Source organism: Paraburkholderia sp. EG286B, from assembly GCF_040965655.1.
Lineage (GTDB): Bacteria > Pseudomonadota > Gammaproteobacteria > Burkholderiales > Burkholderiaceae > Paraburkholderia.
The window spans coordinates 1-57,671 of record NZ_JBFRCF010000024.1 but is presented as its reverse complement, the minus strand read 5'-3'; the positions used below and the strand labels follow the sequence as shown (position 1 = coordinate 57,671).

Here is a 57,671-nt window from a genome sequence, read left to right as displayed (position 1 = left end):
GCGTGCGGAATGACTACCGCGCTCAGCGACATTGACTTCCGATGGCTTGATGTCGGGGAGAGACGAAAACGCGATGAAAACGGCGAGTACCGCGAGAATGGCCGCGAGCGTGAGATACGGACCGTGCAATCTGGCGGCAAATGCGTTGAGCAGAGCGTCGGCATGTGCTGCTGTCGGCGCCGCTTTGACCCGGCTGACGAATTCGCCCACGCCCCCCATGACCAATGCGCCGAATACGTAGGGCGCAAGGATACCGGCGGTCTTGTTGCAGATTCCCATCGTAGCCACACGCCGCGCCGCGCTGTCGATCGGTCCCAGAATGCTGACGTACGGGTTGTAGGCGGTCTGCATCAGGGACAGCCCCGTTCCGATCACCAAAAGGCTTGCAAGTACGCCGGGGTAGCTGTGCGCACCAACGAACCAGCTGAAGGACAGCGCACCGATCGACATGACGCCCAGGCCCGCCGCCATCCCTCTTTTCATCCCGATCCGCTTCAGCGCAGCGGCATACGGCAATGCGAACACGAAATATGGGACATAGAAGACGACGGTAATCAGGAGCGCCTGAACATCATCCAGTCTGAAGGCCAATTTGACGAAGACGGTCAAAGGCCCGTTTAGCCAACTGAAGGCTCCGGTCACGAAGTACAGCATGCCGATGGTCAGCATGGGCCGGAGATATGTTCTATCGGGCGGCTGGACGATTGGGTGAGCGGTCAACATGGTTCCTGTCTCCTTCAATAAGTTTTTGGCTTCGTCATTGCGATGGGAACGTTCCCATTTTGCGGAAAAAATATATCGATGGCCTCGCGGCTCAGCGCCTCTCCCCTGATGCCGCGGAGTCGCGCATCGATTTGCGACGCAGATCGGCAATCGATCCGCGTTCAGTTAAGGTGCATGGCAGATAAATCCGCGTACCGTGGGCTGCTTCGACATCGCGTTTAAGAAGTTGTGCGACGGCCTCGGCGCCGATCTGACGAGCGGGTTTTTCTATTGTTGTGAGTCCTGGCCACGCGAATGCGCCCGCTTGAATGCCGTCGAAGCCAAGAATCGACACATCTTGTGGACAATGCAATCCCGCCTCCCGAACGGCGCCCATCGCCCCGAGCGCCATGAGGTCGTTCGCGGCGAACACACATAGATGTCGACCCTCATGCCGCTCCAGCAGACGTCGCATAGCGAGTGCGCCGCCTTCCGTCGTGTAGTCGGCATCTTCCACGGGCAGCGTGACAGGATCGATGTCATGCTTGATGCAGTGTTCGTGTACCGCGCGTAAGAACCTCGCACGAGCAAGGCGCGTGCGCTGTCCGACGATGAGGGCGGGCCGAAGATGGCCTTTGGAGCGCAGATAATTCATGCCGAGACCCACGCCTTGTGCAATGTCCGAGCCGACCGAAGCACTGTCGGGAAACCGCTCAGCACTCGATCCAATCATGATGCAAGGCAATCCAAAACGCTCGAAATCGCCGAGTTCGTCTGCGACTGGATTGATGATCGCGCCATCGACACGCGCCTGCATCATGGTGCTCAAATGCATCTTTTCTTTTTCCGCGCTCCAGTTGGACGAAAAAATCAGGATGGAAACACCTGCATCCGCAGCCCGGTCCTGCGCACCCCGCGCAACCTCGCCCCAAAATGGATTCGCGATGTCCGGCAAGACGAGGCCCAGCATGCCGCTGCGGCCCGACCGCATGCTGACCGCCAGTTCATTGCGCGTGTAGCCCAGCGCTTTCGCAGCCAGCAGCACCTGCTCTCTCGCCGAATCGGAAATGTTGGGCGCGTCCGACAGCACCCGAGCCGCCGTACTTTTGGAGACCCCTGCACGCTTCGCTACGTCGATGACGGTCGGCCTGCGTCCGTTGAGGGACTCCATGGCTGGTCTCCTGTTCGCTTATCAGCTGATTTGGGAACGATACCACAGATACTTCGATGATCAACATGCAGTAGGGAAAACGTGAGTCGATCTGTTGATCTCGCGCGCCGCGATGCTCGATGCAGTGGAAAATCACTGCATCGGGGTGGCACCATCATCGACGCGAGCACCGCAAGCCGAGGCAATCCATCGGAAGGCGGGCTCGACCGCCGTTGAGCGTGCAGGCAGCTTCGATTTCATGAGCCACAGAGGCGGCATTGCGATCCGTGGCACCTGTGGCAGCCGGCACACGCGCTGTTGCGCCAGCGCTTCGCTCGCGAACAGCTGCGAGACCATGGCAATGCCGGCCTCCCGTTCCGCAGCCGCCACGAGCAGATGCGGATCGGCACTCGTCATTACGCGCCGGGTTTGCAATCCGCTGCGCCGCAGTTCGGGCAACCACGGTGCCCATTCCTGTGACTGTTCGTGCACGAGCAGCGGTGCACGCGCCAGCACCTCGGGAAACGGCGCGTGATACAGCCGGCGCGCAGTCGCGGGTCCGCAGATTGCCACTTTTTCTTGTTCCATCAGCCGCAGGCATTCGACATCCGGCGACTTGATCGGCTTGGCCGATACCACGAGATCGATGTCGACCCGGTCGATCTCGGTTACTTCCATATCGGTCACCAGCCAGATCTCGACGTTCGGCATCGCGGCCGTCAGTTCGCCCATGCGCGGAATCAGCCAGCCCGAGGCAAATTCCGGCGGGCAATAGAGCAGCACCGAATCGGGATTGCCATACGGCTCGATCCGCTCGCGGCCGTCGCTCAGCAGCGCGAGCGCGTCGGCCACTGTCTGCGCAAACAGCTTGCCGGCCGCGGTCAACACGACGCCCCGGCCCACACGCAAGAAGAGAGATTGCCCAGTCCATTCCTCGAGTTGAAGGATCTGATGGCTAATCGCCGACTGGGTCAGCGACAGCTCCTGAGCCGCACGTGTGAACGAGCCCAGTCGGGCCGCCGAATCGAAGGCCAGCAATGCCTGGAGAGGTGGGAGTCTGCGCATCGAGGTATGAACGAAATCGATAGTTCCAGAAAAATCCTTCGCTTTTATATCAATTGTGTCCGGCGAATCATAGCGCTTATGGCATTCGGCCTGAATGAGACGACAAGTCGTATGAATCGATTTACTGGCACCTTACATACCGAGATCATGACCTCTGCCTTCCAAAAAGACCCATTCACCACTGAATCCGCGCAAGCAGGCAAGAGTTCGCCGCAGCAGCAAGACCCCGCTTCGCCGACCTACGCCGGACCGCTGTCATTCTTGCGGCGCCCCTATAGCCGTGATCTCACTGGCGTCGACGTTGCCATTTCCGGTGTACCGCTCGACCTTGCAACGACCTACCGTTCCGGCGCGCGCCTCGGCCCCGCCGCCGTGCGTGCGGCCTCGGTCCAACTGGCCGAGTTGGGCATTTATCCGTGGGGGCTTGCGCCGCTCGACGCACTGAACGTGATCGACTACGGCGATTGCTGGTTCGATGCGCATCGGCCGTGGACGATCCGCGAAGCCATTGCGGCTCACGCCCGCACTATCCTCGCCTCAGGGGCCAGGATGCTGACGCTGGGCGGCGACCACTACATCACATACCCCCTGCTGATCGCGCATGTCGAACGTTTCGGCCGCCCCCTAGGGCTGATTCATTTCGACGCGCATTGCGACACATGGCCCGATGACGACGCGAATTCCCTCAATCACGGCACGATGTTCTACAAGGCGATCCGCGAAGGCCTGATCGATCCTGCGCGGTCGGTTCAGGTCGGCATCCGGACCTGGAACAGCGACTTCATGGGTGTGCGCGTACTCGATGCCCCCTGGGTGCATCGTCACGGCACGGCAGCTGTGGTCGACCAGATCTTCGAGGTGGTAGGCGATGCCCCCGCGTATCTGACCTTCGATATCGACTGTCTCGATCCTGCCTTCGCCCCGGGCACCGGCACGCCGGTCGCGGGCGGACTCTCTTCGGCGCAGGCACTGGAGATCGTGCGCGAGCTGGACGGGATCCACCTTGTCGGCGCCGACGTCGTGGAAGTGGCGCCGTCCTACGATCAGAGCGATATCACCGCGCTCGCGGCGGCGCATCTCGCGGCCGACATTCTGTTCCTTATGCGCAAGCAACGCCGCCCCTGAGCGCGCCAACTCACTATAACGACCATAGACCCTATCGGAGACATCATGCCAGCACCGCATTTACGAATAGCGCTCGCCTTGCTCACCTGCTGTGCATTCGCGACGACAGCGCTTGCAGACGAGAACACACTCAACGTCTACAACTGGGACGATTTTATCGCTAAGGATACCGTACCAAACTTCGAGAAGGAGACCGGCATCCACGTCCGCTACGACGTGTTCGATAGCGACGATACGTTGCAGGCGAAGCTGCTTACCGGTTCGTCTGGCTACGACATCGTCGTGCCTTCGTCGAGCTACCTCGGCGCGCAAGCGGCCGCGGGGATCTACTTGAAACTGGACAAGTCCAGGCTTCCGAACCTTGCCAATCTGGATCCACAATTGCTGAAACTGACCGACGCGGCGGACCCGGGGCATCAATACGGCGTGCCCTGGGCATGGGGCACGACCGGTCTCGCGTACAACGTCAGCCAGGCTCGCAAGGCACTCGGGCCCTCGGTGGCGCTCGACAACTGGGACATACTGTTCAAGCCGGAATACCTGAGCAAGTTGAAGAGCTGCGGCGTCTCGCTGCTCGACTCGCCGACCGACATGTTTTCCATCGCCCTGCACCATCTCGGCAAGGATCCGAACAGTCACAATCCGGCTGACTATCAGGCCGCCTATGAATTGCTGAAAAGCATTCGCCCCTATGTGACGCAATTCGCCCTCTATTCATGGATCAACGACCTCGCCGGCGGAGACATCTGCTTCGGGGTGAGTTGGTCGGGCGACGTCAAAATGGCTGCAAGCCGCGTGCGCGAGGCACACAAAGACATCCAGCTGGCGTACTTCATACCGAAGAGCGGTGCGCCTGTCTCGTTCCAGATGATGGCGATTCCGAAGGACGCGCCTCATCCGGAGGCCGCGCTCAAGTGGATCAACTACATCGAGCGGCCTGAAGTTCACGCAGCGATTACCAACACGATTTACTACCCGAACGCCGACAGCGCCGCTTCGAAGTTCGTCAAAACTGAATTGCTCGACGACCCGATGGTTTATCCGAAGCCAGAGGTCCTTGCAACGCTGTTCATGCAACAACCGCTGCCCGCTGCAATCAAGCGTCTGGAAACGCGTCTTTGGTCGCAGTTGAAGGACGGCCGCTAAGGTCGCGTCTGTCACGCGGCAGCAGCACGCCGCCATAACAGCGCATCAGCCCCCGACGACGCCATCGCGAACTGACTAATGGCTTGCCGCATCGCCGGCAAGCCTTAGCGAGCGGCTGCGCCACTCCCCCCCCGACGCCAACCGATTTGGGTCCGGATAGGGACTCGCTTTGCCCTTTCAAAGGCCACACAGTAAGGAGACTTTCCATGCGATGGCAACTGATCTGCTTGATCGTGAGCGGCACTGTCCCGTGTCTCGCGATAGCCGATCCGATCTCCGCGCGGATCGAAGGACTGCAGCAAGAACTCAAGGCGCTGCAGGCCGAAGTGGAGTCGCTCAAGGCCGAACTCGCCGCGAAGCCGCCCGCTGTCAACACGCCACATGTCGTCGATGCGTCGAAGCCCGGCTACGGAAACGCGCCTGCAAGGCTGACCAACGATGACCTCGCCGACATGAAGCAGCAGCTCGCGAGCCAGCAGTTGAAAGTCGACTCGCTCTCCGATGCCGCCACCTCGGGACCGCTCGCCGGACTCTCGGTGACCGGATATATCGATCCCGCGTACGTCTATAACCGGGCCGCCAGGACCTCGTCGTTCCTCTTCGCGAATCACGAGTCATCCTATACGTACTTCAACAGTACGATCGGCGACGTCTACCTCAACATCAAGAAGACGTTCGGTGTCGGCCCCATGGCGCCATCGGCCGAATTTTCGCTGATGCCCAATCGGGGCAATGGCATTTCGTTGCTGGCAAACGAGCATGGCAACATTGGCAACAACATTCTCAACACGGCATTCGTCACCGTGCCGTTGTCGGGCACGACGACCTTCCTTGCCGGACTGATGAGCGCGTTCGGCGGATATGAATATCAGCTGTCCACGCAAACGCTGACTCTGACCCATAACCTGCTCTACGACTTTTCGGACCCGGCTGCCTACGTCGGCGTCGGCCTCAATTACACGCCCGAAGCCAGCAACTGGTCCTGGAAGTTCATGCTCGGCAATGAACAGGCTCGGACCTACGGCGCCGTCACGCAAACAGGACAGAATGCGCTTGGCGACCCCGTCACGACCAGCAACCGCGTGCCGAGCTTCGCCGCGCGAGCGGACTATACGTGGTCCACGGCGCTCGACACCGGTGGCTCGTTCACCATCGGCCGGCAGACGTTGCCGAGCGCCCACGATCCGGTGACAGGCCGCACGGTTTTTGGAGCGGGCGGCCAGGCATCGAGTTCGGGCGGATACTTCGTATTTGGCGAGCTCGACGCCACTTACACACTTGCCGATGCGCAGTTCAATGCCGAGGCCGACTATGGCAAGCAGCAACGCGCCGCGTTCAATGGCGGCAATGCACAGTGGTATGGCGTGTCATTGCTGGCACACCGCAAGTTCTCGATGCCGGTCGTTGGCCGCATGGGCGCCACCGCGCGCTACGACTTCCTCGTCAATAGCCAGAACGGTGGTGGGGGTGGGGGCATATTCCTGAACGGCAACGGCATGGACCCCTACAACGGCTTTGGCATCGGCGCTGACTGCCTGGCAAACTCGAAGGCAAACGGCGGTCTCGGATTCGAATGCAAGGGGGCGGTTCGTCAGGACGTTGCGCTGAATCTGCTTTTCTATCCGACGCAGCAGATTACGGTGAAGGTCGAGTATCGGCACGATTGGGCAAACAACCAGGTCTTCCTCCGCAATGACGGATCGTACGCCAAGGCGAATGACTTGTTCGCCATGCAGTTCATTTACGCCTTCTGAGCGGCATCGAAGCGAGCGCCGGCGTGCGGCGCCCCACCCGCTCACGCACCGACTCGCTCGAGATACATACCGACGAGTTCGAGGAGCCGCTCCCTGGTGAAGCTCAGGTCATGGCCGCCGTGGACGACCTTGACCGGCAAACGCGAGAGACGCTGCATGGTCTTCACGTAATCCGGCACCGACGAGTGATGAAGGTCGTCGATCAACGGACCATCATAGATTGCATCCCCCGAAAATAGCGTTTGTGTACGCGCTTCCCAAAGGCCGATACTGCCCGGTGAATGTCCCGGCAGATGCAACACCTCGAAATGCCTGTCGCCCGTATCGATGATGTCGCCGTCGATGAGCTCGCGTGTCACATTAGCTGGCTTGATGTGCCAGCTCGCGAGTTCATATCCCGCGTGCGGCAACGCATCCACCACGGAGCCCTCGTATGGGAAATCGGCAAATGCACTCTTGAAGTACTCGGGATTGAAGCGGTCGTCCGCGAGCGTATATGACCACTGCGGATTACGCAGCCCCGGCGCCTCGAGCCGATGGACCATGCATTCGTCAAACTCGTGAAGATTGCCCACGTGATCGAGATGCGCGTGCGTCGCGATCGCTGCCGTGCGTTTGCCAAACAGGTGCTTACCGGCCTCCTTGAGGCTCGAAAAACCCATCCCAGAGTCGATAATCAGATCGCGATTTCGGCCACGCACGTACCAGATGTTGCACCGGAACAAGGGAATCACATGTGGCTCCCAGAACAGATAGACGTCGTCGTCGAATTGCTTGCACTCGAACCATTTGGCGGCGATCTTTAGCATCACGGTATGGTGAAATTAATCTGGATTGCAGAATTGTCGCACGAGGCAACGAGTGACACAATATGGATTCGACCATGGTTTTACTGGATGAATAAGGAATACGTATCGTATTTAAACTGACCGATCTCTTGCGCTTACCGCGACAGATGCAGATTAGGCATTCAGCGGCGCGCCGCGCGCCGCACCAGTAGCCCTACTTAAAAAGCTGGACCGAGAGCAATGCGGCATCGCAGTTCAGCAGGTTGACCCGTTTCTGGCGCACCTTCAGCATGCCGTCGCGCAGCGATTGATGAATGCGGGCTCTGCTGTCGCCGGGATCCTGTCCCCGATCATCTTTGGCGTGCTGGTGGACACGACCGGCAGCTGGACTCTGCCGTTCGCGGGTTCCATCGTCATGCTGCTCGTTGGTATCGTCGCTGCCCTGCGCATGCGCCCGGACGTGACACTGGCAACCGGCTCGGCCACGACGCAGGGGCCACTCCCTGCGTCGTCTGGCCATTGAGCCGGCCTTCGCACCATCGCCGCGAAAGTGCGCGTCGCTCCCGGTGATTAACGTTGATCTGAAGTCGGTGCCGGCGCAGGCAAAATAACCGGCTCGCGAGCCGCCTGCGCGGCGGGGCGTCAGAACATCTGCCGGATACCGGCCATCACACCAAGCTGCGACAGGCCCGCCCCCGGCGACGCGCCCGCGCCGCCCTGGCTTATCGTGTAAGCCGCATGGGCGCTGTTGGCGAGGTAGCCGCCCTGCAAATAGACCGCCGAGCGCTTCGAAAGCAGGTAGGTGCTGCGCAGCGTGACGAGCGTGCCGCGCGCGTTCTGGTCGCTGTCGATCATGCGATAGACCCCGCCGTCGATCAGCCACGCCGGCGTCGCGTACCACGATGCCGTCATGTAGTAGAGGTTCGATTGCACGTTAGGCACCGTGGCGGCTGCGGTGTCGACACGACGCCCCAGCCAGCCGCCGCCCACCTTCACCGGCCCGAGCTGGGCATAGCCGTTCAGCTGGATGCGCGAATCGGTATCGCCCGAGTTCGTGAGCGGTATTGGCGTCACGCCGTCGAAGAAGTTCGCCGCTGCGCCGGGGCCGCCGCGCTGCTGGTCGTACGCGGCGGCGACGCCGAAGCCCGCGGGCGCGTCGTAGCGCAGCATCGCCGACCACTGACGGCATGCCCGCGAGTCGCCCGGTATCTGCCCTGCACAGGTGCCCTGTCCGGGCGAGTTGCCGGTGCCGGCGGCGTCGCGGCCGAACGACCACGTCGCCCCCGCCGTTACGCCGTGCCATTTGCCCTTCCAGGCGACGGTGTTGTCGCTGCGAGCGTTGGGCACGTAGTTGTCGAATGTCCCGCTGCCGCCGTAGATGTCCGGCCCGAGCAGATCCGAATCCTGCAGCGCCCAGAACGTCATCGTGTACTGACGCCCGAAGCTCAGCACGCCGAATGGCCCTTCGAGGCCGACCCACGCCTGGCGCCCGAAGAGACGCCCGCCCTGCCCGCTGTCGCCGCCGCGCACGTTGAAGCCGCTTTCGAGCACGAATACCGTGGACAGGCCGCCGCCAAGCGGCTCGGTGCCGCGCAGGCCCCAGCGCGACGGCATCTCGCCCGTGATGCCGGGCATGCGCACGAGGCTGTCGCCCGCGCGATTTGCATGCGTCACATATTCGATGCCGGTATCGAGGATACCGTAGAGCGTCACACTGCCCTGGGCATGGGCCGCACTGCTCGCGGCCATGCCGAATGACGCCGCGCAGGTCGCGGCGATGATCTTTTTCATTGAACGATCTCCAGTCGTATCGACGTCGCTCGTGCGTTCGTCGTTTTATTTGTGTTACTTCCTGCGGCGCGTGCGCCGCGTTCAATCCCCGCTCAGCAGCAATTCGTCTTGCGGCGCCGGGGAAGGCTGCGTGCGCCAGCGTCCGAGTGCCGTCATCGCGATGCCCGCAACGACCGCAGGCACGCCGACGATCACGAAGACCAAAGGCAACGTCAGTCCCATCGAGAGCATCGCGCCGCCCGCGACCGAGCCGACCACCGATCCAAGCCGGCCAATACCGTTGGCCCAGCTCACGCCGGTAGCGCGGCAATCGGTCGGATAGAACGCCGCGGAAAACGCATTGGCGCCGACCTGCGAGCCCGATACGCAAAAACCGGCGAGGAAGACCGCAATCGCCGCGAGCCAGGGCGTCGACGTGAGCGAGCCGATGGCGGCCGTGAACACGCCGGCCGCCGCGTAGCTCGCACCGAGCACATAGCAGGGGTTGAGACGGTCCATGAGCCAGCCGAGCACGATCGCACCGAGCGTGCCGCCGACCTGGAACATCGCCGTGACGAGCGCCGCTGTGCGCAGCGAGGCGCCGGTCGTGCGCAGCAGCGTTGGCAGCCAGCTCGACAGCAGGTAGATCACGAGCAGGCTCATGAAGAAGGCCAGCCACATGAGCAGCGTGCCGCGCAGCAGTTCGGGACGGAACAGGTGACCCACGGGCGAACCGCCCGCTTTCGCGCCGGACGTCGTGAACGTCGCGCCTGCGAGGTCGGCATGGGGGGTGATGCGCGCGAGCGTGCGTTCGATGCGCTCGCGATGCTCGCCGCGGCTTGCGAGATAGCGCACCGATTCCGGCAGGCGCCACGCGAGGATCGGCACGAGTGCGATCGGCACAATGCCGCCCACGAAGAGCACCGAGCGCCAGCCGTAATGCTCGATGAGCGCCGCGGCTGCGAATCCGCCGAGCGCGGAGCCGATCGTAAACCCGCAGAACATCGTCGTGACGAGAAACGAGCGGCGCGCCGACGGACAGAATTCCGACGTAAGCGTGATCGCGTTCGGCATGGCGCCGCCAAGGCCCAGACCGGTCAGAAAGCGCAGCGCGATCAGCACGCCGATCGACGGCGCGAACGCCGAAACCAGACTCGCCAATCCGAATGCGCCCACGCAAACGAGCAATAACCGCTTGCGCCCCAGCCTGTCGCCAAACGGGCCGAACACGAGCGCACCGACCATCAGCCCCGCCAGACCCGCACCGAACAACGGCGCGAGCTGCGCGGGCTGCAGTTGCCACTGCAAATGCAGCACGGGTGCGATGAAGCCGATCGCGGCGGTATCGAAGCCGTCAATGGCAACGATCAGGAAGCATAGCGTGACGATCAGCGTCTGAAACCGCGAGACGCGATGCCGATCGATGAAGGCCGTCACGTCGACGGTGCTTGAGATTGCCATGGTTGTCTCCTCAGGTTGCGGTTGCGCGTCATGCGTACCGCTTCGGGCACTACGTTGCGAGCTGGCTGGGGTGGTACGTCGAGGCCTGGCGCCGCCTGTCGGCGCGCATGCCCATCCCGCGCGGTGCGCGCCGGATGCGCGCCGCGTCGGGGTCGTTCGGGAATTGGGGGCCTTGCCAGGCTGTGCGCGACGCGCAGCGCTGAAGGGTCTTGGGACGCGCGCCGGTTTATCGCGCTGGGCGGCGTGCGGCGTGGCGTACGTGCGCAGCAACGTGCCGACGGTCAGGACGACGCTTCGGGGACTGCGCGAGTCTGGCGGGACGGCCGGCGTGCGGTGCGTCCGCAAGCGCCAGTTGCCGCGTGCGCAGCGTTGTTGCTGACATCGTTGTCTCCTGTCTTTTTGAGCCTTTGGCGTGGCGCCCTGGCTCTATGGGTCGATGTGACGGAGCCCATTAAACGCCATGGAGGTATGTCAAGTAAAATGACAAATTCATATCTTCCATATGTTTTTTCGTATAGCTGAATCGGGAAGACGTTTCGCGGATGCATCGCCCGCTGGCGTGGCCTTCCTGCCTTATGGTCGAGTCGAATATTAATTTGCACTACGACATATATCTTTGATCTGCGATTACCCATCACTAGACAGGACGGTACGCCGGCAAACCTGCCAGCGAACAATGCGTCCTCGATGCGACGGTGGATTCCCTCGCCGTGGCATACTCACCACGAGCGGCAACGGCAGTATGCTCGGCATAGCGATCACATGCGCATCACGACGCACCGCGATCCCTGCTGCGTTACATCCTGGAGGCGTACATAACGATGCCCCGACACAACCCGGCACTGCATCGCAGCCAGAAAGCCCCCATGACCAGGGCGAACCGGCGCTTCCTGATCGTCGGCGTAATCATTCTGTTGGCTGCGTTTGGCTGGGTGGTGGGGATCATGGTCGCACCCGCGTTCCAGCGCACCATCGTCATGACCAGCGGCGCGGACAACGGCATCTATCGCGGCTTTGCGGATCGCTATGCGCCCATCCTGAAGCGTGCGGGCATCAAGCTCGATATCCGCAGTTCTTCCGGCGCGGTGGAAAATTATGAGCGGTTGAGAGACCCGAACAGTGCCTACGAAGTCGGTTTCATCCAGTCGGGGACCACCAGCCCGAAGGAGACCGACGGTCTGCAGACAATCGCTGCCGTGTCGTACGAACCGATCTGGGTGTTCTATCGCGGCGACACGACGGTCGACCGGCTGTCGCAACTCCGCGGCAAGAAGATTTCGACGGGCGTGCCCGGCAGCGGCCTGCTCAACGTCGCACAGGTATTGCTCAGCTACAGCGGCATCACGAGCCAGAACTCCACCCTGCTGCAAATGGATGCACCGGCAGCTTACCAGGGGCTCGAAAGCGGCCGGATCGACGCGGCTTTCTTCATCGGCAGGCCCGACGCCGAAATGCAGAAGACCCTGCTGAACAGCGACCTCAAACTGATGAGTTTCGCGCAGGCAGACGCACTGGTTCAGAAGTTCCCGTCGCTTTCAAAGATCGTCTTGCCGCGCGCGTCGACGAGTGTCGCCGATGACCTGCCGCGCGCCGACGTCACGCTGCTCGCGGCAACGGCGCTGCTGGTCTCGAAAGACACGCTGCATCCGGCGCTCGTCTATCTGCTGCTCGACGCGGCTCACACCGTTCACGGCGGCGAAGATTACTTCACACCGCTCGGCACGTTCCCAAACCTGAAGACCGAAGAATTCCCGATCTCCGACGAAAGCGTCCGCTACTTCAAATCCGGCCAGCCATTCCTGTATCGCTATCTGCCGTTCTGGCTCGCGAGCGTGATCGAACGACGGCTGTTGATCCTCGTGCCGTTCGCGGCGCTCCTGATCGGCTTGCTTCAGGCGTTGCCGCGCCTGCTCGAGGCGCGGATGAAAAAACGGCTCGTGGTCTGGTACCGCGAAATCAAGGCACTTGAAGACGAAGTGTGGAGCAGCAGTGAGCCGACCCGCTCGCAGATTGCGCAATGGAGCGAAGAAATCGAGAACATCGACGCGAACGCGAGCCGGATCCGCATTCCGTACCGCTATTTCCAGGATGTCTACGCGCTCAAGCAGGCGATCGGTGTCGTGCGGGACCGGATAGCCCACGTTGCGCAGCGAACCCAGGAATAGCGGCGCGGCAGCGTCGGCTTCGCAGCCGACACCCCACTATCGCGCGGCCGCAGCAGACGAATAGATCGCCGGCGCGGCGGGACCCTCGACCTTGAGCATGCCCAACGCACCTTTATTGAAGGTGCGGAAGATCGAATGGTCGACGAGTAGAAACGTGCCGGGCACTTCCGTGCGAAACTGGACGACCTTCGCACCGCCAGCCGGAATCAGCGTGGTCTGCACGCTTTCTTCATAGTGTTTATCCGAGCCGTCCCAAACCCGATCGAAAATCTCGCCGATTACGTGGAAACTCGACACCAGATTCGGACCGCCATTACCCACGAACAGCCGGACCGTTTCTCCCACTTTCGCTTTTAAGGCGTTATCGCCAGTGAGTGCGCCTTCCCTTCCGTTGAACAATACGTAAGTCGGCTGTTCGTCGACCGCCTTCTCCATATCGAAGGTCTGCATGCCTTGATCGTGATATTTGCCATTCGTGTAGAAGTCACCCTGCATCACGTAGTATTCGCGGTCGACTTTCGGCAAGCCTTCGGGTGGATCGACCTGAATCAAGCCATACATGCCATTGGCGATGTGCATGCCGACCGGGGCCGCCGCGCAGTGATAAACAAAAAGACCCGCATTGAGCGCCTTGAACGTGAACGTGGCATCGTGGCCCGGCGACGCCAGTGTCACTGCGGCGCCCCCTCCCGGCCCGGTCACCGCGTGCAGGTCGATGTTGTGCGGCATGTGCGAATCCGACGGGTTCTTCAAGCGGAGTTGCACCGTGTCGCCCTGACGCACGCGGATGAAGCTGCCCGGTACTGTGCCGCCAAAGGTCCAGAAGTCATAGCTGACGCCGTCTGCGATCTCCCGCTTCACTTCCTTGACTTCGAGATCGACGATGACCAGCGCGGGATAGTTTCGCTCGATCGGCGGCGGCACGTTCGGCGGACTGGTCAGCACAGCGTGAATCGGCTGCCCTTGTGGCGGCCCAAAATCACCGGGCGTGGCGCCGGGCTGGACGGTCGCGGACAGCCCCGCGACCGGATAAGCAAGACTCGCCAGCAGGCCGAGACCGGCAAGTGCAGTACATAACCTTCCTGTCATGATTATTCTCCTTACAGGTTCCCGCCGCCCGGCTCCCGAGGTCATACGCAACGCGCCGGGCGGATAAAACTTGATATTCCACAATTAAAAAACATCGCCTCCCATTCCAGCTTCCCCTCTCTCTTTTGCGATGCATCAGTTAAAAAATTATTCTGCGCGTCTCATTGACACACTCATAAATTCGAGATAAATTACTTGAAACAAAAACGCGTTCTGCACGTCCACATATAACGACCATAAACGTGAAACAGGCTAACGCTTAAATCGAGCAAACCCCTTAACTTGAATTAATTATTCAATCTCTCTTATCGACACAATGTCGCATGCGATTCAAACAATCGTATTACGCACAACTTAGTGTCGTCAAAATTCGGAGTTAATGCTCAAGGATCAGCATGCAGCGAGGAAAGAGCCACTCCGCGCACTCGGGGAATGTGCGCAGAGCGTCGTCCGGCCGATACCTCGATCCGGACGCAAGAATGGATTCGCTTCGTGATGCGCGGCAGGTGGTCGCCGCGACCGCCTCAATCCACGCCGTCTTCGGCGATGCGGATGATGCGCGTGAAGTCGCAGAGCGTCACGCGCTGATTGCTCGTGACGATCCAGCCGGACTTTTCCCAGCGCGTCAGAATGCGGCTCACCGTGTATAGCGTTGTCCCCGACATTTCGGCGACGTGTTTGCGGGTCAACGGGAAATCGATCTCCGTGCCCTGCCCCGTGTTCTCGCCCGCCTTCTCGGCAAGCCGCAGCAAGGCATGTGCAATACGGCGTTCGACACTTTGGGTGGCGATCTCGCGAAAGCGCTCCTGCACTTCCTGCAAGCGCCTGCCAAGAATGCCGACCAGGTTGACTGCGATGCGCGGGTAACGCGTCATCAGTTCGAACATGTCGGCCTCGCTCCAGCTCAGGGCCACCGACTGGGTGAGCGTGACCGCTTCCGCCGGATAGCGGCGGTCGGTGAACAGCGCGACGGTGCCGAACATTTCACCTGGTGCGACGAAACGGATCACCACTTGCTCGCCGTCGCTTCCCGACTGGGAGATGCGAACGCCTCCTTCGATCAACGCGTAGGCCCTTCCCGCCCCATCGCCCTGATAGAAGATGCGGGCCTCCGTACGCAACTCGTGCGTGCGCGCGCAGATCAGCGTATCCGCCAATGCGACGGGCGAGAGCCCTTGAAAAAGCTCCATGGATGCGAGCACGTCAGATCTGACCAGCGATTGAGCATTCATTTCGTTTCGTCACCAAAAGCGCGCCGCCCCGTATTCAGCGTCTTTTATCGACACCCCTTGGCCAGGTAGGGCTTTGTGCAAGCGCAAACGTAGTTCTCCTGTGGGCAGCTTAGCCTAGCGACAGGCTACCGAAGCCGGCAAACCCGTGACTAATTGGCACAGCCCTTGAACATGACCCGAATCTGATTTTTAAACCGCTCATGCCGACGAGCGGTGATCGCCGGCATTTTTCCCCATGCATTACACCTCCGGATAAAAGGAGAGAGGATATGCAGTCAACAAGTCGTCTATGGAAATGGCTCGGGCTGGTGTGCCTGTTGTCATTCGCCGCTCTACTCTACCTGGGACGCGAGATCTATCTCGCGGCGCCCCCTATTCCCGCCGCGGTCGTCACCGAAAACGGCGCCACGGTATTTACCGGCGACCAGATCAAACGCGGTCAGCAGGTCTGGCTGTCGGCCGGCGGCCAGCAGCTGGGTACGGTCTGGGGCCACGGCAGCTACGTCGCCCCCGACTGGTCGGCCGACTGGCTGCACCGCGAAGCGCTGCAACTGCGCGACATTTGGGCGCAGCGGGACTTCGGCAAGGCCTGCAAGGATCTTCCCGTCGAACAGCAAGGCGCGCTCGACGCGCGCCTGAAGCGCGAGATGCGCGCCAACCGCTACGATCCGCAAACCGACCGCGTCACGGTAACGGCGCAGCGCGCCCAGGCGATGCGCGAGGTGGCGACGCACTATGAGGCGCTCTTCGGCGCCGACCCGGCGCTCAACACGCTGCGCGACCAATACGCCATGACGGCGGGGAGCGTTCCTGGCGCGGATGACCGCACGGCGCTGGCTGCGTTCTTCTTCTGGTCGGCATGGTCGGCTACCACGGACCGCCCCGGTCAGACCGGCATCACCTACACGAACAACTGGCCGCACGAGCCGCTCGTCGACAACGCGCCGACTGTCGCCAACGGCATGTGGTCGATTGCCAGCGTGATCCTGCTGCTCGGCGGCATTGCCGCGATGCTCTGGTATCACACCGCGCACAGCGACGAAGACGAATCGGTGGCAGCGCCTGCCGCCGATCCGCTCTTCAACGTCAAGCCCACGCCGTCGATGCGCGCGACCAGGAAGTACTTCTACGTGGTGATCGGCCTGCTGCTGGCCCAGGTGGTCATGGGCTCCCTGACCGCGCACTACGCGGTCGAAGGACACAGCTTCTTTGGCATTCCGATCGCCGAAGTGTTGCCGTGGGTGGTGAGCCGCACGATCCACACCCAGTTCGGTGTCCTGTGGATTGCCACGGCCTGGCTCGCGACCGGCCTCTATATCTCGCCGCTGCTTTCGGGCCAGGAGCCGCCGCTGCAGAAGCTCGGTGTCGACGTGCTGTTCTGGGCGCTGCTCTTCATCGTCGTGGGATCGACCGTGACGGGCTGGCTGGGCTCGCTCAAGCACCTCGGCACCGGCTTCAGCTTCTGGATCGGCAACCAGGGCCTGGCGTACACCAGCATGGGCCGCGTCTGGCAGATCCTGCTTTTCGTCGGCTTGATGATCTGGCTGTTCCTGATGGGGCGCGCCCTGATGCCGGCGTTGAAGAATCGCAAGACCGAAGGCCGCGGGCTGATCGGCATGGTGTTCCTCTCGGCGACCTGCATTGGGCTCTTCTACGCGTCGTCGCTCGCGTGGGGTCAGCACACCCATTACTCGATGATCGAATACTGGAGATGGTGGCTCGTGCACCTGTGGGTCGAAGGCTTCTTCGAAGTGTTCGCCACCGCCGTGATCGCACTGATCTTCTCGCGCCTCGGCCTGATCCGCATGTCGACGGCCAATCGCGCCATCGTGTTCGAAACGATCGTGTTCATGTTCGGCGGGATTCTCGGCACGCTGCATCACCTGTACTTCACGGGGGCGTCCACGGCCGTCATCGCGGTCGGCGCCGTGTTCTCCGCGTTCGAAGTCGTGCCGCTCGCACTGATCGGGCTCGAAGGCTGGCAAACGTATCGCAGGACGCAGGCCGCACCGTGGGTGCAGACCTATAAGTGGGCCATCCTCTGTTTCGTCGCCGTGGGCGTGTGGAATACCGTCGGCGCGGGCCTGCTGGGCTTTTCGATCAACCCGCCCATCTCGCTCTACTACGTGCAAGGCCTGAACATGACGCCGGCACACGGTCACGCAGCGCTGTTCGGCGTGTACGGCATGCTCGGGATCGGGCTGATGCTGTTCTGTCTGCGCGGCATGTCGTCGCGCGAGGCCTGGGACGACTCGCTGCTCAAGATGGCGTTCTGGATGCTCAACATCGGCCTCTTCATGATGGTGTTCATCTCGATCCTGCCTTCCGGCATCTACCAGGCATGGGCCAGCGTGAGCAAGGGACTCTGGTATGCGCGCTCGCCGGAAGTCATTCATTCGTCGCTGATGCAAACGCTGGTGTGGCTGCGCGTGCCCGGTGACGTGGTGTTCGCGGCAGGCGTGCTGTACCTCTGCTGGTTCGCCGCGCGGCTGCTGTTCCGCCGCCCCGAAACGGCTGTCCCCGTCGAAGCCAAGGCGACACACAAGGCGGCTCAACGCGTTTGAACGCCGCACTGACAAGCCGGCCACGATCGGTGGCCGGCTACCTTCAGGACATGCTTTTCACACTTCCACTATTTTCACCAGGAGCCTGATATGGCCGATATTCTCGACAGCCGTACCTATGTATTCGACGCGCGCGGCATTGCCAAACGATTCCGTCATGCAGCGATTTTCGGTGCGCTGGAAGCGCTCGACGACGGCGAGACGATGCGCTTCGTGAACGACCACGATCCCATTCCCCTCTTGCAGCAAATCGCCCAGTACTATCCGCGTCCGGTTCGTATCGAATACGTGGCGCGCCAGCCGGAGCAGGTCGTGATCGACTTCGTGCTCGCAAGCCCTGATTCGAACACCGCTGGCACTCAGGAGCGGGCTGCGGGCGGCTGCGGCAGCTCCGGCGGCACCTGCGGGTGCAGCGGCGGCTAACGCGCGCCTCGCACTGGCTCCCTCCTCAAACGGCATCCCTCCCTCCTGCAAGGCCGGCACGCGCAAGCCGCATTCGCGCGCTGTGCCGGCCTCTCTCCCTCGATCGTCGCCAATCGCCATCGACGCGTGCGTGTAATCGCCGCGTCGTGTCCCGCGTGACGCCGCCAAAGCGTCGCCTCCGCAGCACGAATCCCGCGAAATTAGCACGGATCAAGTCCCGCCAAATGCGTCGTCGAGTGTCGTTGACACGCACTACATGTAGTCAATAAGATCGCCTCGCCAACAATATCTAGTATTCAAAGGAGGGTTCACCGTGCCCCTTGCGCTTCCCGCCTCGATTGCCGGCCACGCCCCCGCGCTGCCAGGCGCGCCGGGCAAGACCCAGCAGGACAAGCCGTTGATCGAAGTCCGCTCTTCGATCGACGAGTATCTCGAGCAACAGGACTGGCGGGTCAACGCCAACGCCAATCAGGGTTATTCGCTCGGCGGCCTGATCCTGAACGTCTCGGGCAAGGTCATTGCCAACTACTGGCTCAGTCATGTGTACCCGGCGGCGGTTGGCCAGGCCCACCGCAATGCGGATCTGCATATTCACGACCTGGACATGCTCTCGGGATATTGCGCAGGCTGGTCGCTGCGCACGCTCCTCAACGAAGGCCTGAACGGTGTACCGGGAAAAGTCGAAGCCTCGCCGCCGAAACACATGTCGAGCGCCATTGGCCAGATCGTCAATTTTCTCGGCACGCTGCAAAACGAATGGGCGGGCGCGCAGGCGTTCAGTTCGTTCGACACGTACATGGCCCCCTTCGTGCGTCACGACGATCTGTCTTACGCGGAGGTTCGCCAATACATTCAGGAATTGATCTACAACCTCAATGTGCCTTCGCGCTGGGGTACGCAAACGCCCTTCACGAATCTCACATTCGACTGGGTTTGCCCTGAAGATCTACGCGAGCAGGTGCCGCTGATCGGCGGGCGAGAAATGTCCTTCACCTACGGCGATCTGCAGGCCGAGATGGACATGATCAATCAGGCGTATATCGAAGTCATGATGGCCGGCGACGCGAAAGGCCGCGCCTTCACGTTTCCGATTCCAACCTACAACATCACGCCCGATTTCGACTGGCACAGCCCGAATGCCGACCGCCTGTTCGAAATGACCGCCCGCTACGGACTGCCCCATTTCCAGAATTTCATCAATTCTGAACTCAAGCCGAACATGATCCGCTCGATGTGCTGCCGGCTGCAGCTGGATCTGCGCGAGCTGCTCAAACGCGGCAACGGCTTGTTCGGTTCCGCCGAACAGACCGGGTCCCTTGGCGTCGTCACCATCAACTGCGCGCGTCTGGGCCACCTCCATGCCGGCGACGAAGCCGGGCTGCTCCGGCGCCTCGACGAATTGCTCGAGCTCGGCAAGACGAGTCTCGAGATCAAGCGCGAAGTCATCCAGCACCACATGGACAACGGGCTGTTCCCGTACACGCGGCGTTACCTCGGCACGCTGCGCAACCACTTCTCCACGCTGGGCGTGAACGGCATCAACGAAATGATCCGCAATTTCACGTCCGACGAACACGATATCTCCAGCGAATGGGGACATGCCATGGCGATCCGCGTGCTCGATCATGTGCGCGCGCGCATGCTCGAGTATCAGGAGGAAACCGGCCACATGTACAACCTCGAAGCCACGCCGGCCGAAGGAACGACCTACCGCTTCGCCAAGGAAGATCGCAAACGCTTTCCGGGCATCTTGCAGGCCGGCACGCCGGATATGCCCTACTACACGAATTCGTCGCAGTTGCCCGTTGGCTTCACCGACGATCCGTTCGAAGCGCTGGAGCGCCAGGACGATCTACAGCGCAAATACACAGGCGGTACGGTATTGCACCTGTATATGACCGAGCCGCTTTCCTCGGCCAACGCGTGCCGGACACTGGTGCAACGCGCGCTGAACCGATTCTCGCTGCCCTATATCACCGTCACGCCCACCTTCTCGATTTGCCCGAAGCACGGCTACCTGGGCGGCAGCCACAGGTTTTGCCCACGTTGCGACGAAGAAATCCTTCAACGCAAGCTTTCTCAACTCGAACCCGCTGAGGTCTGAACCATGAGCACCGTACTCTCTCAATCCGCGAAGGCTAACCACGCTGGCGTCACGCTCTCCGACGAAGAGCGCCAGCCCTGCGAGATCTGGACCCGCGTCATGGGTTATCACCGGCCGGTCTCTTCGTTCAACACCGGCAAGAAGGGCGAATTCCACGAGCGCAAATATTTCAGCGAACGCGAGGCACGGCTTGCCCATTGAGATGAAATCGCGCGGGCCGGACTTCGGCCCGCAAGCACCCCGCTCGCTGCGCGTGGGCGGGGTGGTCCCTTTCACCGCAACCGATTATCCAGGCCAGATTGCGGCGGTCGTATTCGTGCAGGGATGCCCATGGCGCTGCGCGTATTGCCATAATCCGCATTTGCAGCCGCGCACCCGCAATGGTGCGCTCGAGTGGCAAGCCGTACTGAACCTGTTGACGCGCCGCGTGGGCTTGCTCGACGCCGTGGTCTTTAGCGGCGGCGAGCCGACAGGCGATCCGGCGCTCGGGCAGGCCATTCGCGATGTGAGAACGCTAGGTTTCAAGGTTGGCCTGCATACTGCCGGTACGCATCCGCGACGTCTCAAGGAAGTCTTGCCGCTGTTAGATTGGGTTGGACTGGACGTCAAGGCGGCGTTTGGCGACTATGGGAGCGTCACTTACGTGCCCTCAAGTGGAAAGCATGCGCTGGCCAGTCTTGAGGCCGTGCTGGCCAGTGGCGTGCAATACGAATGCCGAACCACGTTACATCCCGAGCTACTGCCAGAAAGCAAAATCCTGAGCCTTGCGCAAACACTTTCGGCCATGAACGTAACGAACTACGCGCTGCAGGTCTTTCGCACTCAAGGTTGTGACGACGACGGTTTGAACGCCGCATCGATGGCGGGCTATCCGGATCAGGAACTTGTCGGCAGGATAGCCGCACTGTTTCCCGCCTTCACGCTGCGCCGCGGATAAAGCGAATATGCAGACGGCCTCACCGTATCTTGGCGTGGAGCGCGCCGAGCGCCACTATGGAATCAAGCACGCGACTGATGACCTGCTCGGCTTCCTCGCGATCGAAGTCTTCATGGAAGCGCTTTTTCACACCACAGTCGGCCAGCTGAACGTGCTGATCGGGAGCGATGCCGTGTCGCTCCAGACACTTTTGCGCGCACGCCAGAGGACAGCCATCGATCACGACGATGGGCCGTCCCGATCCGGCAATCTTCAGCAGCGCAGGAACGTCGCCGCCCACGCCCGCGATGCAGGACATTTCCGCTGCGCCACGGCGATCGAGCTGCAGGGCGACATGATTGGCCATCTGCGCCGCGCTTGAACAGCCCGAGCAGGAGTACACGAGCGGCAACGCTTTTCTGTCAACAGTCATCGAAGACCTCGTTCGATACGGGTTCACATCCACGGACCTTTCATTTCGCGGACGCGTCGAAGCCAGCGTTCCGGTGCGAAGCGGCCGAGCGAAAAGTACGTCGCCAGATCCGTCGCATCCAGCGCGTTCTTCACCAGCAGGCCCAATTCGGTATCGCCCTCCATCGTCAGGCGGCGGCTGAAGAACAGCGTATCGGGATCTTCCTTGCGTTGCGCGAGCAGCATGAAATCGTGCGTGCTCGCACTGATCGTCAATGCGACTTCGCTCTGAGACCGCACGGCGGAGAAACGGCCCCCACGGCAAACGAAATCGAAAGCGATGCCGGCGTCTCTTGCCTCGATGCGCAGCGCGCGGCCGTCGAGCCGATCCAGCGTGTCGGCGGGCAGGTGCCGCGCCAGCACCGCATTGAGCGCGCCCGCGAACAACACGGAGCCGGGATAGGCCGGCAGCAGGGAAAGCGCCTTCTTCAATACCGAGGGCAGTTGATAGGTAGCGGAACTCATTGCGTATTTCTTTTAAGAGCGGAGAACGAATTCAAACGGCTGTCCGTTCCAGCCCAGGCAGGCCGTACCAGTAGCCGTCACAGGGCTGTCCGGCCATCAGGGGGAGCATGTTGGCAAGCGCGTCGCCTTTGTCCAGGCGGCCGTCTATCACGTCACGAAAGAAACCCGCGATTTCCACCGTGTGTTGCGACTGGGGGCTCAAACGCAATACGTCGACGTGCAGCGCACGTAACGCCTCCACTTCCTGAATCAGGTTGTACACGAGCGCCGATTGCGTCGAAATGCCATTCAGCACCAGGAACGGCTTGCCTTCCTGGGTTTCCATCATCAGGCCATCCGGATGATCCATGCAGACATACTGGCAATTGTCTTTAGGGAAGTTGCGATGCCGAGCCGAAAAGCATCGCGCTGAAAACGCAAGCGGCATGCGGCCATACGCAAACACCTCCGTTTGCATCGAGGGCGGCCGTTCCGCCTGCATCCGCGCGAGGCCGTCCTTCGCCATTTCCAGCGGCATCACCCAGCGCCGCGCCCCCAGTCCGGCCAGCAGGTCTCGAGTTGGCGGGTTGTACACGTTCAGCCAGGGCCCCGCGACGAACGGCGTATTTTCGATGCAATGCACCGCGCCCATGTCGTTAGCCTCGACGCTGTAGCGGCCATTGTGGGCAATTTCCCGCAGCGTCGTCATGTCTTTGCCCGACTCGAGAAGAATCTGCGTAGAGAGCACGACCTCCTTGCCGGCGTCGGCTAGCATGTCGGCAATATCGAGCCAGTCGTTGAATCGAAGTTCATGGCGCCGCGAGCAGATCACTTCGCCCAGGTACACCACGTCGACCGGCGCGTCCGTGACGGATTCATAGAATTGCATCATCGCTGTGCGCGACCAGTAATACTGGACCGGCCCCAAGGCAATCTTCACAGTGCCTACCCCCGAATGCTGAAAGAATGCGTCATTTCCGTCACTTCCACGGGCGGTGATATGCGCCCAGCGTGTGCTGCTGCCCCTCGGCGACCTTGTTGAGTTCCGCCATCCACGTGGGCTTCACGCTATATCGAGGTCCATTGACGAGGCACTGGTCGATGGCGTCGCGCCATACGCGGGTGACCTGTGCAACATAGGCGGGACTGCGTTGCCGGCCTTCGATCTTGATCGCGCGTACACCGATCTGCGCGAGGCGAGGCAATATCTCGAGCGTATTCAAACTGGTCGGCTCTTCGATCGTGTAGTAACGCTCGCCCGACACCTCGAAGCGCCCTTTGCACAACGTGGGATAGCCGGCGTTTTCGCCATCGGCGTAGCGGTCGATCAGCACGCCGTTCAGTCTGGATTCGAGACCTTGCGCCGTTTGCTGCCATCGCACCGATCTCGCGGGCGAGCACACCCCTTGCGTATTGGGCGATTCGCCGGTGGCATACGAGGAAAGCGCACAGCGCCCCTCCACCATCACGCACAGGCTGCCAAACCCGAATACTTCGATTTCCACTGGCGTTTTCTCGATGACCTGTTCGACCTGCGTCACGGACAGAACCCGCGGCAAAACCGCACGCACGACGCCGAAATGCTCGCGGTAGAAGTTGATTGCTTCGTAGTTGGTCGCGGACCCCTGCACGGACAGATGCAGACGCAATTGCGGATACCGCCCGGCGGCGTAGCGCATTAATCCCGCGTCGGCGACGATGATTGCGTCGATCGCGCATCGGGCGGCCTCGTCCACGGCTTCGCGCCACGCGGCCCAGCCCGTTGGCTGCGGATAGGTATTCAGGGCGAGGAAGACTTTTCGCCCCCTTGCGTGCGCGTACGCTATGCCCGCGCGAATCGCGTCCTTGTCGAAGTTCAGGCCGGCGAAGTTCCTGGCATTCGTCGCATCGCGAAAGCCGAGGTAGACGCAATCGGCGCCGTTGTCGACTGCGGCCTTGAGCGCCGGCAGACTGCCGGCCGGGCAGACCAGTTCCAGCGGCGGCGACCCATCGTGACTTGTGTTGGCCAGACTCATGGAAGATAACCGATCGAGGTTGTGAGAAGACGGGGGTCGAAATTCAGTCCGCAGAACACCAGCACGAGCAGCACGAGGCCTATCCTCAATGGCACTCGCAATGAAGACTGCATGCAGTCCAGCGCCGTGAGCGTCAGGCAGAGTTGCAGCAGTAGACCGTCGGGCCGAAACAGGAATGAATACATAAAACGTGCGCTGCGCAGCCGCCGGTACCGACGCATGAGTCAAATAAGTCAGCCGATCGCCGGACCGCCCACGCAGAGAGCGAATAAGTGGAGATCGACAGTCTGTAACCGCAGTGTCTTGATCGCCTTAATGTCTATCAAGAATATTGCCCCCATCGCACCCGGAACATGCGCCATCAACGGGGTTATTGCCAGAACGTGCCTGCTTTCAGGTAGTGTTATGTCATGGCGGCGCCTGCATCGGCACATCTCTTCAGGCTGGACTTAAAGAGGATTACTCATGAACTTTCCAGAACACGAAGTCAACCTCGACGTGCGCGGCCTTCCGCCGCCTGAACCGCTGGAGCGGGTGATGCACGCATTGGGCATGCTGGAGCCGGATCACCAGCTGCTAGTCGTGATCGATCGGGAACCGTTTCCCCTATATGGACTGCTCATCGAGAAGGGCTTCGAATTCATCGGTGAAAGGATCGCACCCAGGCATCATGAGGTCCGAGTCTGGCGCAGACACTAATGCGCCGCGCACTTTCGCTCGACAGTTCGCCCGCGCTTTCGGTACCGTTTCGGTTCTTCCTCAATGCCCCCGTTTTCGCGTTGCTGGCCGCCGGTCTCCTTGTGTGGGAGGGACCGGACGCGTTGGCATCGCGCTGGTCCCCGGTCTCGCTCGCGCTCACGCATCTGTTCACACTGGGCATTCTCACGAGCGTCATGGTGGGTGCGCTCATGCAGATCCTTCCCGTCGCGACCGGCGTTCGCGTTGCGGGAACCGGCGCGAGCGCGGTCGTCGTGCATACGCTGCTTACAGCAGGCACGCTGGCGCTCTCTTCCGCTTTCATGGCCGGCACGCGAGCGCTCTATGCCATCGCGCTGCTCTTGCTCGCAGCCGCGTTTGCCTGGCTCCTCGCGGCGTGCGCGATCGGCTTCTGGCGATATCACCACGAAGCGCGTAACGGTGTCGCGGACGTGCTGGGAGCGAGCCGGCTCGCGCTCGTCGCCTTGCTCGTGACCATCGCACTCGGCTTGCTACTGACGGGCGCGCAAGCCTTTGGCATGGCGCTGCCGATCGTCGCGCTCACCAACCTTCATGCCATGTGGGGTTTGTCGGGCTGGGTGGGTTTGCTCACCATCGGGATGGCATATCAGCTGATTCCGATGTTCGTCGTGACGGAGCCTTATCCGCGTGTTTTCGCCGTTGCGCTTGCACCTGGTGCGTTCGCGTTGCTCGCGCTGATTTCGCTCAGCGCCGCAATGATTCCCCGCATCGAAACACCGCTCGGTGCGCTTCTGCTCGTTGCCTTTGCCGCGTTCGCCGTTGTCACGCTCCGTCTGCTGTGGACACGCAAGCGTCCCGCCGCCGACGCCACCACACTGTTCTGGCGAATGGCCATGCTATGCCTTGCCGGATGCGGGCCGCTGTGGGCCATTCAGGTCAAAACGGGTAGTCCCGCCTGCGCCGTCGCGTTCGGCGTCTTGCTGCTCTTCGGGGTGGCGTGGTCGCTGGTCAACGGCATGCTCTACAAGATCGTCCCGTTTCTGCTCTGGTATCACGCTCAACGTACACTCACTGGCGCCGCCATGCGCTTCGCCCCTAAAGTCAAGGACATGATCCCGGACCGCGCGGCTTCAATGCAATTCCGGGCGCACCTGGTCGCCCTTGCGTTGTTGCTCGCGGCCAGTTTGAAGCCCATGGTCTTTGCGCGCGTGAGCGGCCTGGGTGTCGGCGTTTCAGCGGCGTGGCTTGGGCTGAACATGCTCGGCGCGGTCCGGATCTATCTGGGCGTAGCGCGCAAGGCTTCCTCAACGCAGATCCGTGCGTCCTGAGAGCTGGGCGCAGGTCGGGCCATCAAGGCCATGGTTCAACCCGGACGTCCGTCGATGCGTGGACGCGTCAGTGCGGGCCAATAGGCGATCGCATACAGCGCGAAACCGGCAGACCATAGCAACCCGGCGCACAACACCGCATGGACCGTCAGCGCTGGCACCACCATCGGCAGTGCCACCCGCACGAGCGCTGCGAGCGCAATCATGACGTAGCAGGCGATGTCGGCGCGGCCCGCACGCAACGGGCGGCCAGTATGCCCGCGCGCAGTGCGTGTCATCATGCCGATCACGAGTCCGCCGATAGCGCCTGCCGTCAAGGCATGCGTTGCCACTGAAGGGGCGATCATGCCCAGCGCCGCAAAGCTGCGTAACAGCAGATGCACGGGTATCCACAGGTACGCGAGGTGCAGTACCCAGACCAGCGGTACGCGCCAGGTCCTGAACGGCTGCCAAAGCCACCAGCGAGCCAGTTGCACACCCGCGCAACATGCGCACAGCAACGCCAGCGCGATGCCGCCGAGCTGGAACGCGTCCGCAGCCAGCAGCGCCAGCACCGAGCCCAGCGCGGCCTTCTCGAGCCAGGACCTGCGCATTGCCCTCGTGCCCGGCACGCCGTTGTTGGTGAACATCGGAATGACGCGCCCTCCCATCACGGACATGATGAAGAGGACTACATCGAGCCCGAGCTGAACACCGGCCCAGCCCGGCAGCCGCAGCACGCCCAGTTCGCCAAGGTGCACGACCAATTGCGCCAGCGCCAGCAGCACGAGCAGGCCGACGAAGAAATAGTTGCGGCGATTGCGCGACGCGAAGAACGGAACGCCCAACGCAACCGCGGCAGCGAGCGGAAAGGCCACGTTGACCATTGCCGCCGCCCAGCCCCAGGGCGTCAGCACCAGCACCCGGCCGGCAAGCCAAAGCGCGGCCAAGGCAGCGAGCGGCGGACCGGAAAGCGTTGGCCGGTTGCTCCAGTTGCGCCCGGCGGTCAGCAGGAAGCCCACGACCACGGCAAGCGTGAAGCCGAAGAGCATTTCATGCGCATGCCAGATCGGCCCGCGCAAATAGGCGCCCTTGAGAAAGCCGGCAAACTGCAGCGCCCAGAGTGCAATCGACACGGCGGCAAAACCGCTCGCGAACAGATAGAAGGGACGGAAACCCAGTCGCCAGAGTGCGAAGCCTTGCACGGCCACGGGTGTGCGCGGCGGCTCTTCGATCTTGAGAAATTGAACCACGGAAAACTCTCCCACATGAAGCCCGAGATGATTCGTTGCTTTAACGGCCGCGATACATGATGTCCCCTCGCACCGAAGCTGCATTTGCTGCCGCGCAACCCCCTGTGCCTGCGTTTCGTGCGATCGTCTGCAACAACCGGCGAACACGCGACGTGTATTCCTGAAGCGGTGTTAAGTATTTTCTTTATCCCGCTTGACGCGGGGTATACGGCTGCCGAAAGTATGATTCATCCTTTGCTCCGTGATGGATGCCATTCACTGCCACCGCCGGGCACAGCTGCATTCAGGCGATTGACGACATTGCAGCACTTCGGCGCAACAACGCCGTGATCCGTTGTCGCTGAGCTTTTTGTTCGGAGGAAAGCTGTTCATGCGGTTCCGGTTGCTCCTTCTCGCCGTGACGCTCTCCCTCGCCGCTTCGTGCGCACTGGCCGACACGCGCTATGTCGAAGTGCCGGGTGGATCATTCCGTAGTGCTATCAAACTAGCCGACGACACCCGTGACAAACGCGTCGTCGCACCGTTTCGCATGCGGGAAAGGCTCGTGACGAATGCGGATTTCCTCGCCTTTGTCAGCGGCGAACCGCGTTGGCGTCGCGACCGCGTCGCCGTCCTGTTTGCCACCCCCGGATATCTTTCGCACTGGTCCGGACCTTTGAATCCCGGCCCCGACGCTCCAGCCGATGAAGCCGTAACAGGGGTTAGCTGGTTTGCGGCGCGTGCCTACTGCGCATCGGAGCAGGCACGGCTGCCGCAGTGGATCGAATGGGAATACGCGGCAGCGGCAGACCCAAAGCTTCGCGACGCACGCCACGACTCCGACCGGCAAGCGCGGCTGCTCGCGAACCTGATGGCGACTTTCGGTTCGCCGCACATGACGCCCGTTCATCAACGCCCAAATGTCTATGGGCTGCACGGCATGCATGTGCTGACCGGCGAATGGGTGGACGACTATGCCGCGCCATTCGCGAACGCGGACTCGCGCAATTCAGGCGACAACAGCGAACTCCGGCTCTGTGGCGGCGCAGCGCTCGCGTTCCTCGACCGCAGCGACTACACGCTGATGATGCGCGTCGCTGCCCTCTCGGCACTGAAACCGGCCGACAGCAGTCGCAGCGTAGGTTTCCGCTGCGTCAAGGATATGAACATCGACGACAAGGGTGGATCATGAAGCGCTTCATTCTTTTGCTTTGCGCAATTCTTTTGAGTACGCCGGCGGCCTTCGCAGCCACGTCATCGCTCTCGCTGCCTGGAGATTCGCTGTACCAGACGTCGCTCACACTACAGGATCAGCAAGGGCGGCAATTCGACCTCGCGTCGATGCGCGGCCAGCCGGTCATCGTCAGCATGTTCTATACGGCGTGCTCGGCGGCTTGCCCCTTGACGATCGACACCATCGACCAGGTTCGCCGCGCGGCAAGCGCGCAGGATCGAGGCGTTCCTTCCGTGCTGCTGGTCAGCATCGATCCGCAACACGACGACGTCGTGAACCTCGCAGCGATGGCAAAGGCGCACGGGCTGGACGCGGCGTCCTGGCGCCTGACGCGCTCGACGGCGGGAGACTTGATGGCGTTTGCCGCGGCGCTCGGTGTCGCTTACCGGCAGCGCACGAACAGCGACTTCAGCCACAATGCCGTGATTGCGCTTCTGGACGAGAACGGACGTATCGTTGCGCGGACGTCGGTCATCGGCAAAGTCGACCCGGCGTTTGTTTCCGCAGTGCGTGCGCGCTCCACGGGTCACTAGGGCCGCTACGCGCGCGACGGCGCACGCGCGCTCGGTCATCCCTTCCTCAAACGCGCGACATCGGGAATGGTGATTTCCCGGCCCTTTATTTCAATCAGTTCCCGCACGCTCAGGTCACGCAAGATGCGCGAAAAATGCTCGGGCGTGATGTTGAGCCGCGAAGCGATCGTTCGCTTGCCCGTTTCGAGCCGCACTTGCTGCGCGCTCTCGCAGGTGTCGTCCACGAGATTCAGGAGATAGCCGACTACGCGCTGCGTTCCGGACTGGAGCGAGTACGCCTCCACGTCGCGCATCAGGTTGTGAAGACGCATGCTGAGACCAGCCAGCATCTTGCGTGCAAAGGCCGGATCCTGCTCGAGCTCCGATACGACCACCGACTTCTTCACATACAGGAGCAAGGTGTCGGCTAACGCCTGCGCGGACACGATATAGGGCTTGTCCATGAACATCAGCGCCTCCCCAAAGCCGTCGCCCGGCCCGACGAGACGAACGATCTTCTCCTCGCCGACGGGAGAGCTGAAACTCAGCTTGATCAGCCCATAGACGACCGTATGAAAACCCAGACAGGGATCGCCGCGGCGAAATATCGTCGCGCCGCGCGCCACCCGCAGCTCGGTGGTGCCCAGTGCCAGCACATCGAGTTCTTCCGCCGACATTTCATTGAACAGCGGCATCTTCGAAAGGAAGTCCTGGATGCGAATCTTGCCTACCCTCACCGGGCTACTCCGGCCAGTCGCAGCTTTGGATTGCAATTGGCTATCTGTTTCAGCCGCTGCTTTCGCCAATTGGGCGCACGTAGGGGAATCGGTAATCAAAGACATGGCAGTCGATCAATGCTTTGGGGTAACTTTTGTATTGTCGCGCGTGCGAGTGTGGCTATATTTGTCCGCCATCAAACAGCTATCCCTCACTTCGAACGGTATGCATGCACCTGCATGCGCTCTCACCGAAGCCCTCGCGCCAGTGCGGCCGTCATGCCAATGCTCAATTGAATCAACTCGCGGAAACATTGAGCCGTAGCATTTTCTCTGTGGTCGATGCAGCCATACTATCTATGCACCAACCTTTCATCCGGAAGCGATTCACCACATTGCGGCTGAAAGAAACTGCGCCTTTATCGCCAATCAACGTTAGAAAATCATTATGCGGCTTACAGGCTTCACCAAATATGGTCTGTTGGTGCTGGTCTACGCCACCGTTCACCGTGACGAACTCCTCACGGTCAACCAGATTTCCGTGGCATTCGGCATCTCACGCAATCATCTGACGAAGATCGTCCATACGCTCGGCAGGGCCGGCTATCTCCGCACGTCACGAGGCCGCGCGGGCGGCTTGCGCCTTGGCCGCCCTGCGGTGCTGATTACGGTAGGCGAAGTCGTGCGCACGATGGAGCAGGATTTCGACCTGGCCGAACGCTTCGGCACGGAGCACGGCACGAGCGCGACCACTGCGGCCTGCGGACTTCGTTCGACATTCTGGGCTGCCACGCGCGCGTATTTCGACGTGCTCGATCGCTGCACGCTCGCCGACCTCGCGTCCGACCAGGGCGAGTTGGCGCACCTTCTCATCGGCCGTCCAGTCAATCACTCGCCAATGCGGCAACCGTCGACGTGACGGGCGCTGATCACCGCTATCGTTCATAGCCTGATCAGCGCCGGTTCGAGGCAAAGAAAACTGCCTTTTCGTTATTTGATGTCCTTCCAGTACGCGGCGTTTAGCCGCCACGCCACGAAAGTCATGCCGCCCAGGAAGAGCAACACCCACACGCCGAGTTGCTTGCGTGTGCGCTGCTCCGGCTCGGACATCCAGCCGAGATAGGCCACCAGATCGGCCACGTCGGCATCGTAATCCGCCGGCGAGCGTTTTCCCTGTGTCACCTGCTGGTAACCCGTGAAGCGGTGGGCCTTTTCCCCGCTGTCCTTGTCGATCGTATCTTCGAACTTCGCGGTTCGAACGCCCTGCAACTGCCACAGCGCGTGCGGCATGCTCACATTTTCGTATACCAGATTGTTCCAGCCGGTGGGCCGCGTGTCGTCGCGGTAGAAACTGCGCAGGTACGTATAGAGCCAGTCGCTCCCGCGCGAACGTGCCTCCACCGAAAGATCCGGTGGCACGGCGCCGAACCAGTTTCTGGCATCGTCCGCTCGCATGGCGACGCTCATCGTGCTGCCCACCTTGTCGGCCGAAAACAGCAGATTATCTTCGATTTGCTTCTGCGGAATGCCGAGAACCTGCAACCGGCTGTAGCGCATCAAGTTCGCACTGTGGCAGTTCAGGCAATAGTTCACGAACAGCTGCGCACCATGCTGGAGCGAGGCAAGATCATTCGCCTTTTCGGGGGCGTGATCGAGCGCAATCGTCTCTTGTGCCGTCGCCGGCGCACCCGCAGCACCTAAAGCGAGTGCGAACATGGCCGAAGCAGCCACGCTACGCGTCAGTTTAGAAAGCAGTTTCCTTTTCATATTCATGTTCTCTTCGCTCGTTGGTCAATGGGACTTGAATCGCACGCGCTCGGGCGGCTGCTTGAAAGTGCCAAGCGGCGTCCAGAACGGCATGCCGAGGAAGAAAGCGAAATAGACGAGCGCACAGATCTGGGCGATCAGCGTGGCCGCCGGCGATGGCGGCTTCGTGCCGAGGAACGCGAGTGTCAGGAACGCCACCACGAAGATGCCGAGAAACACCTTGTGGAAGAACGGCCGGTAGCGGATCGACTTCACCGGCGAGCGGTCGAGCCACGGCAGGAAGAAGAGCGAGATCACCGCCGTGCCCATCACCACCACGCCCCAGAACTTCGACTCGGTGAAGTACATCGCGAGGATCACGAGCACTGCCAGCACCGGCAGCCCGGCGCGCCATTTGCCGCGGGCGCGCACGAGCGCGAGCAGCCCGAGCAGCGCGATCACGATCATCAGCACGATCTTGAACGGGTCGGTGGTGGCGCGCAGCATCGCGTAGAACGCCGTGAAGTACCAGACCGGCGCGATTTCGGGCGGTGTTTGCAGCGGGTTGGCCGGCACGAAGTTGTTCGCCTCGAGGAAGTAGCCGCCCATCTCCGGCGCGAAGAACACGATCGCCGCGAAGACAATCAGGAAGATGCACACGCCGAGGAAATCATGCACCGAGTAATACGGGTGGAACGGGATGCCGTCGAGCGGCACGCCATTCGCGTCCTTCTTCGCCTTGATCTCGATGCCGTCCGGATTGTTCGAGCCCACCTCGTGCAGCGCGATGATGTGCGCGACCACGAGCCCGATGAGCACGAGCGGAATGGCAACCACATGGAACGCGAAAAAGCGGGAGAGCGTAACGTCGGAGATAACGTAATCGCCGCGAATCCATAGCGAGAGGTCCGGGCCAACGAAGGGAATCGCCGAGAACAGGTTCACGATCACCTGGGTGCCCCAGAACGACATCTGGCCCCAAGGCAGCAGGTAGCCGAAGAACGCTTCGGCCATCAGGCACAGGAAGATCGCGCAGCCGAAGATCCACACGAGCTCGCGCGGCTTGCGGTACGAACCGTACAGCAGCCCGCGGAACATGTGCAGATAGACGACCACGAAGAACATCGAAGCGCCCGTGGAGTGCATGTAGCGGATGAGCCAGCCCCACGGCACCTCGCGCATGATGTACTCGACCGAGGCGAACGCGAGCGTCGCATCGGGCTTGTAGTTCATGGTGAGGAAAATGCCGGTGACGATCTGGTTCACCAGCACGAGCAGCGCGAGCGAGCCGAAGAAGTACCAGTAATTGAAATTCTTCGGCGCGTAATATTCGGAGAGATGGGTCTTCCACATTGCGGTCAATGGGAAGCGTTTGTCGACCCAGCCGAGGATTCCCTTCGTTTCGACTTCGTGTTCAGTGCGGCTCGCCATTTACGCTTCTCCTTTTTCGTCCTTGCCGATCACGAGCTGAGTGGCTGACGTGAACATGTAAGGCGGGATGTCGAGGTTCTGGGGCGCGGGCTTGTTCCTGAACACGCGGCCGGAGAGATCGTAGGTGGAGCCGTGGCACGGGCACAGGAAGCCGCCCGGCCAGTTCTCGGGCAGGTTCGGCTGCGGGCCCGACTGGAAGCGCGGCGTCGGCGTGCAGCCCAGATGCGTGCAGACGGCAACGGCCACGAAAATATTCTGATGCTCGGCGCGCGATCGAAACTCGTTCTTGCAGTATTCGGGCTCGGGCATCGAAAAGGGATTCTTCGACTGCGGGTCGGCGAGTTCGTTGTCGGCCTTCTGAATACCGGCGAGCATCTGATCGGTGCGGTTGAAGATCCATACGGGCTTGCCTCGCCATGCCACGGTCATCATCTCGCCAGGCTTGAGATTGGCGATGTCGACTTCAACCGGTGCGCCGGCCGCCTTCGCCTTTTCGGAAGGCGCAAACGAGCCAACGAAAGGCACGACCGCGGCTACTCCGCCGACGCCGCCTGCTACCGATGCCGCAATCAGCCACGTCCGGCGGCCGCTGTCGACACGTTCGTCTTGCTGGACTTGCATGACATTCCTCGTTTTTGAATTGTTTCTTTCAGGCCGCCTCCACGGCGGCGTGCCGACGCGAATGGCGCCCCTAGCGCAGCCCTGAGATGTAGTCGGCCACCGCCTTAATTTCGCTGTCCGAAAGACGCGATGCAATGGCATGCATCGGTGCGCTGTTGTCCCTCGCGCCCGCTCCCTGACTGAACGCAGTCAACTGGATCGCGGTATAGGCCGCCCATTGCCCCGAGAGGCGCGGATACAACGACGGAATCCCTTGGCCCGCGGGCCCGTGGCAAGCGGCGCACGCGGGCACGCCCTTTTCCGCAATACCGCCTCGATAGATGCGCTGCCCCAGCGCGAGCGTGTCCTTGTCATGCGCGTAGCCCGGCTGCGGGTTCTGGGCCGCGAGATACGCAGCGACATCCGCGATTTGCTGATCGGAGAGCATGCCGGCCATGCCCGCCATAATCGGGTTGTTGCGAGCTGGCTGGCCACCGCCGGGAGGCGCCTTGAAATCGCCTAGCTGCTTGACGATGTACCCGGCGTGCTGCCCCGCGAGCTTCGGCCAGGTTTCGGCGGCGCTGTTCCCGTCGGCGCCGTGGCACGCCGCGCATACCTGCGCCACGACGGCCTGGCCTCGGCTGGCATCGGGCGCATCGACTTGCGCCGCGTGCGCAAGCACTGCCCAACCCGAAAGACTCATGGCCACTTGAAGACTCACCCAAAGCTTGTGCATTCGATTCATTCGCACGTCCTGTCCTGTTTTGTAAGGGCGAGAGGTTCCGCCGGGCGCGCCAGTGGCGCAGTGTTTGCGCCCCGGATGGTCGCGCCTTCGGGAACTTCCAGTTTGATCGGAATGTAATGTCCGTTCTTGCCGACCGGAGTCAGAGGCAGCGCTTCCCTTTCGCGCCGCTTTCTCTCCTTCGCGAGAGGCGGGCAGCTGTGCTCGTCGTAATACATCACCATGCAATCGAGGCAGAGCATGCATTCCATCTGGTCGATCCGCCCTGTGTCGTCGATCGCGAGGGAACCGCAGCCCACTGCGCAAGCGTGGCAGGTCGTGCATTCGGGCTTGCGCCGCAACTTGAGCAAGCGCAGGCGCCCAGGCAGTGCGAGACTGGCCCCTAGCGGGCACAGATACTTGCAGAATGGCCGCTCGATAAAGATCGATGCACCGACGACGACAGTCCAGAACAACATGAACGGCCACGCGCGGTTGAGTACGCCAACGAGGAAGGTCGTCTTGAACGGCTCGATCTCGGCGAGCTTTTCGGCCCACGGCATCGAGAAGAACGACACGGCGAGTAAAACCGCAAACACTGCGTACTTGAGTTTGCGCAGCCGGTTGTGCCAGCGCATCGGCAACTGGCGTTGCAGCTTCTTCAATCCCACTGCGCGCGCGAGCTTGTAAAGCATCTCGGACATCGACCCGAACGGGCACATCCATCCGCAAAACAAGCCGCGTCCCCAGACGATCACGGTGATCGCGATCACGATCCAGAAGACGAAGATGAACGGATCGGAAAGGAAGAGCGAGAGATTCCAGTCGCCAAACAGTGAATGGATGAACGTCAGCACCTGCGTGATGGATGGCTGCGCCATCTCATGCCAGCCTGCGAAACCCACCGCAATCAGCCAGCTCGCTGTTTTCGGCCACGAGACCCAGCGCTTGTTCGCGCGCTTCGCCTCGCGCACCCAGCGGTCGCGCGTCGCGAAGAACAGCATGACGGCAAGGGCCCAGCCAACGAAAAGGCCAATCTCGACCTTCTTCCCGTTCCATGCGTTCCACCAGGCCGGCTTCTCCTCCTGAACCTTCGGCCTGCCGCCGTCAAGAAAGCGCGCCGGCAGCCAGTACGGCGAGTTGAACGCCGAAAAGCGCTTCGCGCCGGATTGCTTGTCGATGGTGTGGCCGAGGAACACGAATTTCCACGGATAGGCGGCACTGAAACTCGTGCTGCGGATGATGAAGATACCGGTCTCGTTGAAGGCGGGTGCGCCCGCCGCCTGCAACGAATAGAGGTTCAGATAGTCGGAGTCCTTGAACGTGAACGCGTTGATCCCCTGTCTGACCTGAATGCGGTCATAAATCCCGCCACGCACGAAGCCCGAGCCCTTGAACGACTCCGTGCCGTTCGCCACGATGAAAAGCGCGTGCTCGCCGGGCTTGAGCCGGTTCATGAGTTGCGCGTAATCGTAGTCGCCAAGAATGCTCTTGCCGATTGCCGGCGCGTTCAGGTAGCCATAGTAAAGATCGAGATAGGGCGCGCCGCTCTCCGCTGCGCCAACGTCGCTCGCGTGGATCACGAGGTGCTGCACAGCGCCCATGTCCACGAGCGCGGGCCATCCATAGCGCGCCTCGGCGGCCAGCAGTTTTGCCTGCGGCAAGAAGGCTTCCTTCACGATACCGACCTGGCTCGCAATCGCAACCGCGCAACGCGCGATCAACTGGTTCTCCGCGATGGCGGTCACGGTCGCGCCCGAGATGGCATCGAGGTTCGCCGCACCCGCGCTACCTTGCCCGATCTCGAAGCGCGAACCGGCGAACCGGCCGACGTATTGCCGCAAGAAGGCGAGCAGCTTGCTTTCGGGTATGCCCACGAGCAGGATCGGCTCGCTGTGCTTGAGCACCCTGACGCCGGTAATCACGCCTTTTGTGTCCATCCCGATCAGCGTGACGATAGGCTTGCCGGAGTAGCCCTGTATGTCGACGATATCGGTCGAGAGAAATACGTAGCCCCTGAGTACGCGCGCGTGGCCGTCGTTCGCATAGGCCTCGACGTATGGCGGGCTGCCCTTGCGCGCCGAGAATTCTGTTGCGCCTGGTATCACGCCCGCGCAGTCGGTCCACTTGCACATCTCCGGACGGCTGAACAGTTCGTCCGGCAACTCCTGCTCGTAGATCGAAGCAAAGGCCGGGTGGGTGAATGCAAACAGCAGTGCGAAGAGTGGCGCGAACAGCAAGATCCGGAACGAGACTTTCATTTTTGTCGCTTTGTGGGAGCCGCCTGGAATGAAGCGGCATCGACGCGATTAGTTATCCGAAACGCGTCGCGATAGCGAAGCTATCCCGACGCCGCGCCGCTCGCCTGACCCCGGCCGGCGCGGCGTCGTCTCGCTCATGTCACTGAATCTTCGACACCATGAAGTCGACTGCCGCCTTCACCTCGTCGTCCTTCAGGCTCGGACTGCCGCCACGCGCCGGCATCATCCCGTTGTTACCGGTAAAGCCGTCCAGCGCGTGCTTGTACAACGCCGGCTTGCCCTTCGCGATGCGCGGCGCCCAGTCGGTCTTGTTGCCGAGAATCGGGGCGCCGCCCGCGCCCGTCTGGTGACACATGAAGCAGACGCTCTTGAACACGTTCTCGCCGCCAGGATTCGGCGCCGCGGCCGGTGCGGCACTCACCGCCACCTTGACGAAGCCCGACGAAGCCGACACGCCTGGGTCCATCGCCACCACGCCGATGGGCGCAATCGACTTCGGCGTCGCGCTGCCCACTTGCGAAGCGGCACCACTCTTGTCACATGCTGCAAGGCCAAGCACGAGGGCGAAGCCAATGGCTGCGATCACGGTATTACGGGTTTTCATGGTCTTTCCTTATTGAGGGGGTTCAGGATTCGTCGCTCGTGGCTTCCGACAAGTCGCGCGAAAACGAGGCGTCAAAGCCCAGCAACGGCTGGGCGAGCAGCCGGGCGATCAGCCTGCGCACGTTGTGCCACGGCGCTACACCGACTTCGCTGACCGGATCGTCGACGGTCCGGCCATCCGGCGTATGGAGATGGTTCGGAAAAGTGCCGAGCGTGGGGTGCACGGGCGCGGTATCGATACCCATCGCCACTTCGCCCCAGCGCCAGTTCATCGCGTACTCGCTCGGGTCTGCAATACGCAGCGTCAGCTCGACGCCATTGGTCAAACCCAATTCGAGCGCATCGCGGCACAGCGTGACCGAGGCCAGTTGCGTGGCGTCGAACGCTGCTTCGATATGCTCCTTCAATTCGATGTGCAGCATGGTCAAACTCCCGTGGCCAGCAGTTCGCGCAACTGTTCGCGGATGACTTCGCGCGTATTCGCGAGCGTCTTCGCACCGAAGTAGTGCTCGTAGGCCGAATGCGCTTCCACCCTGCCCTCCGCGATCAGCGCCAGCAGCGCTTTCTCGTCGTCGGCGCGGTATCTGGCGAGGATGAGCTTGCGGTCCTCGCGCAGGTCGTAGAGCATGCGGCTCAGGGCATCGATTTGCTGGGCCGCTTCCGAGGGAACGTTTTGAAAAAAGTGTGTCATCCCTGTTTCCTTACATGTTCTGGTCCTTGATCACGCCGCCGTCGGTCGTCGCCATATCGCTCGTGATCTGGTTGAAGTGATAGAGCCGTCCGCCTTCGGACTTCGCGAACTGCGTGGCATCGCTTTCCGTGGCGAACGAAACGAAGGTCTGACCCATCGCGCCATGCTTCCTGGAGCCGATCACGTAGATCGCCTGCGTCGCGTCGATCCAGTGGCCCTCCGGGTGCCGCCAGTCGGCCGCGCCCATGTCCTGCACGTACATCGCGCTAACCTTGCGATCGTGTTCGGGGCGCAGATAGACCGAAAATAGCCCGAGCGTGTCGCAGAAGAAGTCGGTGTGACCGTCCGCAAAGAGCATCTGCGCCTTCGGCCCCGGGTATTCCTTGAGGCTCATGCCGTCGAGCACGCTCACCGTCGAATCGCTGATTTCATGCGGCGCGGGCAGCGCACGCGAATCGTTCCGGCAACCCGTTGCGAGCACGACGGTGAGCACGGTGACCGCCATCGCGGCGATCGTCTTGAGGGAGTGGCGGTTCATCGATTGAATCTCCAGGCAGCGAGCCCGAGCGGCGCCGCGATCCAGGCGAGCATCACGGGGCCGAGAAAGAGCGGAACAGCAAGCGTGGCGGGAAACACGCTCACGAGGCCATACATCGTGCGCAGGTCTCCCGGGCCGAAGATGTTCAGAATGCGAAAGACGTCGGACGGGTTGAGCATGAGCAGCAGCGGAAACAGCGGGCCGAGCGCGGCGCCGCCCGTGAGCACCAGCGCGCCGAGCAGCAGCAGGTCGTACACGAGCACGAAGAAGAACCACAGCGCGATCGCCACGCCGCTCGCCGACGTGCGGCTTGCGCAAAACACCGACGTGCAGACCGCGAGGCTCAGGAAGACGCAGCCGAGCAGCACTGCGCTGACGACGAAGCCCGCGTATTGAAACCAGTCGGCGGCCGGCGCACGCACGGCGATCACGATGCCGGCGAGACCGAAGCCCGCGAGCGTCGCGCAGGATAGCGCCGCGGCGAGCCCCACGTACTTGCCCAGCAGCAGTTCGACGCGCGTGACCGGATACGACAACAACAGATTCAACGTGCCCCGCTCGCGCTCGCCGACGATCGCGTCGAATCCGAGTATCAGCGCGATCAGCGGAAGCAGATAGATCGTGAGGCTGACGAGACTGGCGATCAGCGCTTCGACGCCGTGAAAGCCAACGGCGCCCTGCGTGGCCGCGCCGAAGTACGAGGTCGCGAGCGTGAACACGCCGAACACGAGCGACACGGCGAGCACCCAGCGGTTGCGAATGCGGTCGCGAAACTCCTTGCCGGCAATCACGCGAATCTGTGTCCACGAAGAGCAAATGGCGAGGCTCATGTGTTCATCTCCGTGCAGCCGAGAAACACGTCTTCGAGCGACGGCTCGTGAATCTGTAGATCCGCAATCCGGCCAGACAGCGGCGCCAATGCTGCAATGGCCGCCATCTTCGCCTCGCGCGGGCACTCGAATGCGATGTGACGCCCGCCAATCGTCAGTTGACCAAACGGTGCCCGGCGCAATGCTTCAGCGATCGCGTGCGTGTCGTCCGAAAGCGCGACGACTTCGATGGAAAGCGGCAGGTTCGCTTCGCCGCGCAACGCGGACACACTGCCCGCCGCGCGGATGCGCCCGGCCTGCAGTATCGCGAGACGATCCACGCGCTGCTGGATTTCGGCAAGGATGTGCGAGGTGATGACGATGGTCGTGCCCGCGTCCTGATGAGTCTTCAGCGTTCGATAGAACTCGCGGATGCCTTCCGGATCGAGGCCGTTCGTCGGCTCGTCGAGAAACAGCAACGCCGGATCTCCCAGCAGCGCCTGCGCGAAACCGAGCCGTTGCTTCATCCCTTTCGAATATTCGCGGACCTTGCGCTCGGCCGCACCGGCGAGACCCACCTGTTCGAGCAGCGGCATGCACCCGGCCGCATCGGCGCCCTTCAGCCGCGCGAAAAAGCGCAACGTCTCGAGCCCGCTCAGGTTGTCGTAGAGCACGACGTTCTCCGGCAGGTACCCGAGCCTGCGCTTGACAGCACGAAAGCGCGGACCGCCGGCGCATTCGCCGTCGACCTGCACACGCCCCTCGTCCGCCGAAAGAAGACCGAGCATGAGCTGGAACAGCGTGCTCTTGCCCGCGCCGTTGCGGCCAATCAGCCCGAACAGTTCGCCCTTGCGCACCGTCAGGTCGACACCGTCCAGCGCACGCAGCGCACCGAACGTCTTGGCCACGCCCGTAATTTCAATCATGCTGCCTCCCGACCCAGCTTGCCCACCCTGGGTGCGAAGGCTTCATGCGCGGCGCGTCGTCGACGACACTCGGCACGGCCACCAGCGGAAACTGCTGCGATATCAGGCGCAGCGACTGCACCGCGGGGCTGTTCATGAGCACCTTCACTGCGGGCACACGCCAGGTGAGCCGGTCGACGAGATCGTTCGCTGTGTAGGGAATGTCGCCGATGCCCCGGCCGCGCTTGTCCCAGCCGAAATAATTGCTCCAGTAGTTGCCGGGCCAGGCGACGTCGCGCGCGGCAACGTAGCGGATCTGTTCCCGGTTGCCGGCAAAGTCGTTGCCGTTCACGTCGTTATGGATCGAACCGCCCCACAGATGCACGCCGACGTTGTTGTCCACCACGAGGTTGCCGCGGATCGTGTTGTATTCGGCGTCGTAGATGAACAGGCCGCGCTGGTTGCCGGCCACCACGTTGTTTTCGACCACCGAGTCCTGCAGCGTGCGCAGCATGATGCCGTGGTCCGTATTGCCCCACACCCGGTTGTTCTTCACGACCTGGTTGCGCGACTCCATGATCGCGAGGCCACCGCGGTTGTGATAGACCTCGTTGCCGTCCCAGACGTTGTAGTACGAGTTCATGTAATGCGTTCCGTAGCGGACGTCGTGGATCGAGTTGCCCTTGAAGAGCGCGTGCTGCGATACGTCGACGTAAATACCGTCACGCGAATAGCTGATGGTGTTGCCCACGATCTGCGCGCCCGTCGTGTTGTAGAGCTGGATACCGTTGCCCCGATCGGGCGAGCGCAGGTCGCGCTTGCCGACGATCACGTTGTCGTGCACGCGCACGTCGGCGGAGTGCTCTATCCACATGCCGAACAGGTTGTAGACGAGTTCGCAGCGATCGATCTCAGCGCGGTCCGAGCCGGGCTGCACGTAGACGCCCGCGTTCTGTGCCGTCAGGTCCGCACCGCTATTGACGATCGCAAGACCGCTGATCGTCACGTCTGGCGCAGCGATGCGAATGACGTCGCCCGTGTTGCGTCCATCGATCATCGGCCGGCCTATGCCGCGCAGCGTGAGACGCTTATCGATCTTGAGGTTCTCCTCGTAGCGGCCGCCGTAGACCACGACCGTGTCGCCCGGCCGGGCCGCGTCGATCGCCGAAGCCACCATCTCGCCGGGATGCACGGTGAGCGTGGCGGCAGCGACCGTGCGCACCAGCAGCATGGCAAGCGCAGGCACCGCAACAAGTGGGAACTCCAGCATTCTGGACTGCCAGCGATAGAGGTTTTTCGAGGTTCGAACGAGAGCCGCGCGGCGAACCGGAAAACGCGCAGCGTCCCGGTTCGCCCACGCCTTTGCTACTGCCTTGACGCTCTATGCCTGCACGAGCATTCGCGAGCGCATTTCAAGGTGCAACGCGTGGCAGAAGTTCGTGCAATAGCACCAGTACACGCCCGGTTTGTCCGCGATGAACGTGACGGACTGGGTTTGCTGCGGATGGACGACGAAGTTGATGTTGTAGAACGGGATGGCAAAGCCGTGCGTGAGATCCTCGACCTTGTCCAGATTCGTCAGGATGATCGTGACTTCGTCGCCTTTCTTCACTGACCATTCGCGCAGGCCGAACACCGGCGCCTGCGAGGTCAGATACACCGTGACCTTCCTGCCCTGGCGTTCGACACGGCAGTCCTTCGCGGTCTTCACGGCAAGCGGAAACTCGTTCAGGTCGTAGATCTGCCGCGTCTTGATGATGTCCCGGCGCACCATGATCGAGTCGTGCGGTTCCGGATAAAGCGGATGGTCGCCGACGACCACCATCTTGTCGCCGCTGATGTCGATCAGTTGCGAACTGTCCGGGTGCAGCGGGCCGACGGGCAAATACCGGTCTTTCGAAAATTTGTTGTCGGAGATGAAGTACTGGCCGTCCGGTTCTCTCGTCTCGCCCATCGAGGTGAATCCGTGCCCCGGCTGATAATGGACGTCAACGCGATCGACAACGACCTTCGCTTCTTTGTCGCCCTTGTAGGCCTTCATCGCGGCGGCGAGATCCCACTTGACGATCTGGCTGTCGAGGAAGAGCGTGGTGTACACGAAGCCTTTGCCGTCGAAGCCGGTATGCAGCGGCCCAAGCCCGATTTCGGGTTCGGCGACGACGGCGTCGCGCGGATCCTTGAATTCGCCGTCGAACCACTTGAGCATCAACTCGTGCGAAATCACCGTTGCGGTCGGCGACAGCTTGCCCGCACATGCATAGTATTTGCCGTCCGGCGAAATATTCACGCCGTGCGGGTTCTTCGGCACGGGCACATAACACGTGAGCGCGGTTTTCGGGTCCGCGCTGGCCTCGTGCGTGCCGTCGACCACGGGCACCGTCGAGTTGCCGACGTGGAAGAACTTGCCGGCCTTCACGGCCGCTTCGATGCGCGCGATGTTGAAAAACACGCAGGCGTCGCGCTCGGCCGACATCATGTCTTCGTAATGCACGCCGTTTTCGGTGTTGTACTGATTCGAGCAAGCAAGCTTGCCGTCATACGACGTCGCGACGAGGTCCATGTTGCCGTCGACCTTCACCTGCCAGCGCGGCTGCATCGTCTTCGCGTCGATGCAGGTGAACAGACAGAAATACTTCTTCGGGTCGTTCAGATCGCGGCCGTCGTTGGGCTGCGGCGTATGGAATTCGGCGCCGCAGAAGACGCGCGTCGTCGAATTGATCTTTTCGTCCAGCGGGTCGCGCTTGTCAGGAAAGATGCCGTGAAAGCCCTGTACATTCGGCAATTGCGTGATCGCGTCGCACTCCATCGTGTCGAGACGCACGCGTGCCACGCGCGCGTTGATCTTGTCGTTTACGAAGATGTACCGGCCGTCGTATACGCCGTCGGTATACGACATGTGAACGTGGTGCGTGTCGCCGGTCATGTAGTTCAGCTGGCCGTTCGGCCGCGTGCCGATGATCTTTCGCGATTCGTTCGTGATGCCCCAACCCGACATGCAATCGACGTTGAACACCGGCACGCGCCGGATCTCGCGCCCCGAGGGCAGCCCATGCACCCGCAGGTCACCCGAGTGCCCGCCGCTCGAAAAGCCGTAGTACGTATCGAGCTTGCCCGGATGCACCTCGTACTTGTCCCAATCGATGGCCGGGGTCGCGCTCGCACCGCTTGCGCCGCTGCTCGCGTTGCCCGTGGCCGCCGCAGTGGTTTCGCCCCCGCCCTTGTTGCACGCAGCCAGACCGAGCGACAGGCTCGCGCCCGCCAGACCCGCGACCGCGGAGGAAGCCAGGAACCTGCGACGCCCCTTGTCTTGTGGAGTTACGGTCTTTCCAGATTCTTCTTTTGAAATTGTCATCACGCTCTCGCTCGTCAATTTGTTTCAACGTCGACAAATCGCCTCGAAACCCGCGGAACGAGTCCATGGGCTCCGAAGTAAACCGCTGTTATTTAAAAATCTGAAAATTGATAAATCGCATTTTGCATTCCCCAAAAATAAGACACTGCTTATCGCTCGTTGCGACGCATATTTCTAATTCATCTTCAGTTCGTTTCCGACCCGAACACCTGTTTTCAGTCGGATAGTTTGGCGCGCCGCTCGCGAATGCGACTTGATTTATATTAAAAAGAAGTACGCAGCATACGTAATTCAGCACCCGTGCGGCGATCGGACGCGAGAGCCTGTGCAGCCTGCGTCAAAACGTCCAATTTGACGTGATTCAAACGTGTTGATAATCAAAAAAAACAAAATGGACATTGCCGAACGCAATGGAATTCCATTCTGCGCAGAGGGATATTATCTGGAGCGTTGGAAAATTGTTCATTTACCGAAAAATCATCCTGATTTCGCTGCTCTTTATCGCAGCCATTGCCGCCGGATTCGGGCTAACGCTCAGAACGCCGGAAGTCTATGTTCAGGGCACTTATGTTTTCGGCACTCGCGTGCAACTGGCGCTTTACGGCGTACCGCTCGAACAGGCGCAGCAGGATGCCGACGCAGTCTTCACGCACTTCCAGGCCATGCATCGCTCGATGCACGCCTGGCAGCCCTCGGAACTCACGCAACTCAACCAAAGCATCGCGGCAGGCAAGCCCTTCCAGGCATCGATGGAACTCGCGCAGATTCTGCGCGCGGCGCAGCAACTCTCCCTCGAAACGCACGGGCTTTTCGATCCCGCCATTGGCAGGCTCATTCGGCTATGGGGTTTTCAGGCCGATCAATTCGACGTGAAGCCGCCATCGCGCGAAGCCGTTGAGCGCGAGACGGCGCTGCGCCCGCGTATCGCGGACCTCACGATTTCGCCCACTGGCGTCGTCACGAGCAGCAATCGCGCGGTCGCGATCGACTTCGGCGGATACGCCAAGGGCTGGTCGCTGGACGACGCCGCCGCGATCCTCAAACAGCGCGGCGTCGAAAACGCGTTGATCGACGTGGGGGGCAATGTGCTCGCAATGGGCAGCAAAGGCGGCATGCCCTGGCAGGTCGGCATCCAGGACCCGCGCAAGGCCGGCGCGCTCGCGACACTCGACCTGCGCGACGGCGAGGCGATCGGCACGAGCGGCGACTACCGGCGCTTCTTCGAATCCAACGGCATGCGCTACTGCCACATTCTCGATCCGCGCAGCGGTTTTCCGGCCACGCAAAGCGAGTCGGTGACCGTGCTCGTGAAGCCCGGTCCGCATGCCGGCGCGTTGTCCGACGGCGCAAGCAAGCCGCCGTTCATCGCCGGTTCCGCGCAGGCGATGTCGCTGGCGCGCAAGATCGGCGTCGAGGCCGTGCTGCTGGTGGACGCGCAAGGGCGCGTGTGGGCGTCCGCGCCCATGGCGGCGCGGCTGCGCTTTACGGATCCGTCGCTGCGCCCCGCGCAGCTGGATTGAACGGTCTTCGCCATGACGAACGCACCCGGCATCGATCTGCGCAACGTGAGCTTCAGCCGCGGCGGGCGCGCGATCCTCGACGGCATCAACATGACGGTCACAGACGCCGGGCTCGTGGCCATCGTGGGCCTCAACGGCGCGGGCAAGACGACGCTGCTCTCGCTGCTAGCCACGCTCGCTGTGCCGCGCAGCGGGCGCATTTTCGTCGACGGTATCGACGCCGTTGCCATGCCGGATCGGGTCCGCTCGAGAATCGGTGTCGTGTTTCAGGAGTCCGCGCTGGAACCGCGTTTGAGCGCGTACGACAACCTCAGCTTCATCGCGCGATGCCAGGGGTTGAAGGGCCGCGCTCTCCGGCAGCGTATCGACGAACTGATGACGGCCTTCGGACTCGAAGCGCTCGCGGCGGCAGCCGTCCACTGTCTTTCGGGCGGCCAGCGCCGGCGGCTCGAACTGGCGCGCGCACTCATCTCGCGGCCACGCGTGCTGTTGCTCGATGAGCCCACGCTGGGCCTCGATGTCGCCGCGCGCCATGTGTTCTGGGCGGAAATCAGGACGCTCGTTGGCGCGGGCCACACCGTGCTGTGCTCGACACACCATGCCGACGAAGCGAGCCGTGCCGATCGCGTCGTCGTGCTGCATCGGGGCGGCGTGCTCGCGGATGGCCCGTGGCGAGCGCTATGTGCGCACGTTCCCGGCACGATCCGGCTGCAGGTGCCGGACATCGAAACGGCGCGCCGCTGGCTCTCGGCGCAGGGTTACGCGGCGACGATCGATGAACACGGCATCGCCGTGGCGGTCGCCGATCCGCAAGCCGCGTTGCCTGCTCTGCTGCAACGCATGCCGTACCGGATCTCGAGCGTGGACGTCACGGCGCCCAACCTGATGGACATCGTGGACCACTGGAACGACGCGCGCGAAAGCGAGCCATGCCACCAGGCCGAAGACGCAGCCGCATGAGCAACGTACTCGCGATCATCTGGTTCGACCTGAAGCGATTCTGGGCCTCGCCGCTGCGGATCCTGTTCGGCCTCACGCAGCCGCTGCTGTATCTGTTCGTTCTCGGCGCAGCGCTCAGGAGCGGCACCTATGCGGAGGTCAGTGGATACCAGGCGTATATCTTTCCGGGCGTCGTCGGCCTTTCGTTGATGTACACGGCGATCTCGGCCGCGGTCGGCATCGTGCACGACCGGCAAACGGGTCTGCTGAACGCCTTGCTGGTTTCTCCCGTGAAGCGCACCGAGATCGCTGCGGGCAAGATCGGCGCGGGCGCAACACTGGCCTGGGTGCAAAGCGCGCTCCTGCTGCCGTTCTCGCCGACCATCGGCATCGGTCTCACGGCGCCGCGCCTCGCGCTCCTCATCCTCGCCATGTCGCTCGCCGCCCTCGCGTTTTCCGCACTCGGACTCGCGCTCGCACTGCCGTTCCGCTCGGTGATCGTCTTTCCGGTCGTCTCGAACACGCTGCTACTGCCGATGTTCTTCCTCTCAGGTGCGCTCTATCCGCTCGATCTCGCGCCGGCCTGGATCCGGCTTGCCGCCGTTTTCGATCCCGCCGCCTACGCTGTCGACTTGATGCGCGGCGTGTTGACGACCCAGTTCGTGATCGCACCGGAGCGCTCGCTTGCCACGCTCGCGGCGTGTCTGTTCGCTGCGGGCTGGCTCGTCGTGCGCCACATGAACCGGCGCGACGCATAGCAACTTTGATGAATTAAAGGGGATTTTCCATGGGTGAATTCAGTGTCTGGCACTGGCTTGTCGTTTTGCTGATCGTCGCGATGGTGTTCGGCACGAAGAAGCTGCGCAATATCGGCGGCGATCTGGGCGGTGCCGTCAAGGGTTTCAAGGAAGGCATGCGGGAAGCCGAGGCGCCCACACTCGCTCAGGATGCCGAATTACCGTCGCCCGCCATAATCGATGTCAACGCAACGGAGACAACATGTCAGCAACGATGAGACGCGCCGTGGAGTGGCGGAAACGACTCTGGCACCCTCGAGAGCGTGCAACATGAGCCCCGTACGCGGACGCTTTCACGTACCGTGCATTTGGGAAACGCACCACGTGACGCCTCTGGTTCATCTGAGGAAGCTCAATCAAAAACCGTTGTCGTGCGGCCCGATCCCGGCGAGAGGCAGCTACTACCACCTCGAGGCGATGCCGCGCACCGGCGGCAGCGCCTTCACGCTCGTTTCCGAGCGTCATTGTGCGGAAAAGCTGCTGAGGCGCCTCGGAAGAGACCCGCTGCCCGTTTTCGATCCAATCGCACAGTCGCTTGCGAATGCCGGCACGGCTCCTGTCTCGCGATTGCGCATGAGCGCACTCAACGCAGACCTGTTCGACGCGATTCACCTGCTCTGCATCGTGAGAGGGGCGGTGCCGCGAAACGGCGTGACGCGCACACTCGCGGCGCTGCGGCGTAACCCGGATGCGCTCGTGCAGCGTCACGAAATCGTCCGGTTCGCGCAGGCACTCGAAAACGGCGGCCACTCGCTTACGCAGGCCATCGATCTGCTACGCAAGTCCAACCCACGTCTGCGCGAATTCACGTTCGAATTTTTGCGCGCGCGGATGATACGGGAAGGGTTGCCGATCTACCTTTGATTCTGCTCGCGGCGTGGTCTGGCCCTCTCGGGAAAACAGATCAAACAGGCGTACATCGCTGTTCGCGCCCCGCCATAAACCACGCAACCACGCTAAATCACCGGATTAAAAGGTATTTATCCGCCAATCCCCTTTTTCGCGGGCCGCCCAACGCAGGCATAATTCCAATGGAGCAGCGCGACTAAAAGGGTCGTTTTCGTATTCCTGATTATCCATGGACTACGCAAGGCGAGACGTTCGAGCGCCTCCAGTCCCACGATAGATTATCTGGCGCCGTCACGGCGGCGCCGGGCAGGAATGCATTCATGAAACCGGCAAGGAATTCGCGGTGGTCACGCTTTGGCCGATACGTGGCGTCAGGTGTATGCGCGGCCGCACTCGCGGCGACGGCTGGCTTTTTCTACTGGCGCCATGAAGTGAATCTTGCGCAGTCCCAGCCGGCTGCGCTGACGGGTGTCGCCAGCGAAATGCGGCATGACGCATCGCCATGGACGAAGCGCGAGAAGGATGCCTCGGAATTGCTGCGCGACATTCGCGACCGCGATGTCGCCGCGATCGGCGTGAGCCGCGAAGCGATTCTCGTCTCGACGACCAAGGGCGAAAAGTATTATGTGGCCGACCATAACGGCGCGTTCGCGAACGCCCTGCTGCTCGGCGATCTGAAGCCGGGCGCGACGCCGCCCTGGCAACTCGTCTGGCTGCCGCACGCCGATGTGCGCATCGGCGCCGAGCGTTGGACAGAAGCCATCGACCGCTCGCGTGACGCGCTCAGTCTGCTGCTCCCCGTGCTGATGCTAGGCGGCCTGCTGTGGTTCATGCGCCGGGAAATGGGCGGCGGCGCGCAATTGCTCGGCGAATCGCCGAAGTTGCGCTTCGACGACGTGATCGGCGCGGGCGAAGCGAAAGCCGCGCTCGCCGACGTGCGCGCGTGGCTCACCGAGCCGGCGCAGTTCACGGGCATGGGCGTGCGCGCGCCATGCGGCGTGCTGATGACGGGCGGCCCGGGCGTCGGCAAGACGCGGCTCGCGCAGGCGCTTGCAGGCGAATGCGGCGCGAACTTCATCGCCATCACGGGCAGCTATTTCAGCGCGAAGTACTACGGCGTGGGCATTCAGAAGGTCAAGCGCCTGTTCGAGCTCGCGCGCAAGAACGCGCCCACGGTCATCTTCATCGACGAGGCGGACGGCCTCGGCAAGCGCACCGATACGGGCGGCGGCCCGGTCGAGGCGGAAAGCAACCGCATCATCAACCAGTTGCTCGCGGAGATGGACGGGTTCGAATCGAACGAAGGCGTGATCATCGTCGCCGCGACCAATCACCCGGACAATCTCGACGAAGCGCTGCGCCGCCCCGGCCGTTTCGACCGCACCGTGCAGGTGCGTCTGCCCGACCTCGAGGATCGCGCGGAAATTCTGCGCTTCTATGCCGGCAATCTGAAGACGAAAGCCGACGACCTCGATTTCAACCAGCTCGCGCGGTTGACCACGGGCCTTTCGCCGGCCACGCTGTCGATGATCGTGAATCAGGCGGGTCTCGTCGCGCGCAAGGCCGGCAAGCAGGAGGTGGCTGCGGTGCATTTTCTCGAGGCGATCAAGATTGCGCGCATTGGCGACGTCAACGGCGCGGAGCGCGCGCTTTCGGACGACGAACGCACGCGCATTGCGATCCATGAAGCGGGACATGGCCTCGTCGCCGCGCTCCTCGGCACCGGCGTGCTCGAGGAAGTGACGATCTTGCCGCGCGGCGGCGCGTTGGGCGTGGCGCTGATCACGAAAATGCAGGACAAGTACCTGTATCGCGAGACGGAAATGCGCAACGAGATCCAGGTGCTGCTGGGCGGCCGCAATGCGGAACTGCTCATGTTCGGCGAAGCATCGAGCGGCGCGGCGCAGGATTTGCAGGAGGCCTCGCGCATCAGCCTCGACATGGTGTCGAAGCACGGCTTCAACGCGGATGGCAACCTGTTCAGCCTCGCGGCGCTGCCGCAGCAGGTCGCGGGCTTGCAGTTGAAGGCCGCGATCGAGCACGCGAACACGCTGCTGCACGAACTCAACGACGCGTGCTTCGCGTTGCTGCGTGCGAACGAACCGGTACTGCGCGCGATCGCCGACCAGTTGCTCGAGTCGGAGACGGTGCCCGGCGAGACGGTCTATCGTCTGATTCGCGAGCATGCGGTGGCCGTGGCGAGCACGCAGGCGGTGACCGAAGCGGCCGCCGCCTGAGCCGCTCTTATATCGCCGTCATCGTTCGTTCGAGTCTTCAAGCCCGTTCGAGCGCCGCCATCGCTCTCACGATCACGAGCAGCACGGAAAGACTCACGCCGCTCGAAGCGCGCAGTTCCGTCAGCAACTGCCCATAACGCTCCAGCGCAGCCTCGTGCTGGGCGCACCAGGCGTCCACGAGCGTTTGTGCGTCCGCGGCTTCGGAACCTTGCGTAAGCACGCTCGTGGTAAGCGCGCGCTTGAGGTGCGCCACCTCGGCGAGCGCCGCCGCGCGCGCCATGGTGTCCCAATGCGTCGGCGTAGGCAGCGTCGCCGCACGCTCGCCAATCCAGCTGTAATTGAGCCGCGTGCCCAGGGCGAAGTACGCCGCCGCAACGCGCTCCAGCGGGCGGTCGCATGCCGCCGCCACATCGGCGATGTCGAGCAGTGCTACCGAAATATCCCCGCTCGCCACGCGCAGCGCGAGCGCGTTTTCGACGCCCGCCTTCACGAGCTCGCCCTGGCGTGCCGAAAGCGCTTCGAGATCCGCTTCGGGCAGCAGCGTCGGCAATTGCGGCGCGAGGCGCTGAGCGGCGTCGCGGCAGCGCGCCAGCAGCGTGCTCACGCCATCGTTATCCACCGCGCCTGCTTGCAGATGGCGCAGGAACCATAGCGCCGCGCGCTCGAGCAGCCGCGCGATGTCGACGAACATGCGCGCCTGCACGTCGTCGGGCACGCGGTTGTCGAGCGCGTCGATGGCGCGCCAGATGTCATTGAGGCCGAACACGTCGCGCGCCATGATGCATGCGCGCACGATTTCGCCGGGCTGTGCGTCGGTTTCCTCCATCAAACGGTGCACGAATGCGCAGCCCACGCGGTTCACGAGCGCGTTCGTCAGATGCGTCGCCAGAATTTCGCGCCGCAGCGGATGCCGATGCATGGGTTCGCTAAAGCGCTGCTGCAGCGGCTGCGGGAAGTAGTCGATCAGCAAGTCCGCGACGAGCGGGTCTTCCGGCACGGACGAGTCGAGCAACGCGTCGTAGAGCCACATCTTGCTGTAAGCGAGCAGCACGGCGCGCTCTGGCGACGTGAGCCCGAGTTTCGCGGCCTGGCGCTCAGTGATTTCGTCGTCGGTCGGCAGGAATTCGATATGGCGATTCAGACGTCCAGCGCGTTCGAGCCAGCGCATGAGGCGCGATTCGGCATCGAGCAGCTCCACGGCGTAGCGGCCCGCGATCGACAGCGCCTGTGTCTGGTAGTAGTTGTCGCTCAGCACCAGCAGCCCGACTTCGTCGGTCATCTCCGCGAGCAGGGTGTTGCGCTGTTTCGTCGTCATCTCGCCGTCGGCCACCACGAGTCCGAGCAGGATCTTGATGTTCACTTCGTGATCCGAACAATCCACGCCTGCCGAGTTATCGATGGCATCCGTGTTGATGTGGCCGCCGTGCTGCGCGAATTCGATGCGCCCGAACTGCGTGACGCCGAGATTGCCGCCCTCGCCCACGACCTTGCAGCGCAGCTCCGAGCCGTTCACGCGCACGGCGTCGTTGGCTTTGTCGCCGACCTGGGCGTTGGTCTCGCGCGCGGCTTTCACATAGGTGCCAATGCCGCCGTTATAGAGCAGATCGACGTTCGCCAGCAGGATCGCGCGAATCAACTCGGTCGGCGAAAGCGCTGCCGCTTCGATGCCGAGTGCCGTGCGCACCGCGGCCGAAAGCGGGATCGTCTTCATGGTGCGCGCGAACACGCCGCCGCCCGCCGATATCGTGGCCGGATCGTAGTCGGCCCAGCTTGAGCGTTCGAGCGCGAAGAGCCGCGTGCGCTCCGCGAGGCTCACGACCGGATCGGGATTGGGGTCGAGGAAAATATGGCGGTGATCGAAGGCTGCGACGAGCTTGATATGCGGCGAGAGCAGCATGCCGTTGCCGAACACGTCGCCCGACATGTCGCCAATGCCGACCACGGTGAAACCGGTGGCCTGCGTGTCGACGCCCATTTCGCGGAAATGCCGCTTGACCGACTCCCACGCGCCGCGCGCCGTGATCGCCATCTTCTTGTGGTCGTAGCCCACGGAGCCGCCCGAGGCGAAAGCATCGTCGAGCCAGAAGCCGTATTCGGCGGAGATCGCGTTCGCGTAGTCGGAGAACGTGGCGGTGCCCTTGTCGGCGGCCACGACGAGGTACGGGTCGTCGGGGTCGTGGCGCACGACATCGGGCGGTGGCACGATCGCGTTGTTCACGAGATTGTCTGTGAGATCGAGTAGGCCGCGCAGGAAGGTCTGATAGCACGCCACGCCCTCGCGCATCCATGCTTCGCGGTCGCTCGCCGGCGGCGGATTCTTCACGACGAAGCCGCCCTTCGAGCCCACCGGCACGATCACGACGTTCTTCACCATCTGGGCTTTCATGAGACCCAGCACTTCGGTGCGGAAGTCTTCGCGGCGATCCGACCAGCGCAGGCCGCCGCGCGCGACGCGCCCGCCGCGCAAGTGCACACCCTCCACGCGCGGCGAGTAGACCCAGATCTCGAACATCGGCTTGGGTTCGGGCAGGCCAGGCACTTTCGAGGGATCGAATTTGAACGAGAGCGAGGGCCGCTCTGCGCCATTGGCTTCGCGGCGGAAATAGTTCGTGCGCACCGTCGCATTGATCACGCCGAGGAACTGCCGCAGGATACGGTCTTCGTCGAGATTGGGCACCTGGTCGAGCGCGCTTTCGATGGCCTTGAGCATGAGCGCAGTGCGTTCTTCTCGCGCCTGTGAATCGCGTGGATCGAACCGGAGTACGAACAGTTCGACGAACTGCCGGGCGATCGCGGGATTGCCGGTTAGCGCACGCTCGATATAGGCGTCGCTGAATGTCGAGCCCACCTGGCGAAGATACTTCGCATAGGCGCGCAGGATCGTGACTTCGCGCGCGCTCAGATAGGCGCGCAGCACGAGCCGGTTGAAATCGTCGTTCTCGATGCGGGCGTTCCAGACGCTTTCGAATGCGTCTTCGAACAGGCCCTTCACACGCTCGATGTCGAATTCGGCGTCGTCCGCGAGTTCGAGGCCGAAATCGTGGACCCACGCAGGCGCGCAAGAAGGTGCCTCGATCACATAGGGCCGCTCTTCATCCACGCGCACACCGAGATGTTCCAGCATCGGCAGGCTGCGCGAGAGCGCAATCGCTTCGCCCGCGCAATAGACCTTGAAGCGGAACGTACGCGGCCCCGCCTCGATGGGCCGGTACAGATTCATCGCGATGCGCTGCGTTCCCTGTACGCGCTCGATCAGTTCGATGTCGCGTACCGCCGTGCGCGCCGGATAGTCGTCGCGATAGCCGGGTGGAAACGAATCGGCATAGCGATGCAACAGACTCGTGCCCTGCTCTTCGCCGAACGCATCGAGCAGCGCATCGGCCAGATCGTCCTGCCAGCGGCGTGTGACCTGCACGAGCCGCGCTTCCAGTTCGTGCGTGTCGACTTCGGGCATCGAGCCGGGCTCGGCGTGCACGACGAAATGAATCCGCGCGATCGCCGACTCCGAAAGCAGCGGCGTGAACTCGACGGATACGCCGTTGAAGGCGTCCACGAGCAGGTTGGCAATCCGCCGCCGCAGATCGGTGTTGTACTTGTCTCGCGAGACGTACACGAGGCAGGAAACGAAGCGGTTGAAGCGGTCGCGCCGCACGAATAACCGCGTGCGCTGGTGTTCCTGCAAGCGCAGCACACCGAGCGCGATGTCGAAAAGCTCGTCCTCGCTCGCCTGCAGCAGTTCATCGCGCGGATAGGTTTCCAGCACCGTCACCAGCGATTTACCGAGATGGCCCTTCGGCAGGAACCCCGCGCGCTGCACGATATTCGCGCATTTGCGCCGCACGATCGGGATTTCGGCGGTGGAGACCATATAGGCAGTCGAGGTGTAGAGGCCCACGAAGCGGCGCTCGCCGCACACCTTGCCATCTGCGCCGACGAGCTTCACCCCGACGTAGTCCAGATAGCCGGGCCGGTGCACGGTGGCGCGCGAGTTCGCTTTCGTCAGGAAAATGGGCCACGCGCCGCTGATGATGTCGACCGCCGCGGGCGGCAACGGCGTGATGTCGGGCGTGCCCGGCGCGCGCAGCGATTCGCGCAGAATGCCGAGGCCCGAGCCTTCCACGCCGCGCAGGGCGTAGCCGCCGTCATGCGCAACCAGCGCGTAATCGCGCTGGCCGAGGAAGGTGAAATGGTCGGCCACCATCCATTCGAGAAACGCGCGCGCTTCGATGTCCTCTGCGCTCGTTTCGCGCGCTTTCATCGTCTTGATGGTGGTGCGCGCGGCCTCGAGCAGGTTCGGCCAGTCTTCTACCGACGCCCGCACGTCGCCAAGCACCTTGGCGATGTCGCTGCGCAATTCGTCGAGCTTTGCTGCGTCGCCGCAGCGGTCCACCTCGAAGTGGATGAACGAGGCGAGTTGCGAGTGCCCGTCGCCGGCGCTGGCGCCGCCCTCGTCCACACGCTCGATCGTCCCGTCCTTGCCGCGCCAGATCCGGAATACGGGGTGGAGCGCGGAATGCAGCGCGAGCCCCAGACGGTTGACGGCCATGGAGACCGAATCGACGAGAAACGGCATGTCGTCGTTCACGATTTCGATGACCGTATGGTCCGAATGCCAGCCGTGCTGCTCGAGGATCGGGTTGTAGACCTGCATGCGCTCGCTGCCCGGCACGAAGCGCTGCGCGGTTCGCCAGTGCGCCATGGCGGCGCCATAGAGGTCGGCGATGCTGCGGCTACGCAGATCTTCCGCGTCGGCGAAATCGTAGTAGTGCCGCAGGAAAGGCTCGACGATCTGGAACGTCGGCTCGGGCAAGCGCGCCCGCGCAAATTCCATGACGTCGGAGAGCAGATGGGCGACGAATTCTTCGTTCCTCGCTAGCATGACGAACTCCTTGGCGGATAGTCATTGACTGCATCGGCGGTTCAGTCATTATGCACCGGCAAGGTGATCGAACGATGAATGCGTGCGCACGCGCTGCCTCACGGCGAGGCGCTGCACTGCAATGCGGCTGGTGGCGCAGAACTTGCTGACTGCGTACGCCCGCTTCAGCGCGCTTATGGCGCCGCTTTCGATGCGGATGTGAACTGGGCGAGCAACCAGGTGCGCAGCCTCTGGCTCGTCTCCGACCGGACACCGGTCTGTGGAAGGACAATGTAATAACCCAGCGACAGGGGCAACGAAAACTCGAACAGGCGTTGCAGCCTTCCGGCCGCGATATCGCGCTCGACGAGATGTTCGCTCGTGAGTGCAATGCCCTGCCCCGCAATGGCGGCATCGATGGCGAGCGACGATTGACTGAAGTGCGGCCCTTTCAGCGCGCCCAGCGTGTTTGTGCAGCCCAGGGCGTTGAAAAACTCCGGCCACAGATCATGAGAATCGTGGAGCAGCACATAGTTTTCCAGGTCCGCGATCGTGCGTACGGGGTAATCGGGCTTGAACAGTTGCGGGCTGGCTACGGCGAACACCTGCAGCGGAAATAGCAGGTCGCTGACGAGACCTTTCGCGAACGGTGGCTTGCCGAGCCGAACTGCGATATCCACGCCATCGGACCTGAAATTGCACAGCGCCGAATCAGCAATGATCCGGACGTCGATGTCCGGGTGCTGCTCTCCAAACTCTGCCAGCCTGGGTATCAGCCATTTCGAAGCGAATGAGGGCGTCGTGCTGATCGTGAGGGACGTCGAACGACGGTTCAGCGCCGCGGTCGCGTCGGCGACGATCGTGAGCGCCCGTTGAACGGCGGCGAAGTAAGTCTGCCCCTCGGTCGTGAGAGCGAGACCTCGCGGCCCCCTCGCGAAAAGGGGCAAATTCAGGGCTTCTTCGAGCACCCGCACCTGCTGCGCGACGGCGCCCTGGGTGACGCCGAGTTCTTCGGACGCGAGGCGGAAATTGAGGTGCCGGGCGGAGGCGTCGAACGCGCGGAGCGCATTCAGCGGCGGCAGGTGACGTGGTTTCAATGAATGCTTCAACGGGTATATTGGCTGTGGGAAGCCGGCGAACAGCCAGCAGTATTCCAACGGCAAGCCAGCAGAAATTTTATTGTCAGACCATAAAAAACATCATTCGACAATCGAATCATAACGCCATAGAGTTTCTGAACGAAACCCCATGCAGCGCGGCTCTAACGCGCTGAATTCCATTCAGGGAGGGAGCACCATGGCAGCAGAAAAAGTCGCACTCGTCACGGCAGCCGGCAAGGGTATGGGCGCGGCGATCGCCCGTGAACTGGCAGCCGGCGGTTACCGTCTGGCCTTGATGTCGCCCTCCGGCAGTGCGGCCGAACTGGCGAAAGAGCTTGGCGGATTCGGCTTTACGGGCTCGGTAACCGGGCCGGACTGTATCGACCGGTTCGTCGGCGAAACGCTCGCAAAGTATGGCCGCATCGACGCTGTGGTGAACAACACGGGACATCCACCGAAGGGCGATCTGCTTTCTGTCGCCGACGAACAGTGGCACCTCGGGCTCGATCTCATCGTGCTCAACGTCGCTCGCGTGCTGCGTCGCGTGACGCCTGCGTTTCTCGAGCAAGGCGGCGGCGCGGTGGTGAATATTTCGAGCTTTGCCGCCGATGCGCCTGAGCAGGCCATGCCCGTTTCTTCTGCGCTGCGCGCCGCGTTGAGTTCGTTCACGCGCCTTTATGCCGATCGCTACGCGAAGGACAATATTCGAATCAACTCCGTGTTGCCGGGGTTTATCGACAGCTGGCCCGAGACGCCCGAAATCGTCACCCGCATTCCGGTTGGCCGCTTCGGGAAGACGCAGGAGATCGCGCAGACGGTCGCGTTCCTGTTGTCGGATGCCGCGGGCTACATCACGGGGCAAAACATCCGTGTCGACGGCGGCATCGTGCGTGCTCTGTAACGCGGCAAATATGGATCAGGTCGTCGATGAGGTCTGGGCACGCCTGTACGCAGGCGCCAATGCGGGAAAGGAGCGTTCGCCCTTCACGATGCTGCAGGTCGCGACGATCGCGCTAGATGGTGCGCCTGCCGTGCGGACGGTCGTGTTGCGCCGTGTCTCGCGCGAGCAGCGTTCCGTCATGTTTCATACCGACGTGCGGTCTACAAAGGTGGCCGAATTGAGGCGCGACCCGCGCATATCGCTCGTCGGCTGTGATCTCGACGGCGGGATCCAGATAAGGCTGCACGGCGTTGCGAACGTCGTCGAGGCGCCCTCGGAAACGAGAGCGGTTTGGGACGCGAGCAGACCTCGGACGTTGATCGTCTATCGCTCGCCGCTTGCGCCCGCGACGCCGGTTGCGTCTCCCACCGAGGCGCATGCAACGACGTTCGCCGAAGATCCCGACTCATCGGCGGGATTCGAAAACTTCTGCCTGATTGATGTGACCGTATCGAGCATTGACTACCTCGATCTGAATCCCGCAGGGCATAGGCGGGCCAGTCTGGTGTTCGAAGAAGGGAAATGGCGCGGGACCTGGCTGGCGCCATGAATTGGAGAGCTGCTTTTTATTTTTTAAAGCTCGTAAACGCCAGAACCCCGGTGCTCTTTCGGAGCCACCGGGGTTCTGGACGTACTGCATAAGGAGCCTGACGATTACCTACTTTCACACGGGCAATCCGCACTATCATCGGCGTGGAGCTGTTTCACGGT

49 protein-coding genes and 3 pseudogenes (1 of these 52 running past the window's edge) are annotated in these 57,671 nt (G+C 62.2%); 23 read left to right on the top strand and 29 right to left on the bottom strand.

All coding sequences use genetic code 11. From position 1 onward, the window contains the following. The 3 genes from AB4Y42_RS35710 to AB4Y42_RS35700 all read right to left on the bottom strand — a co-directional run. On the bottom strand, positions 1-723 hold the 5' portion of the coding sequence (locus AB4Y42_RS35710) for a sugar MFS transporter (RefSeq protein WP_368696812.1). The gene continues 636 nt to the left of window position 1, outside the view; only the first 723 of its 1,359 coding nucleotides appear in the window; it begins with the start codon at positions 721-723; its stop codon lies beyond the left edge, outside the window. Positions 724-814: 91 nt separating this feature from the next. After that, positions 815-1,873, bottom strand: coding sequence for a LacI family DNA-binding transcriptional regulator (locus AB4Y42_RS35705; protein WP_368696811.1), 1,059 nt, complete (start codon positions 1,871-1,873; stop codon positions 815-817). Between the two features lie 132 nt (positions 1,874-2,005). Then, positions 2,006-2,890, bottom strand: a complete 885-nt coding sequence (locus AB4Y42_RS35700) for a LysR family transcriptional regulator (RefSeq protein WP_368696810.1) — start codon at positions 2,888-2,890, stop codon at positions 2,006-2,008. 33 nt (positions 2,891-2,923) lie between these two features. Here AB4Y42_RS35700 and speB point away from each other — a divergent pair, with 33 nt between their 5' ends. The 3 genes from speB (at position 2,924) to AB4Y42_RS35685 (ending at position 6,942) form a co-directional block, all read left to right on the top strand. Beyond that, positions 2,924-4,042 carry an agmatinase gene (gene speB / locus AB4Y42_RS35695; RefSeq protein WP_368696809.1) on the top strand — a complete coding sequence of 373 codons (1,119 nt, stop codon included), beginning with the start codon at positions 2,924-2,926 and terminating at the stop codon, positions 4,040-4,042. Between the two features lie 45 nt (positions 4,043-4,087). Beyond that, entirely contained in the window at positions 4,088-5,188 is a 1,101-nt protein-coding gene (locus tag AB4Y42_RS35690) for a polyamine ABC transporter substrate-binding protein (protein ID WP_368696808.1), read from the top strand. 206 nt (positions 5,189-5,394) lie between these two features. After that, positions 5,395-6,942, top strand: coding sequence for a DUF3138 family protein (locus AB4Y42_RS35685; protein ID WP_368692266.1), 1,548 nt, complete (start codon positions 5,395-5,397; stop codon positions 6,940-6,942). A gap of 41 nt (positions 6,943-6,983) precedes the next feature. On the opposite strand, the gene AB4Y42_RS35680 is transcribed toward AB4Y42_RS35685, so the two are convergent. Then, entirely contained in the window at positions 6,984-7,751 is a 768-nt protein-coding gene (locus AB4Y42_RS35680) for an MBL fold metallo-hydrolase (protein ID WP_368696807.1), read from the bottom strand. Positions 7,752-8,037: 286 nt separating this feature from the next. On the opposite strand from AB4Y42_RS35680, the pseudogene AB4Y42_RS35675 reads away from it, so the two are divergent. Then, positions 8,038-8,253, top strand: a pseudogene (locus tag AB4Y42_RS35675) (MFS transporter); the annotation flags it as partial. A gap of 119 nt (positions 8,254-8,372) precedes the next feature. Here AB4Y42_RS35675 and AB4Y42_RS35670 read toward each other — a convergent pair. Together AB4Y42_RS35670 and AB4Y42_RS35665 are read right to left on the bottom strand one after the other, a co-directional pair. Beyond that, positions 8,373-9,521 carry a porin gene (locus AB4Y42_RS35670; protein ID WP_368696806.1) on the bottom strand — a complete coding sequence of 383 codons (1,149 nt, stop codon included), beginning with the start codon at positions 9,519-9,521 and terminating at the stop codon, positions 8,373-8,375. 81 nt (positions 9,522-9,602) lie between these two features. Next, positions 9,603-10,961 (bottom strand): MFS transporter, encoded by a 1,359-nt coding sequence (locus AB4Y42_RS35665; RefSeq protein ID WP_368696805.1) that lies wholly within the window; start codon positions 10,959-10,961, stop codon positions 9,603-9,605. A gap of 866 nt (positions 10,962-11,827) precedes the next feature. Between AB4Y42_RS35665 and AB4Y42_RS35660 the strand changes: the two genes are divergently transcribed. Next, positions 11,828-13,126 (top strand): TAXI family TRAP transporter solute-binding subunit, encoded by a 1,299-nt coding sequence (locus AB4Y42_RS35660; protein ID WP_368692270.1) that lies wholly within the window; start codon positions 11,828-11,830, stop codon positions 13,124-13,126. 57 nt (positions 13,127-13,183) lie between these two features. Here AB4Y42_RS35660 and nirK read toward each other — a convergent pair. Further along, a pseudogene (gene nirK / locus AB4Y42_RS35655) lies at positions 13,184-14,173 on the bottom strand (copper-containing nitrite reductase); the annotation flags it as partial. 566 nt (positions 14,174-14,739) lie between these two features. After that, entirely contained in the window at positions 14,740-15,405 is a 666-nt protein-coding gene (locus AB4Y42_RS35650; RefSeq protein ID WP_368696804.1) for a Crp/Fnr family transcriptional regulator, read from the bottom strand. Positions 15,406-15,716: 311 nt separating this feature from the next. Between AB4Y42_RS35650 and AB4Y42_RS35645 the strand changes: the two genes are divergently transcribed. The 5 genes from AB4Y42_RS35645 to AB4Y42_RS35625 all read left to right on the top strand — a co-directional run bounded on the left by AB4Y42_RS35645 (position 15,717) and on the right by AB4Y42_RS35625 (position 21,475). Continuing rightward, a complete protein-coding gene (locus tag AB4Y42_RS35645; protein WP_368696803.1) occupies positions 15,717-18,011 on the top strand; it encodes a nitric-oxide reductase large subunit in 2,295 nt (764 codons plus the stop codon). Between the two features lie 90 nt (positions 18,012-18,101). Continuing rightward, complete coding sequence (locus AB4Y42_RS35640) at positions 18,102-18,434, top strand: DUF2249 domain-containing protein (RefSeq protein WP_368696802.1); 333 nt, start codon at positions 18,102-18,104, stop codon at positions 18,432-18,434. 358 nt (positions 18,435-18,792) lie between these two features. After that, on the top strand, positions 18,793-20,538 hold the full coding sequence (locus tag AB4Y42_RS35635) for a ribonucleoside triphosphate reductase (RefSeq protein ID WP_368696848.1): 1,746 nt from the start codon (positions 18,793-18,795) through the stop codon (positions 20,536-20,538). A 3-nt stretch (positions 20,539-20,541) separates the two neighbouring features. After that, positions 20,542-20,739, top strand: coding sequence for an anaerobic ribonucleoside-triphosphate reductase (nrdD, locus tag AB4Y42_RS35630; RefSeq protein ID WP_368696801.1), 198 nt, complete (start codon positions 20,542-20,544; stop codon positions 20,737-20,739). 1 nt (position 20,740) lies between these two features. Further along, positions 20,741-21,475 (top strand): anaerobic ribonucleoside-triphosphate reductase activating protein, encoded by a 735-nt coding sequence (locus AB4Y42_RS35625; RefSeq protein ID WP_368696847.1) that lies wholly within the window; start codon positions 20,741-20,743, stop codon positions 21,473-21,475. Between the two features lie 19 nt (positions 21,476-21,494). Here the strand turns inward: AB4Y42_RS35625 and AB4Y42_RS35620 are convergent, their stop codons facing one another. The 4 genes from AB4Y42_RS35620 to AB4Y42_RS35605 are packed head-to-tail and all read right to left on the bottom strand — an operon-like array spanning position 21,495 to position 24,378. Next, positions 21,495-21,887: a putative zinc-binding protein gene (locus AB4Y42_RS35620; protein ID WP_368696846.1), complete on the bottom strand. Its 393-nt coding sequence runs from the start codon at positions 21,885-21,887 to the stop codon at positions 21,495-21,497. Between the two features lie 23 nt (positions 21,888-21,910). Continuing rightward, positions 21,911-22,390, bottom strand: a complete 480-nt coding sequence (locus tag AB4Y42_RS35615) for an SCP2 domain-containing protein (protein WP_368696800.1) — start codon at positions 22,388-22,390, stop codon at positions 21,911-21,913. 31 nt (positions 22,391-22,421) lie between these two features. Then, positions 22,422-23,309 (bottom strand): U32 family peptidase, encoded by an 888-nt coding sequence (locus AB4Y42_RS35610; protein WP_368696799.1) that lies wholly within the window; start codon positions 23,307-23,309, stop codon positions 22,422-22,424. A 40-nt stretch (positions 23,310-23,349) separates the two neighbouring features. Beyond that, a complete protein-coding gene (locus AB4Y42_RS35605; protein WP_368696845.1) occupies positions 23,350-24,378 on the bottom strand; it encodes a peptidase U32 family protein in 1,029 nt (342 codons plus the stop codon). A gap of 471 nt (positions 24,379-24,849) precedes the next feature. Between AB4Y42_RS35605 and AB4Y42_RS35600 the strand changes: the two genes are divergently transcribed. Continuing rightward, on the top strand, positions 24,850-25,083 hold the full coding sequence (locus AB4Y42_RS35600; protein WP_368696798.1) for a DUF2249 domain-containing protein: 234 nt from the start codon (positions 24,850-24,852) through the stop codon (positions 25,081-25,083). Next, entirely contained in the window at positions 25,083-26,390 is a 1,308-nt protein-coding gene (locus AB4Y42_RS35595; protein ID WP_368696797.1) for a hypothetical protein, read from the top strand. The genes AB4Y42_RS35600 and AB4Y42_RS35595 overlap by 1 nt, the downstream gene beginning before the upstream one ends. A gap of 35 nt (positions 26,391-26,425) precedes the next feature. Here the strand turns inward: AB4Y42_RS35595 and AB4Y42_RS35590 are convergent, their stop codons facing one another. Next, the gene (locus tag AB4Y42_RS35590) at positions 26,426-27,622 is read right to left on the bottom strand and encodes an NnrS family protein (RefSeq protein WP_368696796.1); all 1,197 of its coding nucleotides are present in this window, start codon (positions 27,620-27,622) and stop codon (positions 26,426-26,428) included. A gap of 334 nt (positions 27,623-27,956) precedes the next feature. On the opposite strand from AB4Y42_RS35590, the gene AB4Y42_RS35585 reads away from it, so the two are divergent. After that, positions 27,957-28,793, top strand: coding sequence for a formylglycine-generating enzyme family protein (locus tag AB4Y42_RS35585; RefSeq protein WP_368696795.1), 837 nt, complete (start codon positions 27,957-27,959; stop codon positions 28,791-28,793). Continuing rightward, the gene (locus AB4Y42_RS35580) at positions 28,790-29,368 is read left to right on the top strand and encodes an SCO family protein (RefSeq protein WP_368696794.1); all 579 of its coding nucleotides are present in this window, start codon (positions 28,790-28,792) and stop codon (positions 29,366-29,368) included. The genes AB4Y42_RS35585 and AB4Y42_RS35580 overlap by 4 nt, the downstream gene beginning before the upstream one ends. 35 nt (positions 29,369-29,403) lie before the next feature. Here the strand turns inward: AB4Y42_RS35580 and AB4Y42_RS35575 are convergent, their stop codons facing one another. Next, the gene (locus tag AB4Y42_RS35575; protein WP_368696844.1) at positions 29,404-30,084 is read right to left on the bottom strand and encodes a Crp/Fnr family transcriptional regulator; all 681 of its coding nucleotides are present in this window, start codon (positions 30,082-30,084) and stop codon (positions 29,404-29,406) included. Between the two features lie 427 nt (positions 30,085-30,511). On the opposite strand from AB4Y42_RS35575, the gene AB4Y42_RS35570 reads away from it, so the two are divergent. Then, entirely contained in the window at positions 30,512-30,982 is a 471-nt protein-coding gene (locus AB4Y42_RS35570; protein ID WP_368696793.1) for an Rrf2 family transcriptional regulator, read from the top strand. A gap of 71 nt (positions 30,983-31,053) precedes the next feature. Here the strand turns inward: AB4Y42_RS35570 and AB4Y42_RS35565 are convergent, their stop codons facing one another. From AB4Y42_RS35565 to nosZ, 13 genes and pseudogenes are all read right to left on the bottom strand, one after another. Further along, positions 31,054-31,779 (bottom strand): cytochrome c1, encoded by a 726-nt coding sequence (locus AB4Y42_RS35565; protein WP_368696843.1) that lies wholly within the window; start codon positions 31,777-31,779, stop codon positions 31,054-31,056. Positions 31,780-31,854: 75 nt separating this feature from the next. After that, positions 31,855-33,240: a cytochrome bc complex cytochrome b subunit gene (locus AB4Y42_RS35560; protein WP_368696792.1), complete on the bottom strand. Its 1,386-nt coding sequence runs from the start codon at positions 33,238-33,240 to the stop codon at positions 31,855-31,857. Next, positions 33,241-33,861: a ubiquinol-cytochrome c reductase iron-sulfur subunit gene (gene petA / locus AB4Y42_RS35555; protein WP_368696791.1), complete on the bottom strand. Its 621-nt coding sequence runs from the start codon at positions 33,859-33,861 to the stop codon at positions 33,241-33,243. 70 nt (positions 33,862-33,931) lie between these two features. Beyond that, positions 33,932-34,585 carry a cytochrome c gene (locus AB4Y42_RS35550; RefSeq protein WP_368696790.1) on the bottom strand — a complete coding sequence of 218 codons (654 nt, stop codon included), beginning with the start codon at positions 34,583-34,585 and terminating at the stop codon, positions 33,932-33,934. Between the two features lie 101 nt (positions 34,586-34,686). After that, positions 34,687-36,822 (bottom strand): annotated as a pseudogene (locus AB4Y42_RS35545) (4Fe-4S binding protein); the annotation flags it as partial. 139 nt (positions 36,823-36,961) lie between these two features. Beyond that, positions 36,962-37,426, bottom strand: coding sequence for a cytochrome c5 family protein (locus AB4Y42_RS35540; RefSeq protein WP_368696789.1), 465 nt, complete (start codon positions 37,424-37,426; stop codon positions 36,962-36,964). A gap of 22 nt (positions 37,427-37,448) precedes the next feature. Further along, on the bottom strand, positions 37,449-37,847 hold the full coding sequence (locus tag AB4Y42_RS35535) for a hypothetical protein (RefSeq protein ID WP_368696788.1): 399 nt from the start codon (positions 37,845-37,847) through the stop codon (positions 37,449-37,451). 2 nt (positions 37,848-37,849) lie between these two features. Then, complete coding sequence (locus AB4Y42_RS35530; RefSeq protein WP_368696787.1) at positions 37,850-38,116, bottom strand: hypothetical protein; 267 nt, start codon at positions 38,114-38,116, stop codon at positions 37,850-37,852. A gap of 10 nt (positions 38,117-38,126) precedes the next feature. Continuing rightward, positions 38,127-38,654, bottom strand: coding sequence for a nitrous oxide reductase accessory protein NosL (locus AB4Y42_RS35525; protein ID WP_368696786.1), 528 nt, complete (start codon positions 38,652-38,654; stop codon positions 38,127-38,129). Beyond that, positions 38,651-39,484: an ABC transporter permease gene (locus tag AB4Y42_RS35520; RefSeq protein WP_368696785.1), complete on the bottom strand. Its 834-nt coding sequence runs from the start codon at positions 39,482-39,484 to the stop codon at positions 38,651-38,653. Before AB4Y42_RS35520 ends, AB4Y42_RS35525 begins: the two co-directional genes overlap by 4 nt. Further along, entirely contained in the window at positions 39,481-40,389 is a 909-nt protein-coding gene (locus tag AB4Y42_RS35515) for an ABC transporter ATP-binding protein (protein ID WP_368696784.1), read from the bottom strand. Before AB4Y42_RS35515 ends, AB4Y42_RS35520 begins: the two co-directional genes overlap by 4 nt. Further along, entirely contained in the window at positions 40,382-41,599 is a 1,218-nt protein-coding gene (locus tag AB4Y42_RS35510; protein ID WP_368696842.1) for a nitrous oxide reductase family maturation protein NosD, read from the bottom strand. Before AB4Y42_RS35510 ends, AB4Y42_RS35515 begins: the two co-directional genes overlap by 8 nt. Positions 41,600-41,749: 150 nt before the next feature. Beyond that, entirely contained in the window at positions 41,750-43,720 is a 1,971-nt protein-coding gene (nosZ, locus tag AB4Y42_RS35505; RefSeq protein ID WP_368696783.1) for a TAT-dependent nitrous-oxide reductase, read from the bottom strand. Between the two features lie 476 nt (positions 43,721-44,196). On the opposite strand from nosZ, the gene AB4Y42_RS35500 reads away from it, so the two are divergent. From AB4Y42_RS35500 to AB4Y42_RS35475, 6 genes are all read left to right on the top strand, one after another. Beyond that, positions 44,197-45,240 carry an FAD:protein FMN transferase gene (locus AB4Y42_RS35500; RefSeq protein WP_368696841.1) on the top strand — a complete coding sequence of 348 codons (1,044 nt, stop codon included), beginning with the start codon at positions 44,197-44,199 and terminating at the stop codon, positions 45,238-45,240. A 12-nt stretch (positions 45,241-45,252) separates the two neighbouring features. Further along, a complete protein-coding gene (locus AB4Y42_RS35495; RefSeq protein ID WP_368696782.1) occupies positions 45,253-46,200 on the top strand; it encodes an ABC transporter ATP-binding protein in 948 nt (315 codons plus the stop codon). Next, on the top strand, positions 46,197-46,937 hold the full coding sequence (locus tag AB4Y42_RS35490; RefSeq protein ID WP_368696781.1) for an ABC transporter permease: 741 nt from the start codon (positions 46,197-46,199) through the stop codon (positions 46,935-46,937). The genes AB4Y42_RS35495 and AB4Y42_RS35490 overlap by 4 nt, the downstream gene beginning before the upstream one ends. Before the next feature lie 29 nt (positions 46,938-46,966). Beyond that, positions 46,967-47,194: a Sec-independent protein translocase subunit TatA gene (gene tatA / locus AB4Y42_RS35485; protein WP_368696780.1), complete on the top strand. Its 228-nt coding sequence runs from the start codon at positions 46,967-46,969 to the stop codon at positions 47,192-47,194. Positions 47,195-47,300: 106 nt separating this feature from the next. After that, the gene (locus AB4Y42_RS35480; RefSeq protein ID WP_368696779.1) at positions 47,301-47,840 is read left to right on the top strand and encodes a hypothetical protein; all 540 of its coding nucleotides are present in this window, start codon (positions 47,301-47,303) and stop codon (positions 47,838-47,840) included. A gap of 305 nt (positions 47,841-48,145) precedes the next feature. Next, complete coding sequence (locus AB4Y42_RS35475; RefSeq protein WP_368696778.1) at positions 48,146-50,062, top strand: AAA family ATPase; 1,917 nt, start codon at positions 48,146-48,148, stop codon at positions 50,060-50,062. Between the two features lie 37 nt (positions 50,063-50,099). Here AB4Y42_RS35475 and AB4Y42_RS35470 read toward each other — a convergent pair whose 3' ends face one another. Both AB4Y42_RS35470 and gcvA read right to left on the bottom strand, forming a co-directional pair. Then, positions 50,100-54,941: an NAD-glutamate dehydrogenase gene (locus AB4Y42_RS35470; protein WP_368692273.1), complete on the bottom strand. Its 4,842-nt coding sequence runs from the start codon at positions 54,939-54,941 to the stop codon at positions 50,100-50,102. A 173-nt stretch (positions 54,942-55,114) separates the two neighbouring features. After that, a complete protein-coding gene (gcvA, locus tag AB4Y42_RS35465; RefSeq protein WP_368696777.1) occupies positions 55,115-56,017 on the bottom strand; it encodes a transcriptional regulator GcvA in 903 nt (300 codons plus the stop codon). Positions 56,018-56,216: 199 nt separating this feature from the next. Here gcvA and AB4Y42_RS35460 point away from each other — a divergent pair, with 199 nt between their 5' ends. Both AB4Y42_RS35460 and AB4Y42_RS35455 read left to right on the top strand, forming a co-directional pair. Beyond that, positions 56,217-56,921 carry an SDR family oxidoreductase gene (locus AB4Y42_RS35460; protein ID WP_368696776.1) on the top strand — a complete coding sequence of 235 codons (705 nt, stop codon included), beginning with the start codon at positions 56,217-56,219 and terminating at the stop codon, positions 56,919-56,921. Between the two features lie 10 nt (positions 56,922-56,931). Next, positions 56,932-57,510, top strand: a complete 579-nt coding sequence (locus AB4Y42_RS35455; RefSeq protein ID WP_368696775.1) for a pyridoxamine 5'-phosphate oxidase family protein — start codon at positions 56,932-56,934, stop codon at positions 57,508-57,510. Positions 57,511-57,671 lie beyond the last annotated feature (161 nt).

What these genes read in the sequence shown, in the direction of transcription:
- AB4Y42_RS35705 (WP_368696811.1), bottom strand. Translation starts at nt 1,873, where the DNA reads ATGGAGTCCCTCAACGGACGCAGGCCGACCGTCATCGACGTAGCGAAG.
- speB (WP_368696809.1), top strand. Translation starts at nt 2,924, where the DNA reads ATGAACGAAATCGATAGTTCCAGAAAAATCCTTCGCTTTTATATCAAT.
- AB4Y42_RS35690 (WP_368696808.1), top strand. Translation starts at nt 4,088, where the DNA reads ATGCCAGCACCGCATTTACGAATAGCGCTCGCCTTGCTCACCTGCTGT.
- AB4Y42_RS35685 (WP_368692266.1), top strand. Translation starts at nt 5,395, where the DNA reads ATGCGATGGCAACTGATCTGCTTGATCGTGAGCGGCACTGTCCCGTGT.
- AB4Y42_RS35680 (WP_368696807.1), bottom strand. Translation starts at nt 7,751, where the DNA reads ATGCTAAAGATCGCCGCCAAATGGTTCGAGTGCAAGCAATTCGACGAC.
- AB4Y42_RS35670 (WP_368696806.1), bottom strand. Translation starts at nt 9,521, where the DNA reads ATGAAAAAGATCATCGCCGCGACCTGCGCGGCGTCATTCGGCATGGCC.
- AB4Y42_RS35665 (WP_368696805.1), bottom strand. Translation starts at nt 10,961, where the DNA reads ATGGCAATCTCAAGCACCGTCGACGTGACGGCCTTCATCGATCGGCAT.
- AB4Y42_RS35660 (WP_368692270.1), top strand. Translation starts at nt 11,828, where the DNA reads ATGACCAGGGCGAACCGGCGCTTCCTGATCGTCGGCGTAATCATTCTG.
- AB4Y42_RS35650 (WP_368696804.1), bottom strand. Translation starts at nt 15,405, where the DNA reads ATGGAGCTTTTTCAAGGGCTCTCGCCCGTCGCATTGGCGGATACGCTG.
- AB4Y42_RS35645 (WP_368696803.1), top strand. Translation starts at nt 15,717, where the DNA reads ATGCAGTCAACAAGTCGTCTATGGAAATGGCTCGGGCTGGTGTGCCTG.
- AB4Y42_RS35640 (WP_368696802.1), top strand. Translation starts at nt 18,102, where the DNA reads ATGGCCGATATTCTCGACAGCCGTACCTATGTATTCGACGCGCGCGGC.
- nrdD (WP_368696801.1), top strand. Translation starts at nt 20,542, where the DNA reads ATGAGCACCGTACTCTCTCAATCCGCGAAGGCTAACCACGCTGGCGTC.
- AB4Y42_RS35625 (WP_368696847.1), top strand. Translation starts at nt 20,741, where the DNA reads ATGAAATCGCGCGGGCCGGACTTCGGCCCGCAAGCACCCCGCTCGCTG.
- AB4Y42_RS35620 (WP_368696846.1), bottom strand. Translation starts at nt 21,887, where the DNA reads ATGACTGTTGACAGAAAAGCGTTGCCGCTCGTGTACTCCTGCTCGGGC.
- AB4Y42_RS35615 (WP_368696800.1), bottom strand. Translation starts at nt 22,390, where the DNA reads ATGAGTTCCGCTACCTATCAACTGCCCTCGGTATTGAAGAAGGCGCTT.
- AB4Y42_RS35600 (WP_368696798.1), top strand. Translation starts at nt 24,850, where the DNA reads ATGAACTTTCCAGAACACGAAGTCAACCTCGACGTGCGCGGCCTTCCG.
- AB4Y42_RS35595 (WP_368696797.1), top strand. Translation starts at nt 25,083, where the DNA reads ATGCGCCGCGCACTTTCGCTCGACAGTTCGCCCGCGCTTTCGGTACCG.
- AB4Y42_RS35580 (WP_368696794.1), top strand. Translation starts at nt 28,790, where the DNA reads ATGAAGCGCTTCATTCTTTTGCTTTGCGCAATTCTTTTGAGTACGCCG.
- AB4Y42_RS35570 (WP_368696793.1), top strand. Translation starts at nt 30,512, where the DNA reads ATGCGGCTTACAGGCTTCACCAAATATGGTCTGTTGGTGCTGGTCTAC.
- AB4Y42_RS35565 (WP_368696843.1), bottom strand. Translation starts at nt 31,779, where the DNA reads ATGTTCGCACTCGCTTTAGGTGCTGCGGGTGCGCCGGCGACGGCACAA.
- AB4Y42_RS35560 (WP_368696792.1), bottom strand. Translation starts at nt 33,240, where the DNA reads ATGGCGAGCCGCACTGAACACGAAGTCGAAACGAAGGGAATCCTCGGC.
- petA (WP_368696791.1), bottom strand. Translation starts at nt 33,861, where the DNA reads ATGCAAGTCCAGCAAGACGAACGTGTCGACAGCGGCCGCCGGACGTGG.
- AB4Y42_RS35550 (WP_368696790.1), bottom strand. Translation starts at nt 34,585, where the DNA reads ATGAATCGAATGCACAAGCTTTGGGTGAGTCTTCAAGTGGCCATGAGT.
- AB4Y42_RS35540 (WP_368696789.1), bottom strand. Translation starts at nt 37,426, where the DNA reads ATGAAAACCCGTAATACCGTGATCGCAGCCATTGGCTTCGCCCTCGTG.
- AB4Y42_RS35535 (WP_368696788.1), bottom strand. Translation starts at nt 37,847, where the DNA reads ATGCTGCACATCGAATTGAAGGAGCATATCGAAGCAGCGTTCGACGCC.
- AB4Y42_RS35530 (WP_368696787.1), bottom strand. Translation starts at nt 38,116, where the DNA reads ATGACACACTTTTTTCAAAACGTTCCCTCGGAAGCGGCCCAGCAAATC.
- AB4Y42_RS35525 (WP_368696786.1), bottom strand. Translation starts at nt 38,654, where the DNA reads ATGAACCGCCACTCCCTCAAGACGATCGCCGCGATGGCGGTCACCGTG.
- AB4Y42_RS35520 (WP_368696785.1), bottom strand. Translation starts at nt 39,484, where the DNA reads ATGAGCCTCGCCATTTGCTCTTCGTGGACACAGATTCGCGTGATTGCC.
- AB4Y42_RS35515 (WP_368696784.1), bottom strand. Translation starts at nt 40,389, where the DNA reads ATGATTGAAATTACGGGCGTGGCCAAGACGTTCGGTGCGCTGCGTGCG.
- AB4Y42_RS35510 (WP_368696842.1), bottom strand. Translation starts at nt 41,599, where the DNA reads ATGCTGCTGGTGCGCACGGTCGCTGCCGCCACGCTCACCGTGCATCCC.
- nosZ (WP_368696783.1), bottom strand. Translation starts at nt 43,720, where the DNA reads ATGACAATTTCAAAAGAAGAATCTGGAAAGACCGTAACTCCACAAGAC.
- AB4Y42_RS35495 (WP_368696782.1), top strand. Translation starts at nt 45,253, where the DNA reads ATGACGAACGCACCCGGCATCGATCTGCGCAACGTGAGCTTCAGCCGC.
- AB4Y42_RS35490 (WP_368696781.1), top strand. Translation starts at nt 46,197, where the DNA reads ATGAGCAACGTACTCGCGATCATCTGGTTCGACCTGAAGCGATTCTGG.
- tatA (WP_368696780.1), top strand. Translation starts at nt 46,967, where the DNA reads ATGGGTGAATTCAGTGTCTGGCACTGGCTTGTCGTTTTGCTGATCGTC.
- AB4Y42_RS35475 (WP_368696778.1), top strand. Translation starts at nt 48,146, where the DNA reads ATGAAACCGGCAAGGAATTCGCGGTGGTCACGCTTTGGCCGATACGTG.
- AB4Y42_RS35470 (WP_368692273.1), bottom strand. Translation starts at nt 54,941, where the DNA reads ATGCTAGCGAGGAACGAAGAATTCGTCGCCCATCTGCTCTCCGACGTC.
- AB4Y42_RS35460 (WP_368696776.1), top strand. Translation starts at nt 56,217, where the DNA reads ATGGCAGCAGAAAAAGTCGCACTCGTCACGGCAGCCGGCAAGGGTATG.
- AB4Y42_RS35455 (WP_368696775.1), top strand. Translation starts at nt 56,932, where the DNA reads ATGGATCAGGTCGTCGATGAGGTCTGGGCACGCCTGTACGCAGGCGCC.